The organism is Clostridia bacterium (assembly GCA_017410375.1).
Lineage (GTDB): Bacteria > Bacillota > Clostridia > RGIG6154 > RGIG6154 > RGIG6154.
This window is the reverse complement of sequence record JAFQQW010000053.1, coordinates 57,672-115,342: the sequence shown is the minus strand read 5'-3', so window position 1 is coordinate 115,342 and position 57,671 is coordinate 57,672. Positions and strand designations below refer to the sequence as shown.

Annotated in this window: 51 protein-coding genes (2 of these 51 cut by a window edge); 31 read left to right on the top strand and 20 right to left on the bottom strand. The window is 43.0% G+C overall.

Translation table 11 applies throughout. From position 1 onward, the window contains the following. A protein-coding gene (locus IJE10_08390; GenBank protein MBQ2968119.1) for a hypothetical protein crosses the window boundary here: on the top strand, positions 1-3,930 show its 3' portion. 1,317 nt of this gene lie to the left of the window's left edge; the window shows 3,930 of its 5,247 coding nt (coding positions 1,318-5,247); the start codon falls outside the window, past its left edge; it ends in the stop codon at positions 3,928-3,930. An 89-nt stretch (positions 3,931-4,019) separates the two neighbouring features. Here IJE10_08390 and IJE10_08385 read toward each other — a convergent pair whose 3' ends face one another. After that, entirely contained in the window at positions 4,020-4,802 is a 783-nt protein-coding gene (locus IJE10_08385; protein ID MBQ2968118.1) for a helix-turn-helix transcriptional regulator, read from the bottom strand. 138 nt (positions 4,803-4,940) lie between these two features. On the opposite strand from IJE10_08385, the gene IJE10_08380 reads away from it, so the two are divergent. From IJE10_08380 to IJE10_08350, 7 genes are read left to right on the top strand one after another with little or no spacing between them, the layout of a single operon-like run. After that, positions 4,941-5,474, top strand: a complete 534-nt coding sequence (locus IJE10_08380; protein ID MBQ2968117.1) for a hypothetical protein — start codon at positions 4,941-4,943, stop codon at positions 5,472-5,474. Positions 5,475-5,491: 17 nt separating this feature from the next. Next, positions 5,492-5,755 (top strand): type I 3-dehydroquinate dehydratase, encoded by a 264-nt coding sequence (locus tag IJE10_08375; GenBank protein ID MBQ2968116.1) that lies wholly within the window; start codon positions 5,492-5,494, stop codon positions 5,753-5,755. Between the two features lie 9 nt (positions 5,756-5,764). Beyond that, positions 5,765-6,769 carry a zinc-binding alcohol dehydrogenase gene (locus IJE10_08370; protein MBQ2968115.1) on the top strand — a complete coding sequence of 335 codons (1,005 nt, stop codon included), beginning with the start codon at positions 5,765-5,767 and terminating at the stop codon, positions 6,767-6,769. Beyond that, positions 6,769-7,758, top strand: a complete 990-nt coding sequence (locus IJE10_08365) for a Gfo/Idh/MocA family oxidoreductase (GenBank protein ID MBQ2968114.1) — start codon at positions 6,769-6,771, stop codon at positions 7,756-7,758. The genes IJE10_08370 and IJE10_08365 overlap by 1 nt, the downstream gene beginning before the upstream one ends. Position 7,759: 1 nt before the next feature. Further along, a complete protein-coding gene (locus IJE10_08360; protein ID MBQ2968113.1) occupies positions 7,760-8,827 on the top strand; it encodes an amidohydrolase family protein in 1,068 nt (355 codons plus the stop codon). An 18-nt stretch (positions 8,828-8,845) separates the two neighbouring features. After that, the gene (locus tag IJE10_08355; GenBank protein MBQ2968112.1) at positions 8,846-9,853 is read left to right on the top strand and encodes an NAD-dependent epimerase/dehydratase family protein; all 1,008 of its coding nucleotides are present in this window, start codon (positions 8,846-8,848) and stop codon (positions 9,851-9,853) included. Positions 9,854-9,866: 13 nt separating this feature from the next. After that, the gene (locus tag IJE10_08350) at positions 9,867-10,847 is read left to right on the top strand and encodes an NAD(P)H-quinone oxidoreductase (protein ID MBQ2968111.1); all 981 of its coding nucleotides are present in this window, start codon (positions 9,867-9,869) and stop codon (positions 10,845-10,847) included. A 43-nt stretch (positions 10,848-10,890) separates the two neighbouring features. On the opposite strand, the gene IJE10_08345 is transcribed toward IJE10_08350, so the two are convergent. From IJE10_08345 to IJE10_08330, 4 genes are read right to left on the bottom strand one after another with little or no spacing between them, the layout of a single operon-like run. Further along, the gene (locus IJE10_08345) at positions 10,891-12,327 is read right to left on the bottom strand and encodes a proline--tRNA ligase (GenBank protein MBQ2968110.1); all 1,437 of its coding nucleotides are present in this window, start codon (positions 12,325-12,327) and stop codon (positions 10,891-10,893) included. 4 nt (positions 12,328-12,331) lie between these two features. Then, the gene (locus IJE10_08340) at positions 12,332-12,808 is read right to left on the bottom strand and encodes a 2-C-methyl-D-erythritol 2,4-cyclodiphosphate synthase (protein MBQ2968109.1); all 477 of its coding nucleotides are present in this window, start codon (positions 12,806-12,808) and stop codon (positions 12,332-12,334) included. Further along, positions 12,801-13,547: a 2-C-methyl-D-erythritol 4-phosphate cytidylyltransferase gene (gene ispD / locus IJE10_08335; protein MBQ2968108.1), complete on the bottom strand. Its 747-nt coding sequence runs from the start codon at positions 13,545-13,547 to the stop codon at positions 12,801-12,803. Before ispD ends, IJE10_08340 begins: the two co-directional genes overlap by 8 nt. Positions 13,548-13,581: 34 nt before the next feature. Beyond that, complete coding sequence (locus tag IJE10_08330) at positions 13,582-14,061, bottom strand: CarD family transcriptional regulator (GenBank protein MBQ2968107.1); 480 nt, start codon at positions 14,059-14,061, stop codon at positions 13,582-13,584. Between the two features lie 175 nt (positions 14,062-14,236). Between IJE10_08330 and IJE10_08325 the strand changes: the two genes are divergently transcribed. Then, positions 14,237-14,608, top strand: a complete 372-nt coding sequence (locus IJE10_08325) for a hypothetical protein (GenBank protein MBQ2968106.1) — start codon at positions 14,237-14,239, stop codon at positions 14,606-14,608. Here IJE10_08325 and radA read toward each other — a convergent pair. From radA to IJE10_08305, 4 genes are all read right to left on the bottom strand, one after another. Then, positions 14,595-15,947: a DNA repair protein RadA gene (gene radA, locus IJE10_08320; protein ID MBQ2968105.1), complete on the bottom strand. Its 1,353-nt coding sequence runs from the start codon at positions 15,945-15,947 to the stop codon at positions 14,595-14,597. The genes IJE10_08325 and radA overlap by 14 nt on opposite strands. Before the next feature lie 101 nt (positions 15,948-16,048). Next, a complete protein-coding gene (locus IJE10_08315; protein MBQ2968104.1) occupies positions 16,049-17,014 on the bottom strand; it encodes a sugar phosphate isomerase/epimerase in 966 nt (321 codons plus the stop codon). A 68-nt stretch (positions 17,015-17,082) separates the two neighbouring features. Further along, positions 17,083-17,946, bottom strand: coding sequence for a DUF2156 domain-containing protein (locus tag IJE10_08310; GenBank protein MBQ2968103.1), 864 nt, complete (start codon positions 17,944-17,946; stop codon positions 17,083-17,085). Positions 17,947-17,960: 14 nt separating this feature from the next. Then, positions 17,961-19,133 carry an NAD-dependent malic enzyme gene (locus IJE10_08305; GenBank protein ID MBQ2968102.1) on the bottom strand — a complete coding sequence of 391 codons (1,173 nt, stop codon included), beginning with the start codon at positions 19,131-19,133 and terminating at the stop codon, positions 17,961-17,963. Between the two features lie 121 nt (positions 19,134-19,254). Between IJE10_08305 and IJE10_08300 the strand changes: the two genes are divergently transcribed. The 10 genes from IJE10_08300 (at position 19,255) to IJE10_08255 (ending at position 27,635) form a co-directional block, all read left to right on the top strand. Then, complete coding sequence (locus tag IJE10_08300; GenBank protein ID MBQ2968101.1) at positions 19,255-20,046, top strand: GNAT family N-acetyltransferase; 792 nt, start codon at positions 19,255-19,257, stop codon at positions 20,044-20,046. A 175-nt stretch (positions 20,047-20,221) separates the two neighbouring features. Next, positions 20,222-20,689, top strand: coding sequence for a ribosome maturation factor RimP (locus tag IJE10_08295; protein MBQ2968100.1), 468 nt, complete (start codon positions 20,222-20,224; stop codon positions 20,687-20,689). A gap of 20 nt (positions 20,690-20,709) precedes the next feature. Beyond that, on the top strand, positions 20,710-21,765 hold the full coding sequence (gene nusA, locus IJE10_08290) for a transcription termination/antitermination protein NusA (GenBank protein MBQ2968099.1): 1,056 nt from the start codon (positions 20,710-20,712) through the stop codon (positions 21,763-21,765). Between the two features lie 11 nt (positions 21,766-21,776). Next, the gene (locus IJE10_08285) at positions 21,777-22,049 is read left to right on the top strand and encodes a YlxR family protein (GenBank protein ID MBQ2968098.1); all 273 of its coding nucleotides are present in this window, start codon (positions 21,777-21,779) and stop codon (positions 22,047-22,049) included. Continuing rightward, positions 22,028-22,321 carry a ribosomal L7Ae/L30e/S12e/Gadd45 family protein gene (locus IJE10_08280; protein MBQ2968097.1) on the top strand — a complete coding sequence of 98 codons (294 nt, stop codon included), beginning with the start codon at positions 22,028-22,030 and terminating at the stop codon, positions 22,319-22,321. The genes IJE10_08285 and IJE10_08280 overlap by 22 nt, the downstream gene beginning before the upstream one ends. Further along, positions 22,322-24,679 (top strand): translation initiation factor IF-2, encoded by a 2,358-nt coding sequence (infB, locus tag IJE10_08275; protein MBQ2968096.1) that lies wholly within the window; start codon positions 22,322-22,324, stop codon positions 24,677-24,679. 12 nt (positions 24,680-24,691) lie between these two features. Beyond that, positions 24,692-25,060, top strand: coding sequence for a 30S ribosome-binding factor RbfA (gene rbfA / locus IJE10_08270; GenBank protein ID MBQ2968095.1), 369 nt, complete (start codon positions 24,692-24,694; stop codon positions 25,058-25,060). Continuing rightward, a complete protein-coding gene (locus tag IJE10_08265) occupies positions 25,044-26,000 on the top strand; it encodes a bifunctional oligoribonuclease/PAP phosphatase NrnA (GenBank protein ID MBQ2968094.1) in 957 nt (318 codons plus the stop codon). Before rbfA ends, IJE10_08265 begins: the two co-directional genes overlap by 17 nt. Beyond that, positions 25,997-26,734, top strand: a complete 738-nt coding sequence (truB, locus tag IJE10_08260; protein ID MBQ2968093.1) for a tRNA pseudouridine(55) synthase TruB — start codon at positions 25,997-25,999, stop codon at positions 26,732-26,734. The genes IJE10_08265 and truB overlap by 4 nt, the downstream gene beginning before the upstream one ends. Then, positions 26,709-27,635, top strand: a complete 927-nt coding sequence (locus IJE10_08255) for a bifunctional riboflavin kinase/FAD synthetase (protein MBQ2968092.1) — start codon at positions 26,709-26,711, stop codon at positions 27,633-27,635. The genes truB and IJE10_08255 overlap by 26 nt, the downstream gene beginning before the upstream one ends. Here the strand turns inward: IJE10_08255 and IJE10_08250 are convergent. Beyond that, positions 27,607-29,172, bottom strand: coding sequence for a DUF4080 domain-containing protein (locus IJE10_08250; protein ID MBQ2968091.1), 1,566 nt, complete (start codon positions 29,170-29,172; stop codon positions 27,607-27,609). The genes IJE10_08255 and IJE10_08250 overlap by 29 nt on opposite strands. A gap of 11 nt (positions 29,173-29,183) precedes the next feature. Beyond that, positions 29,184-29,870 (bottom strand): biotin--[acetyl-CoA-carboxylase] ligase, encoded by a 687-nt coding sequence (locus tag IJE10_08245; GenBank protein ID MBQ2968090.1) that lies wholly within the window; start codon positions 29,868-29,870, stop codon positions 29,184-29,186. 136 nt (positions 29,871-30,006) lie between these two features. Between IJE10_08245 and IJE10_08240 the strand changes: the two genes are divergently transcribed. Continuing rightward, entirely contained in the window at positions 30,007-31,506 is a 1,500-nt protein-coding gene (locus IJE10_08240) for an N-acetylmuramoyl-L-alanine amidase (protein ID MBQ2968089.1), read from the top strand. 30 nt (positions 31,507-31,536) lie between these two features. Here the strand turns inward: IJE10_08240 and IJE10_08235 are convergent, their stop codons facing one another. Further along, the gene (locus tag IJE10_08235) at positions 31,537-32,697 is read right to left on the bottom strand and encodes an amidohydrolase (protein MBQ2968088.1); all 1,161 of its coding nucleotides are present in this window, start codon (positions 32,695-32,697) and stop codon (positions 31,537-31,539) included. Between the two features lie 39 nt (positions 32,698-32,736). Further along, the gene (locus IJE10_08230) at positions 32,737-33,459 is read right to left on the bottom strand and encodes a DNA alkylation repair protein (protein ID MBQ2968087.1); all 723 of its coding nucleotides are present in this window, start codon (positions 33,457-33,459) and stop codon (positions 32,737-32,739) included. 51 nt (positions 33,460-33,510) lie between these two features. Here IJE10_08230 and IJE10_08225 point away from each other — a divergent pair, with 51 nt between their 5' ends. Continuing rightward, positions 33,511-33,825, top strand: a complete 315-nt coding sequence (locus IJE10_08225; GenBank protein MBQ2968086.1) for a GIY-YIG nuclease family protein — start codon at positions 33,511-33,513, stop codon at positions 33,823-33,825. Between the two features lie 61 nt (positions 33,826-33,886). Further along, complete coding sequence (locus tag IJE10_08220; protein MBQ2968085.1) at positions 33,887-35,077, top strand: dicarboxylate/amino acid:cation symporter; 1,191 nt, start codon at positions 33,887-33,889, stop codon at positions 35,075-35,077. Between the two features lie 31 nt (positions 35,078-35,108). On the opposite strand, the gene IJE10_08215 is transcribed toward IJE10_08220, so the two are convergent. Further along, positions 35,109-35,813, bottom strand: a complete 705-nt coding sequence (locus IJE10_08215) for a tRNA threonylcarbamoyladenosine dehydratase (GenBank protein ID MBQ2968084.1) — start codon at positions 35,811-35,813, stop codon at positions 35,109-35,111. Between the two features lie 128 nt (positions 35,814-35,941). Here IJE10_08215 and IJE10_08210 point away from each other — a divergent pair, with 128 nt between their 5' ends. After that, the gene (locus tag IJE10_08210; protein MBQ2968083.1) at positions 35,942-37,306 is read left to right on the top strand and encodes a citrate/2-methylcitrate synthase; all 1,365 of its coding nucleotides are present in this window, start codon (positions 35,942-35,944) and stop codon (positions 37,304-37,306) included. A gap of 171 nt (positions 37,307-37,477) precedes the next feature. Next, entirely contained in the window at positions 37,478-38,302 is an 825-nt protein-coding gene (locus tag IJE10_08205; protein MBQ2968082.1) for a hypothetical protein, read from the top strand. A gap of 40 nt (positions 38,303-38,342) precedes the next feature. Here IJE10_08205 and IJE10_08200 read toward each other — a convergent pair whose 3' ends face one another. Continuing rightward, positions 38,343-39,149, bottom strand: a complete 807-nt coding sequence (locus tag IJE10_08200) for an AraC family transcriptional regulator (GenBank protein MBQ2968081.1) — start codon at positions 39,147-39,149, stop codon at positions 38,343-38,345. Positions 39,150-39,291: 142 nt separating this feature from the next. Here IJE10_08200 and IJE10_08195 point away from each other — a divergent pair, with 142 nt between their 5' ends. Together IJE10_08195 and IJE10_08190 are read left to right on the top strand one after the other, a co-directional pair. After that, positions 39,292-41,589 carry a hypothetical protein gene (locus IJE10_08195; GenBank protein MBQ2968080.1) on the top strand — a complete coding sequence of 766 codons (2,298 nt, stop codon included), beginning with the start codon at positions 39,292-39,294 and terminating at the stop codon, positions 41,587-41,589. Positions 41,590-41,601: 12 nt separating this feature from the next. Next, on the top strand, positions 41,602-43,548 hold the full coding sequence (locus IJE10_08190) for a hypothetical protein (GenBank protein MBQ2968079.1): 1,947 nt from the start codon (positions 41,602-41,604) through the stop codon (positions 43,546-43,548). Positions 43,549-43,585: 37 nt separating this feature from the next. On the opposite strand, the gene IJE10_08185 is transcribed toward IJE10_08190, so the two are convergent. From IJE10_08185 to IJE10_08175, 3 genes are read right to left on the bottom strand one after another with little or no spacing between them, the layout of a single operon-like run. Next, positions 43,586-45,442 carry an extracellular solute-binding protein gene (locus IJE10_08185; GenBank protein MBQ2968078.1) on the bottom strand — a complete coding sequence of 619 codons (1,857 nt, stop codon included), beginning with the start codon at positions 45,440-45,442 and terminating at the stop codon, positions 43,586-43,588. Further along, complete coding sequence (locus IJE10_08180; GenBank protein MBQ2968077.1) at positions 45,439-46,272, bottom strand: ABC transporter permease; 834 nt, start codon at positions 46,270-46,272, stop codon at positions 45,439-45,441. Before IJE10_08180 ends, IJE10_08185 begins: the two co-directional genes overlap by 4 nt. 5 nt (positions 46,273-46,277) lie before the next feature. Then, positions 46,278-47,342, bottom strand: coding sequence for an ABC transporter ATP-binding protein (locus IJE10_08175; protein MBQ2968076.1), 1,065 nt, complete (start codon positions 47,340-47,342; stop codon positions 46,278-46,280). Positions 47,343-47,559: 217 nt separating this feature from the next. Between IJE10_08175 and IJE10_08170 the strand changes: the two genes are divergently transcribed. From IJE10_08170 to IJE10_08150, 5 genes are all read left to right on the top strand, one after another. Next, on the top strand, positions 47,560-49,194 hold the full coding sequence (locus IJE10_08170) for a SulP family inorganic anion transporter (protein MBQ2968075.1): 1,635 nt from the start codon (positions 47,560-47,562) through the stop codon (positions 49,192-49,194). Positions 49,195-49,284: 90 nt separating this feature from the next. After that, positions 49,285-51,258, top strand: coding sequence for a DNA topoisomerase (locus IJE10_08165; GenBank protein ID MBQ2968074.1), 1,974 nt, complete (start codon positions 49,285-49,287; stop codon positions 51,256-51,258). Between the two features lie 16 nt (positions 51,259-51,274). Continuing rightward, positions 51,275-53,449, top strand: coding sequence for a topoisomerase IV (locus IJE10_08160; GenBank protein MBQ2968073.1), 2,175 nt, complete (start codon positions 51,275-51,277; stop codon positions 53,447-53,449). Between the two features lie 10 nt (positions 53,450-53,459). Further along, entirely contained in the window at positions 53,460-54,062 is a 603-nt protein-coding gene (gene recR, locus IJE10_08155) for a recombination protein RecR (GenBank protein MBQ2968072.1), read from the top strand. 125 nt (positions 54,063-54,187) lie between these two features. Further along, positions 54,188-55,000: a hypothetical protein gene (locus tag IJE10_08150; GenBank protein ID MBQ2968071.1), complete on the top strand. Its 813-nt coding sequence runs from the start codon at positions 54,188-54,190 to the stop codon at positions 54,998-55,000. Between the two features lie 40 nt (positions 55,001-55,040). Here IJE10_08150 and IJE10_08145 read toward each other — a convergent pair whose 3' ends face one another. After that, positions 55,041-55,988, bottom strand: coding sequence for a hydroxyacid dehydrogenase (locus IJE10_08145; protein MBQ2968070.1), 948 nt, complete (start codon positions 55,986-55,988; stop codon positions 55,041-55,043). Positions 55,989-55,998: 10 nt separating this feature from the next. After that, positions 55,999-57,671, bottom strand: partial view of a DNA translocase FtsK 4TM domain-containing protein gene (locus IJE10_08140; GenBank protein MBQ2968069.1) — the 3' portion only. Its footprint extends 748 nt past the window's final position; 1,673 of the gene's 2,421 nt are visible here — the last part of the coding sequence; the start codon falls outside the window, past its right edge — the gene reads right to left on this strand; it ends in the stop codon at positions 55,999-56,001.

Sequence of the window (57,671 nt, the reverse complement as noted above, 5' to 3'; positions counted from 1 at the left end):
ACACAAACCGCAACCGGTAACCGTAACAGCCGTGTTGTATCGGTCAGCATTGGCAGTAATATCGCAAGAATCAACGGTGAGCAGGTGGAAATTGACCAGTCAGCCGTGCTTATCAACGACAGAACACTTGTTCCGCTCCGTTTTGTTTCGGAAGCATATGGTGCAACCGTAACCTGGGACGATGCGACCCAGACAGTTTCTATTGTAGCAGATTCTGTTCCGCAGGCAATTTTACTTTTACCGCAGAATTTCTCGGATTTGGGTACATGGGTGTACGAAGCAGATTACATTCGCGGCAACACATTGGGCGAATCCGCAGATGTAAGTACTTTGGATTTAAAACCTGCAACCGCATCCTTCAGTATCCCGAAAGACGGCACCTATAATGTATGGATTAATTCCAAAGACTATGCAACCAATCAGCCCGGTACCCGTTTCTTCCATGCGGAAGTGGATGGCGTGCGTTCGGATGTAAAATTCGGTGCCCATGGCAAAGAAGGTTTTTCCTGGCAAAAGGCAGGTACTTATGAATTTAAAGCGGGTGCACATAAAGTGTCCATGATTGACACCTCTGCATTCTATGCCCGTTGCGGTGGTGTGTTTATTACAGATGACCTGGATTATGTTCCCTCGGATGACAAGAATGAAATGTTAAAAGTCGCTTCCGGTTATGATCCCTTTGCGGAATTCTATCCCGAGAGTTATCCGTCCTGGGCAAAAGAAGCGGGCGAGGTTATAAAATCCGAATCCATTGAAAACGACAGCTACAAGCTTTCCTTTTATCAGGTAAACGGGCCGAAAGGCACCTTTGTGCAGGATGAAATTTACGCAAAGCACAATGGACAGTGGGTTAAAATCAAGGACAGAACAGAGGAAACGGGCTACATGCTTGTATCGGCTCATAAATCCTCTTATGCAGGTAACGATTTCGATTCCAATTTCAATTCACATCTTTTTACCCAGACCATCTTAAAAGACGGTCAGGAAATGGCGGTTAACTTAAACACGTTTTATAAAGCAGGTGTTTCAAGCTATCTGCTTGCTTCCGATTTCCAAAAAACAGAGGACGGCAAAATTGTATTAGCTTATGATAATCCGTATACAACGGCTACCACAACCTATGGGTTTGACGATTTTGTATCCTATCCCAAAGCAGAGCTTTCTGCTACCTTTAAGCAGGATGGTGCGTATTCTTTCCTGATTTATAGTGGCGATGGCGTAACCGAAGAGCAGTTTGATACGGTTACAGCACCCCTGATGTTTGTAAAACATGCTGTGCCTAAAAAGGATATTCTCTTTGCCGAAACCAACATGTTTACGCCTATGACGACCTTCCATTATACAGCTGACAATAATGTGAAAACACCGGGTAAAATGCTGACCTCCGGCTTTGTAATCGAGCCTGAAATGGTAGGACAGGATTTTGTGTATCCATCAACCTCTACCTATGGCATTACTTTCCGCACGGTAGATGAGTTGGTTCGTCCTCAGATTATGGCACCGCTTTTTGGAACAGAAGGTGCAAACCGCAAAGCAGGCGAGACTTATAGGTTCGCATATCGTCTGGTGAACGATTTCAATGACTGGGAAGAAACGTATATGCATATCGCAGAAGATATGTACAACTTCTCGGATTTGCGTACCAACTACTACACTTCGTTAAATGATGCACTTTATAACACAATCGACCTGCTTAAAGACGATTATTACGGTGGCTGGGATGCCAAGGGTATGGGCAATTACAATATGGAGCGCAAAAATCTTGTATCCGTTTCCAATCCCCAGGCATTTGGGCAGGTGTATCTCTGGACGGACGATGAAGAATTCTTGGAAACAAGACTTATTCCTGCTATTGCATTCAGTCTAACACGCGGAAGCTATCACATGACTGTGCAGGGCGAAGGCGATGCTATGTATAAATCCGGCACACTCGGTACAGTTAATGCAGGCTTTGGCGCAAACGTTTATGGCGGTCTGTATGAAATGAGCCAGGGCAGAATTCCGTACTTAATGCAGTATGCGTTAAACGAAAGCGCATCGGACGATTTGGACAGCAACATTGCTCGCTATAAATACAGTGAAAATGATGTGTATAAACAAGCGGTTATCAAACAGGCAGAAGCATATATTCTGGATAACCCCAACACGGGTGAAAAACGTGACAAGCATTTTGTGAATGTGTTTGTGTATGTGGATTATATCATTATGGTAGACACATTTTTAAATGCATACGAGTTTACAGGTGAGCAAAAATACCTTGACCATGCAAAGGAAGCTGCGTACTTACTTGCAACCGGCACATGGACTACCGGCTATCAGAATGATTATGCGACTGCTGAATATGAAATTGAATCCGAGAAAGCCTATGGCAGACCTCTTCCCGCTGACGGTGCTGGATTTTTCTGGCACGGCGACCACCAATGGCGTCCCGGCAATAAGTTAGGAGAATATACAAGCTCCCGTGAAATGGCAAAACCTGAATCTGAAACCGTTCCCGGGTGGCTTCCTGCAAGAGCAGGGTTTGGTACAGAGCATGCCCGTACCCCGGGTATGGGGAGTGTCATTACCATGAACAACTGGACGGGTGCGCTTTTAAGACTTGCGGAATATACCGGTGAAGATTATTTCAAAACGATGGCACACAACGCCATGATTGGCAGATTCGGTACGTATCCGGGTTACTATATCGACCGATATATCACACATCAGATGAAGCCGGAATACCCGTATGAGGGACCTGACTATACCTCTATTTACTGGCATCATATCCCGGTGTTCTTAGGCATGCTTCAGGACTATATTGTAAACTCTGCCTGGGAGCGTTCAAACGGTAAAATTGATTTTGAAAGCACTTTCCAGTCCGGATATGCGTATTTCAGCAACTATTGTTATGGTCACAAGCCCGGCAGGTTCTATGATGAAGACGGCTTCTATCTTTGGGTTGACCGCGGAATCATTGATACAAACGGCAATGTAAATCTTGACTACATCTGTGGCAGAAAAGACGGCAAGCTTGCCATCGCACTGATGAATGAAGCGCAGGAAAACTTAACCGAAACCGTTACCCTTGGTGAAAAAATTGAGGGTGGTGCAGGCTACAGCGGTAAAGCAACATTGTACGATGCTTCGGGCAACAAAACCGAAATTGATGTGGTAAACGGTGCGTTTACGGTTTCTGTTCCGGTGCGTAGCATTCAGACGGTTGTACTTGATATTCCGTCTGTAAAGAAACCTTCCTGGGCAACCGATTACACCTATTCCAACGCGCTTGGTGAAACCGTTTCCGAGCATGATAACGGCAAGGGATACATTCTGCAGTTTAATGACGATGCATACTATGCATATGTATATACTGATGAAAAAGCAGAAAATACAAAATCCGTTACCTTTGAATACACCGTAGACGGCAAAAAAGAAAATGTAGTTGTGGACAGATGGCCTTTTGAAACCATTATTAAGGTTGAAGATGTAACAAAGCCCATTTCTTATACCGTTACCGTAACAACGGCAGACGGTGAAGTTAAAAAAACAGGTGGCGGAACGCTTAAGACTTTAAAACAAACAGGCACGGCACCCGAAATTACTTTAACCAATATCAAACAGCCTTTAAAATTTGACCCCTTCGAAATGACATGTACCTATCAAGGATTAGGTGGCGGTTACTTCCGATTAATTATCTCGACTGACAAATTCCCCTTTGATGTGAAGGAAAGCATTTTGAAAGGTTTAACTGTAAAGGGTAAGCTTAAAGGCGTAAACGGAAATGCTGACATTCCCTTTGAATCTACGGTTGCCGGAAACGAAATGCGAGCAGACGGCAATATCACCTTGCTTGTGCTTCCGACAGAAAATGCACCACTAAAGGATTACGACAACGACAAAGCACAAACACATAAGTTTGAGCTGACATTGTATCCGGAAGAACAGTAATTAAGTCCGAACCACTTTAAATGCAGAAAATATAAAACTCCATAGCATAAAAAAAGAAACAACAACGCAAGCGTTGTTGTTTCTTTTTTTTATCGCACTTTGTGCATGTTTTTTTCGTATTTTAAAGGCGAAACGCCTACATGTTTTTTAAAAGCCCTTGAAAAATCATAAATGTTTAAATAACCCAATGCCTCAGCGATATTGGTTATACTGCCGTAATCGCTTCCAAGCATTTCTTTGGCTTTCTTTATCCGAAGCTTATGTACATATGTAATAGGAGATATGCCATAAACTTCAGTAAATAATTTTCTGAAGTATACGGTAGAAAGGCCGGTGAGGGAGGAAAGTTTGTCATTTGTAATGGGTAAATTATAGTTTTTAGCCATATAGTCCAGGGCAGGGGTCAGCTTATCCGCTTTTTTTGTGGGTAAGTATTTCCTTTGCAGAGCTTGTGTGAGTAAAAGGATAATAGAGTAGGTATCCCGGATGCTTTCTGCCTCAAACAAGGGCTTTTTTAAGGTTCTTTTGTATTCAAGCTCCTTAAATAGCTTTAGAATTTTGTCACTGTTTTGAACAGGGAAACAAAAAATAGTATCACACGTTGCTTCACTCTCGAACTCAATAACCGAAAAATGTCCCGAGCGTTTGCAGCTCCATTCATACGAACAACCTTTTGGCAGAATTATAAGATTATTTGCGTTTGATATATAAGTGCTGCCTCTTGATGTGTATACGGTTTCACCCTCATATTTTATAATGACCGCCCATTTCTCGCGGTTCACTCTTTTGGCTTTTCGATTTTCTTCGCTATAGAGTGTTGTAGTGGAGTATACCTTTTGGATGACCAAATTTGATAAAATATCTAATTGCAAATAATCACTTCCTTTAAGTTTAATTATATCTAAAAATTTAAATTTGTCAATAATAGAGTATCAAAAATGATAAAAACATCATATTTGATATTGTTTTCGGTTTTCTGTTTTGATAAAATGGCGGTAAGGAGGGATTTTATGAAAAAATTATCTGAAATCGCGGCACCTGCACTTGCAGGCGTTGTGCGTGAGAAAAGTGCAAAGGCAGCAATTGCTGAAATCAAAAACTGCTTGTTTGATGGTGCAGACATGGTGGACTTGCATCTGTCGTGCCTGGAAAATACAGACCTTGATACTTTAAAAGCGATTGTAAACGGTTCAAAGCTTCCGATTTTAGCTTTAAACTACAACAAAGGCTATAATTGGGAAGAATCGGGTTATTCGGAAGAAGAAAGAGAAGATTTATTTTTGCGTGCAGTGGATGCAGGTGTTGCAGGCATTGATATGCAAGGGTACACCTTTGATGCAAAATCCAAAACCGGATTTTATGGAGAAAATAAATATTCCTTTACAAAGGATAGTCCAAGAGAAGTGGTAACCGACGAAGCAATTATAGAAAAGCAATGCGAGTTGATTGAAAAGGTGCATCAAAAGGGCGCGGAAGTTCTTTTATCCTGTCATCCCTTTGTTCGTATGAATTGTGACCAGGTGGTAGATTTGGCGCTGTTTTAGAACAGCGAAAGCCGGATATCCTTAAGATAGTAACTCTTTCCGAATCGGAAGAAGACCTTTGGGAATGCGTAAAAACGATGACGGTGCTTAAAAAAGAAGTCAAAACACCTATAAGCTATCATGTGTGCGGTAAAACGGGTGTTTTGTCCAGAATCTTGAATCCCATTTTGGGTGGACAGATTGCTTTTTGTGTTGACCGCTATTCGGAGAGCAGTACCATGGAGCAACTCGATTTAAAGACTGCCAAGACGATTATAGATAACATGAAAAAATTTATGTGAGGGATTTTTATGCAAAACAAACAGATTTTATTTACAGATGTGCATAAGGCCGAATTTTTACAGACCGACCTTAAGGACACATTAGACCCAAAAGATGTGTTGGTTCGTATGGAATACACTGTAGTCAGTGGCGGTACAGAACGGGCAAATATTTTAGCAATGCCAAATACCGGCGCAGGATTTCCGAAAAGCCTTGGATATTGTGGAGTCGGCTATGTAGAGGCAATCGGAGAAGATGTAAAGTCTGTCGCCGTAGGCGACAGAGTACTGGTATACCATGGTAATCACGGGAAATACAATATCCGTCCCGAGGCAGACATTACAAAAGTCGAGGATGATTCTGTTTCCTCTTTAGAGGCGGCTTTTGTCATTATTGCATCCATGGGGCTTGGCGGTGTGCGTAAGCTTGAAATGGAAATCGGTGAGTCGGCAATGGTCATGGGACTTGGGTTGCTTGGCATTTTTGCCACGCAGTTTTTAAGGATTTCGGGTGTAAATCCTTTGATTGTAGCGGATTTAAATCCTGCACGTCGGGATCTTGCCTTAAAGCTTGATGCTGACTATGCTTTAGATCCTTCGGATGAAAGCTTTGTGCAAAAGGTAAAAGAACTGACCAAAGGCAAGGGTATAAACGGTTGTGTAGAGGTTACGGGTGTTTCCAAAGCGATGCATCAGGCATTAGAATGCGCATCCTGGATGGGCAGAATTTCACTTTTGGGATGTACCAGAGTTTCGGATAACGATGTGGATTACTATCAGCAGGTGCATCGCCCGGGTGTAAAGCTTATCGGTGCACACAATTTTGTGCGTCCGAAGGTTGAATCCTATCCGCACCATTGGACGCATCAGGATGATTGTAAAGCAATTTTAGACTTAATTTCCGCAAAACGGATTCAGGTTGAGCCGATTATCTCCAGAGTTGTACACCCCAAAAATGCTCCCGAGATTTTCAACGAGCTTTGTGATAATCCGGAATTTCCTTTAGGTACGGTGTTTGATTGGAGAGATGTGTAATGCAGAAAATCAAAATCGGTCAGATTGGTATCGGGCATAACCACGGGGAAGGTAAAATGCTTGCGGTGCGTAAATTCCCTGAGCTGTTTGAAGTGGTTGGATATGCGGAGGAAAACGAAGAATGGATTGAAAAACGCGGAAATCTTGATTGCTATAAGGACTTGCCACGTCTTTCGGTGGACGAGCTAATTAAAAAGTGTGGTGCGATTTTGGTGGAGTGTGACGTGTGGAATTTAACCAAGGTTGCACAAAAATGCGTGAATGCAGGCAAGCATGTGCATATTGACAAGCCTGCAAGCGGTACACTTGCTGAATTCGAAAATCTTTTAAATGCAGCGAAAGACAAAAAACTTACGGTGCAGATGGGATATATGTATCGCTATAATTTCGCAGTACAGAAGCTGATGCAAATGATAAAAAACGGAGATTTAGGCGAAATTTATCAGATTGATGCGGAAATGAGTACCTACCATTCCAAAGCATACAGAGAGTGGCTTCAACAGTTTAAGGGCGGGTCTATGTATATTTTCGGGTCGCACCTGATTGATTTGGTGGTCAGCATTTTAGGCGAGCCGGAAAAGGTGTACCCTTTTATCAAGCAAACAGGATTTGAAGATGTGCATACAGATGACAATTGCTTTGCGGTTTTAGAATACGAAAAGGCAATTGCAAGAATTACCAATCTTTCGGTGGAAGTAAATGGTTGGGGGATGCGTCGTTTTGCGGTTATGGGAAGTAAGGGAACAGTTGAAATCAAACCGATTGAACTTGATGTAAAAATGACAAAATCCACAACGGATATTGCGCAAAACGCCTACAGAAATATGCAGGAAACAGTGAATGTGCAGGATGTGCCGACCCTTTCGAGATATGACGAAATGATGAAAGATTTTTACCTGTCGGTAATGGGTGAAAAAGAAAATCCGTATTCGTATGCGCATGAATTTGTAGTACAGAAAACACTTTTAAGAGTGGTAGGTGAACGTTGATATGACTGAAATTTTAATAAAAAACGGAAAGGTTTGGGATGGCAAACACTTTTGGTTTGCGGATGTTTTAACTAAGAATGGCAAGGTGAATCGAATTGCAGAATCCATAGACGAAAAAGCTGAATTTATGTATGATGCAAGGGGAAAAATCGTCTCTGCCGGGCTTGTGGATGCACATGTGCACATGCGTGGAATTTCCTGTGATAAGTTTGGTGTACATCCGGAGCTTAGCACAATTCCTTTTGGTGTAACTGCGGCGGCAGATGCAGGTGGCGGAAAAGGGGATAAGGAAATGCTTGAATCCTTTTTGTTGAAAAATACTGTCTTTGTCGGTGTCAGCTTTCGGGAAAATAAAGCGTGTTTTGACCATACGGAGCAATTACTCGAAAAGTATGGCGACAAGGCGATAGGTGTTAAGGTGTATTTCGACACACTAATTTCTGATATAAAAGATATAAAACCTTTGTGTGAGGCGGTAGAGTATGCACAAAGCAAGAAGCTTAAGGTTATGGTTCATTCATCAAATTCTCCCGTTCCCATGTCAGATCTTTTAGAATGCTTAAGAAAAGGGGATATCCTGACCCACTCGTATCATGGCGGCAAAAACAATGTCCTTGAAGACGGTTTTTTGTGCATTGAAAATGCTAAAAAAAGAGGCGTTTTCATTGACGCCGGTTTGGCAGGACATGTACATACTGATTTTAAAATCTTTAAAGAAGCCATTTCAAACGGTGCGTTGCCTGATATCATCAGTACCGATATTACAAGACTCAGCGCCTACGTAAGAGGCGGCAGATACGGCATGACTTTATGTATGAGTATTGCAAAGCATCTTGGAATGTGTGAAGAAGACATATTGCGTGCGGTTACTTCCACGCCTGCAAAAGCGCTGGGTAAAGAACAGGAATGGGGTTATTTAGAGGTCGGAAGAAACGCAGATATTGTCGTTCTTGACCATACAAACGACGGTTTTGATCTGACGGATAAAGCGGGTTGCCGTATTACATGTGATAAAGGATACAGTTGTGTTCTGACAATTGTTAACGGAGAAGTGGTATATAAGCGGTAAGAAAAAGGAGAGGTTTTTGTGAAAAGAAAAGTATTGGTTTTAGGATCTACGGGTGCGATGGGACAGTATATCGTGCCGTATTTGGCAGACATGGGGTATCAGGTAACAGCTGTGTCACTGGACGATGAAGTACCTTATAACGAGCAGGTGACCTGCATTAAAGGCAACGCCAAGGATATGGAATTTTTGAAGGGTTTACTCTCTCAGAATTTTGACGGTGTTGTTGACTTTATGATTTATCACAAGCGGGATTTCATTCACTACTACAAGCTGTTTTTGGAAAATACAAAGCACTATATTTTCTTGTCTTCCTGCCGTGTATATGCAAACGAAGAAATTCCCGTAAAAGAAACATCTCCAAGACTTTTGGATGTTTCAACCGACGAAAAGCTTCTGGCATCTAATGATTATTGCATACACAAAGCCAAAGCAGAAAATCTCTTGTTTTTATCCGGCTATGATAACTGGACAATTGTTCGCCCTGCCACAACCTTTTCAAAAATGCGGTATCAGCTGGTAACATTAGAGGCACATGACACGGTCGGCCGTGCGGTAAAGGGTAAAAAAGTGGTTTTGCCTTTGCAGGCAAAGGACAAACCTGCAACACTGTGTTGGGCAGGAGATGTGTCCATGATGATTGCAAAGCTTTTGTTTAATGAAAAGGCAAAAAAAGAAGTGTATAATGTATGTTCGTCCGAACACAGAACCTGGGAGGAGATTGCCGGCTATTATAAAGAAATTGCAGGCCTTGAAGCGGTTTGGGTGGATAAAGAAGATTATTTGAAAATTTTAAATCCCGATATGGGATTAAATACCCGCTGGCAGTTGGAATACGCAAGAATGTTTGACAGAATCACCGATAATTCCAAGGTTTTAGAGGTAACAGGCATGAAGCAGGAGGAATTGACACCTCTTTATGATGCACTTAAAATGATGATTGAAGCAGTGCCTGAGGGCTACGAATTTCCCGATACCGATTTGAGTAAGCGCATGGACGAATATATAAAAGATAATAATCTGAACTGAGTGAGGTGGTTTTATGAAAGCAATGCTTGTGGATGAAAATAAAAATCTTGTTTGGAGTGAGGTGAAAAAGCCTGTTATTAAAGCAGACGAGGTGTTGGTTAAAATCTGCGCGGCAGCACTAAACCGTGCCGATCTTCTGCAGCGGCAGGGAAAATATCCGTCACCTCCGGGATGTCCTGAGTGGATGGGTCTGGAAATTGCAGGCGTTATTGCGGAAAAGGGCAGCTCTGTGGAAAAATGGGAAGTTGGCGATAAGGTTTGCGCCCTTTTGGGCGGTGGCGGATATGCAGAATATGTGGCTGTTAAATACGATATGCTGATGCCTGTCCCACAAGGTCTTACGTTAGAAGAAGCCTCCGCACTTCCCGAAGCATATGCCACATCCTACCTGAATTTGTTTTTGGAAGGACATTTAGAAAAAGGGCAGACTGCATTTATCCCTGCAGGTGCATCCGGATTGGCATCGGTGGCAATTCCCATGGCAAAAGCCTTTGGTGCAAGAGTCATTACATCGGTTTTGTCGGATGAAATTGCGGTCAAAATCAAAGACTTGGGTGCAGATGTTATTATCAATTCCACTACGCAAAGGGTGGAAGATGTTCTGAAAGCTGAAGAAGAAAACGGAACAGCAGTAAATGTTTCCATGGACTGCTTAAGCGGTGAAACGTTAGGAAAAAGCCTGCCCTTTATGGCAAGAGGCGGTTACTGGGTTGTGATTTCAACGCTTGCAGGGGTTGAAACAACCGTTCAGCTTCGTCCGCTCCTTACAAAGGGGTTGCACCTGGTAGGCAGTATGCTTCGGAACAGAACGCCCGAATTCAAGGCATTCATTTTATCCGAACTGGTGGAAAATGTGTGGCCGAAAATTGAAAGCGGTGAAATAACACCTTCCATCTACAAAATTTTGCCTATAGAGCAGGCAGAAGAGGCACACGCGATATTAGAGAGAAACGAAAACATCGGCAAGGTTGTTTTAAAAGTATGTGAAAATTAAAAAAATCCCGTCTCTGTTTAAGAGACGGGATTGTCTTTTGGGATTAATAAGCTTTGCCCCAGTAAACCGTTTTGCTGGCTTTCTTGCCACAGCAAACGCAAACATCCGAAAGTTTTTCCTGTTCGAAGGGGATACAACGGGAGGTTGCACCGGTTTTTTCTTTAATTTCCAGTTCGCAGGCTTCGTCACCGCACCACATTGCTTTGATAAAGCCGGGTACAGCTTCTAACTGGCTTGCGAAGGTTTCCATATCTGTTGCATTGAAGGTACGCGCATCTCTGTGTGCCTTTGCCTTTTCAAACATGTTTTTCTGGATTTCATCCAACAGTGCAGGCACAACTGTTTCCAGTTCATCTAAGGAAACGGTCATCTTTTCACCGTTGTCACGACGCGCTAAGATACACTGGTTGTTTTCGATGTCCTTGGGACCGATTTCAATTCTGAGCGGAATACCACGCATTTCCTGTTCGGAGAATTTGAATCCGGGACTCTTGTCGCTGTCATCCATTTTCACGCGTACAGAGCCTTTTAGACGCTCTAAAAGCTCGCCTGCTTTTTCTAATACGCCTTCCTTGTGCTGTGCAATCGGAATAATCATCAGCTGTGTAGGTGCGATTTTAGGCGGCAGGCAAAGACCGCTGTCGTCACCGTGTACCATAATGATGGCGCCAATCAGTCGGGTGGTCATACCCCAGGAGGTCTGGTGTACGTTCTTTAACTGGTTGTCTTTATCGGTATACTGAATGCCAAATGCTTTCGCAAAGCCGTCACCGAAGTTATGAGAAGTACCTGACTGCAGAGCATAACCGCTGTGCATCAAAGCTTCGATGGTGTAGGTTGCTTTTGCACCGGCAAATTTTTCTTTATCGGTTTTCTGACCCTTTACAACCGGGATTGCAAGGTATTCTTCCAGGAAAGAAGCGTAGATGTTTAACATTCTGATGGTTTCTTCCTGTGCTTCCTCAGCAGTCGCATGGGCTGTATGACCTTCCTGCCACAAGAATTCGCAGGAACGCAAGAACGGGCGGGTGGTTTTTTCCCAACGAACTACAGAACACCACTGATTGTACAGCTTGGGCAGATCTCTGTAGGAGTGAATGATATCTTTATAATGGTCGCAGAACAAGGTTTCGGATGTAGGACGAACACAAAGACGTTCGGTAAGCTTCTCCGAGCCGCCATGGGTTACCCAGGCAACCTCGGGTGCAAAGCCTTCAACATGATCCTTTTCCTTTTGCAATAAGCTTTCAGGGATGAACATAGGCATGTAAACATTTTCGTGTCCGGTTTCCTTAAACATTCTGTCTAAGTTCGCCTGGATATTTTCCCAGATTGCATAACCGTAGGGACGGATAACCATGCATCCGCGTACCTGCGCATAGTCTACCAGATCCGCTTTTTTAACGATATCGGTATACCATTTCGCGAAATCCACATCCATAGATGTGATTTCTTCTACAAACTTTTTCTGTTGAGCCATAATCTTAATCCTCCAATTTTGTAAGTATGCAAACGGCCTGGGCTTCTATGCCTTCTTTACGGCCGCAAAAACCTAAGTTTTCGGTGGTAGTTGCTTTCACGCTGATTGCAGAAAGTTCTACCTCCAGTGCATCTGCGATGTTTTGACGCATCTGCTCTATATGGGGCGCAAGCTTTGGTGCCTGAGCAACAATGGTTGCGTCCACATTTGAAACCTTATAAGGTTTTATGATTCTGTTCACTTCTTTTAAAAGCATTAAACTGTCCGCACCCTTGTATTTCGGGTCGGTATCCGGAAAATGCTTTCCGATATCGCCCAAAGCACATGCACCGAGCAGCGCATCAGAGATGGCATGCAGTAGAACGTCTGCATCCGAATGACCTAAAAGTCCTTTTTCATACGGGATTTTTACACCGCCTAAAATCAAATCGCGGTTTTCTGCAAATGCATGTACGTCATAGCCGGTTCCGATTCTAATCATCTTCATCCTCTTTTCTGTAGCAGGTAAGATATGCAGAAATCATGGCATAATCCTCCGGCGTAGTGAGTTTTATATTGAATTTGGCACCGGGCACGACGGTAACCGTATGTCCCATAAGTTCAAGTAATGCACAGTCATCTGTTACCAGCTGATGATTTTGGTGTGCGGTTTCGTGTGCCTGAACCAGTAAATCCTTGCGAAAGGTCTGGGGTGTCTGAATCAGCACAAGGCTGTTTCGGTCAATGGTTTCAAAAACAGTTGTGCCCTGAACACGTTTTACGGTATCAACAGGCAGGATGCCCACCGCTGCAGCACCGTTTTTGCTTGCAGCATCAATAGAAGCTTTCAGCATTTCTTTTGTAACTAAAGGACGTGCCGCATCATGTACCAGAACAATGTCGGTTGTGTCGGGAACAGCGGCAAGACCGTTGCGGACACTTTCCTGACGGGTTTCTCCGCCTTTTACGATTCGGGTTACTTTTGTATAGCCGAACTCGCTTACAATTTCTTCACAAAGCGGTTTATCATTATCACTACACACCAAAATGACGTTGTCGATGCAATCAGCAAATTCGAAAACGTCTAGTGTGTAGGCTAAAATCGGTTTTTCGTCCACATCCAGAAAAATTTTGTTAAAGTCAAGTCCCATCCGACTGCCTTTGCCGCCTGCGGCAATAATAGCAGTGGTCTTGTTTCCGGGTGCAGTACGGTTAAAATTGCCTTGAATTATTTTCCCCATTTTGCCTCCACGATTATTAAGTGTAACCGACAAATTAAAGCGCAATTAAAGCATCGACTTCTTTTTCAACCTTGTCGATTTCGTCATTGGTCGCCATGACAAGCTCGCTGACTAAAATATGTCGCGCATTAGTCAGCAATTTCTTCTCACAGGTAGAAAGCGGTTTTTCCAGCTCTCTGTGTGTAAGGCTTTTTACAACTTTTGCAACCTCTACAATATCACCTGTTTTGATTTTGGAAAGATTTTCCCGATAGCGTTTGTTCCAGTTCGGGCAAGGCTCCTCAATTTCGCCCTTGACAGCATCAAAAATGCCGGGCAAATCAGCAGGAGAGATAACCGGTCTGACACCAATACTTTCGGCAGTATTGACGGGAACCATCAGTTTGATTTCGGTGGACGGAACTTTCAGTACATAGTATTTCTGCTTTTCACCTAAGATTTCCTTTTCTTCAATTGCCTGAACAACGCCTGCACCATGCATCGGGTAAACAATTTTTTCGCCTATTTGGTACATTTACAAAAGCCTCCTTGATATTCTAAATGTTTAATTCAAACACATGAATACCTAAAATATATTATAACACTAATTTTTGAAAAAGTCAAAGGCTTATTTGAAAATTTGACAAAATTTTCTAAAGAAATATGGTATGCTGAATTTGTGTACAAAACATTAAGTCGGAGGGAATTGTATGGGACAGAATTTAGAGCACTTACAAAGGTCAATTCAGAAATATTACCGTAGAAATAAAGGGATACTGGATACAATGAGTAAATTACAGATTTCGGTTGCCAAAACAGAGCGGAACATAATACGGGCAGCAACCCAGTGTGGATGTGTTGAAATCTTTACAAAAAAACAGTCTCCCGACTTTAACGGGGAGGCTGAGAGTATGCTAAAAGGAAGTCTTTGTGCCGATTGCCGGGAAAAGACAGAACAAAATATGGGAGATGCACTTTTTTATCTGGTTTGTCTGGCGGTGCTTACGGGAACAAGCATGGAAAATTTATTGGAAAATCAGATTCGTCAGCTTGACTGGCTTGGTAAATTTAATTTGAAATAGTCTTTACCGCTTCAAAAATGCTTTTGACGCCGATTACGCCTTCGGTGTCGGAGCATTTTTTTAAGTTTGCGGCAGGAATAACAATTTTCTTCATTCCAAGCTTTTTCGCTTCCTTGATGCGTGTGTCAATCAAAGAAACGGGTCGGATTTCACCCGAAAGACCAATCTCACCTAAAAACGCACAGTCGGGAGGCAAGACAATATCTTTGTGGTTGGAATAAATTGCCATAGCAATGCCTAAATCTGCCGCGGGCTCGGTAATACGCATGCCACCGGCAATATTTACATATGCATCATAATTAGAAAGGTTTAACTTCAGACGTTTTTCAAGTACTGCCATCAAAAGGATCATGCGGTTATAGTCTACACCCGAAGCGGTTCTTCGGGGAACAGGGAAGAAGGTAGGGGTAACCAATGCCTGGATTTCAGTTAAAAAAGGTCTGGAGCCTTCAATGGTACAGGTGATGCAGTTGCCTGAGGCTAATGTGTCTTTGTGTTCAAAAAGTGCCATAGACGGATTTGTAACCTCTTCCAGTCCGTGCTCTTCCATTTGGAATACACCCACTTCATTGGTGGAGCCGAAGCGGTTTTTCACGGCACGAAGCAGTCGGAAAATGTGGTTGTTGTCGCCTTCGAAATATAAAACACAGTCCACCATATGCTCTAAAACTCTCGGACCTGCAATTGCACCTTCTTTGGTAACATGGCCGACAATGAAAACGGTGATGCCTGAGTTTTTTGCAAGACGCATCAGCACGGAAGAAACTTCTTTTATCTGGCTGACTGTTCCGGGGGCGGAATTCATCTGCGGATTGGCAATGGTTTGTACCGAGTCGATAATAGCAACCTTTGGACTTGTCTTTTCAATTTCTGCAACAATTTCGCTTAAATTGGTGTTGCACAAAAGAAGAAGCTCATCTTTGTCCACACCCAGACGTTTTGCGCGCATTTTAATCTGTGCGGCGGATTCTTCACCCGAAACATACAAAACTTCGCCCGGGAGATAGTTGCAGATTTGAAGTAACAGTGTGGATTTGCCAATACCCGGCTCACCGCCGACAAGCACAAGGCTACCCTCAACGATACCTCCACCCAAAACCCTGTCTAATTCCTGCATTCCGCTGGTAAAGCGGATTTCGTTTTCGGTTTTCACATCGTTTAAGGCAACCGGTTTGATGCCGGAAGCGGGTACGGCTTGCTTAGCAGTTGCTTTTTCAATGGGGTTTTCGTCTATTTCTTCGTAGAAAGAGTCCCATTCACCGCAGTCAGGACATTTTCCCATCCAGCGTGGACTTTGACAGCCACAGCATTTGCATGTATATATGATTTTTGCTTTCATCCAAAATTCGCCTCACTTTTTCTACTTACCATTTTACACGAAAAAATATAATTTGTAAAGAAAAAGATGCGGTGTTGACCGCATCTTTTAAGATTTTTAGATTATGCCCACCACATTTCGCCTGCTTCTTCAAAGATTAAAACATCTTTTAAGAAAGCAATAGCTTTTTCAAGACCTTCGGTGGGAGACATCAGAGCATCCTCGTGCTCAATGCTGATTGCACCGTCATAGCCACAAACCTTAAGGGTAGAAATCATATCCTTCCAGTATTTGTAATCGTGACCGTAGCCGATGGTACGGAATACCCAGCTTCTGTCTAAGATTTCACCGTAATGTCTGGTATCCAGAACACCGTTTTTGTCGGTGTTTGCATCGTCGATACGGGTATCTTTTGCGTGGAAGTGGTAGATAGCACCCTTTAATTCTTTAATGGCTTCTACCGGATTCATGCCCTGCCATACCAGGTGGCTGGGGTCAAAGTTTGCACCGATGGTTTCGCCAACCGCTGCACGAAGCTTGAGCAGGGTGTAGGGGTTGTATACGCAAAAGCCCGGATGCATTTCAAATGCAATTTTCTTTACGCCGTGTGCGTTTGCAAATGCAGCAGCATCTTTCCAGTAAGGGATAAGTACTTCGTTCCACTGATAATCCAGAACGCTTAAGAAATCGTCCGGCCAGGGGCAGGTAACCCAGTTGGGCGTTTTGTCTTCTTTCAAACCGCCGGGGCAGCCGGAGAAGGTTACGATGGTGTCAATGTCCATCTTTTCTGCCAGGAGAACGGTCTTTTCAAAAGCTTCATGGAAACCTTTTGCAATTTCCTTATCGGGATGCACGGCATTGCCGTGGCAGGAGAGTGCGCAAATGGTCATGTTATGTGCTTTGAGCAAATCCTTTACTTCCTGCAGTTTCTTGTCGTCGTTTAAGTATACGTCGGGATCTAAGTGGCACTTGTTGGTGTAACCGCCTGTGCCGATTTCTAATGTCTGTACGCCTTGTGCAGAAAGATATTTTACCGCTTCTTCCAAGGACATATTCTGTACTGCAACTGTTAATACACCTAATTTCATGTTTTTTCAACCTCCATTTTTTTGTTGATTTCATTGTACCATAATTTGGAATGAGAATCAACCCTTTTTTAGAATTTCACCGTAAATTTCGGTTCGAGCATATAAGGCTTGAATGAGCGCTTGAACTGTCTCAAGCCCGGGAGTCCCAAATCCGGACCGAAATTAAAATAGGTATAATCCGAAAATACCTCGGAAAGCGTAGTAAGGTATACCGCGTAGCCTAATCCTTTTTCTGCCGAACAGGTTTTCTGGTGGTATCCGAATACCGTATCGCCAACCACCTCGCAAATTAAAAACGCTACCGGCTCATCATCGGTATAAAGAATGCCTCCCTTGCAGGGGTATTTGTCCCAGTTGTCCAGCAAATCAAAAATGATTTTTTGCTCACAGGTGTATTTGCAATCCAGACAGTCTTTTCGTGAGCACCAGTTTAAGGTCACGATTTTGCAATCCTTAAGATTTTCTTGGGTGATTGGCTCAAAATGCACTGTATTACCATTCATAAACTGATTGTACTGGGAGCGTTTTTTCTGATTGTCCTTGCCCTCAAGCCGTAAAAAGTCATCGATACGGTACACGTAATCATACAAATCTGTTTCATCTACAACTGTTACACTTGGATACAGTTCGGCTAAAATTTTCGCCTTCTCTTCGGAAAAATAATGAAACTGAATGTGCGGATAGGTTTTGAGCAATTCGTCTGTGATTTGTTTATAAGTTTGTTTTTCCGGTTTGCCTAACAGGTTGCAATGGGTTTCGCCCTCTTCGGTGTATAAAAATACGCATATGTTATTGAAAATTGCAAATCTGCCCTCGGAATAGGGACCATAGAGCGGTGCGGTGGAAAATCCGCATTCATTTTGTTTTTCCTGCTGTATAAGTGGTAAAACCGGCTGAAAGTTGTCTGCTGAAATAGGTGTGAATTCTAACAAAGTAAAACCTCTTTTCAAATTCTTGCGACACCGCTTTTTTTTGCGGCATCTGCAACCGCCTTGGCAACGGTTTGTCCAACGCGTTCGTCAAAAGCTTTCGGGATAATATAGTCTTCGGAGAGTTCTTCATCCGAAACGAGGGATGCAATGGCATAAGAAGTTGCCATTTTCATTTCGTCATTGATGTCGGATGCGCGAACATCCAAAGCACCGCGGAAAATACCGGGAAATGCCAGAACGTTATTAATCTGATTCGGGTAATCCGAGCGTCCTGTTCCTACCACGCGCGCGCCTGCAGAAAGGGCATCATCTCTGGTGATTTCCGGATTTGGGTTTGCCATAGGAAATACAACAGCATCTTTTGCCATAGAAGAAACCATTTCTTTGGATACCACATTGGGTGCGGATACACCGATAAATACGTCAGCATCTTTCATGGCATCTGCTAAAGTGCCACGGATTTTTTCAGGATTTGTGCATTTGCTTATTTCGGTATGCACGGCGTTTAAACCTTCCTGCCCTTCATAAATAATGCCGAAACGGTCGCAAAGAATCAGTTTTTTTACACCGAGCTTCATCAAATGCTTGGCAATGGCGATACCTGCCGAGCCTGCGCCGTTGATCACACATTTAATACTTGTTATGTCTTTTTTAACGAGTTTTAATGTGTTCAAAAGTGCAGCACCGACCACGATAGCAGTACCGTGTTGGTCATCATGGAAAACGGGAATATCACAGATTTCTTTTAATCTGCGTTCGATTTCAAAGCAACGGGGAGCGGCAATATCTTCTAAATTGATACCGCCAAAGCTTCCGGAAAGCAGATAAATGGTACGGACCAGCTCGTCCACGTCCTGGGTACGGATACAAAGGGGAAACGCATCCACATCTGCAAATTCCTTAAACAGTACACATTTTCCTTCCATAACCGGCATGCCTGCCTCGGGTCCAATGTCACCCAAGCCAAGAACAGCAGAGCCGTCGGTGATGACTGCAACCATATTCCAACGGCGTGTCAGTTCAAAAGATTTATTATAATCTTTCTGTATTTCAAGACAAGGCTCTGCAACACCGGGAGTGTACGCCAGCGAAAGAGCTTCTTTGTCTTGTACTTTTGCCCGGGCACAAACCTCAATTTTGCCCTTCCATTCGTAATGCTTTTTTAAAGATTCTTCGCGTATGTTCATTTTGTCACCTGCTTAAATAATTTATTCTTTCTGATTATTATATAACTTTTTTTAAAATTCGTCAACCGCTACACTTGCTTTTTTTGGAAAAAAGAGGTATACTTTTAATGGAGGTGTGTCTATGATTTTATCCACTGCAAAAAAAACAGATATCCCTGAGCTTAAGGCTATGTGGCAAGAAATTTTTAAGGATACCGATGCATATCTGGACTTGTTTTTCGGTAGCAAAATGGAGCCGGAGCTTACTTTGATTGTAAGAGCGGAAAATGAAATTGCGGCTATGTTATATATGGTAGACGCACCGCTTGTAACAGGAGAGGGAGAACAAATTCCGGCGTTTTATCTGTGTGGTATCGCAACCCGGCCTGCATACCGGGGACAGGGGCTTGCCGGAAAACTGATAGAATCGGCATTTGCACTTGCAAAGGAAAAGGATGCAAAGGTTTGTTATCTGATTCCTGCAAATTTACCGCTTTTTGATTTTTACAAACGGTTTGGTATGGAGTGTAGAGCTTATATGAAAAAAGGGGAGTTTTATGGCGAAGAAGGTGTGATTCCGCCTTTTAAAACCGAGAAAGACATCACTGCTCTGCGACAATTTTATGATGAAATGCAGTTGCCCTTTAAGCCTCTGCGCACCGAAAAGGACTGGGAATACATCTATGCCTGCTATGAATCTGTGTTGCTCTTTGAAAATGGCTATATGGTGCTTCCCGAAGATGAAGAAGCGGTGTATCTTTCAGAGCAGTCCTTTGACGGATTTGCCGTTGCAAAAGCCATTGCACATCAAAAAGGTAAAAAACTGATATACACACTGCCCGGCACAAAAAACGATACACCTTTTGCGGTGGTAAAATACCTTTGCGAGGGAATCACTTTGCCGGACGGATACATCAATCTGATGCTGAACTGACGGTTAAAAATGGTGAAATTTCGAAAAAGTTCATTAAAATACAGAAAAACACTTGATTTTTTTGAAAATGTGTGGTAAAATAAGCTATCGTTATAAGGAGAGGCTAAAGAGTGGGTTCAAAAACCCGCTCTTTTGATTTTGTTTAACGAGTTTTAAGACAAAGAAAGGCGGCGGTATTTTGGCAAGCAAGGTTGAAGAAATTGTTTGGAAAATCGCAGAACCGATTGCGCAGGCGGCAGGTGTTTTTGTGTATGATGTGGAATTCAAAAAAGAAGGTCCCGATTACTATCTGCGTGTGTACATTGACCGTTTGGAAGATGGTATCTACATCGACGACTGCGAAGCGGTTTCCAGGGCATTGAGTGATGCTTTGGATGAAGCGGACCCTATTTCGGAGGGCTACTATTTAGAGGTTTCCTCTCCGGGTGTGGAGCGACAACTGAAAAGACAAGAGGATTTCGACCGTTTCCGGGGCGAAAAAATCTCGGTAAAGCTTTTTAAAGCGGTGGAAGGTACCAAACAGCTTATCGGTTTGCTTAAAAATCGCGATGCTGAAAAACTGGTTCTCGAAACCGAGGACGGTAAAGAAATTGAAATTGAAAACAAGAATATAACAACCGTCAGACTTTCGGTTGATTTCTAAAAAGGAGGATATTAAGAAAAATGGATCAATTAGAACTTATGGGTGCTCTGGCACAGTTGGAAAAGGAAAAGGGTATTGAAAAAGAATACATGATTCAGGCAATCGAAGGTGCGCTTGCAATCGCGTATAAGAAAAACTTAGCTCTGCACGGTGCAGATATCCGTGTAGACATGGACAGAAATGACGGCAGTATCAAAGTTTTCAAGCTTTCTGCAGTTGTGGACAACGGTTTTGGTCAGGAAGGGGAATATGATTTAGACGAAGCAAAGGAAATCAATCCCGAATACGAAATCGGTGACGTGGTTATGGAACCGATTGACCCCAAACCCTTCAGCCGTATTGCGGCACAGACTGCAAAGCAGGTTGTTCTGCAGAAAATCCGTGAAGCGGAAAGCGGAAAAATGTTTAACGAGTACAGAAAAAAGGAAAACTCTGTTGTAACCGGTACTGTTATTCAGATTGATCAGGGTGAACGCAAGAACATTATTTTAGATATTGGTACATCCAAAGCAATTCTGCCCGCAAACGAACAGATTGAAGGCGAAGAATTAAAGGTTGGCGACAAGGTTAAACTGTATGTTGCAAAGGTTAATAAAACCAATTACGGAGCAGATATTGTTCTTTCCAGAACCAATTCAGGTATTGTAGGTAAGCTTTTTGAAAACGAAGTGCCTGAAATTGCAGACGGTACGGTGGAAATCAAATCCATTTCCCGTGAACCCGGTTCCAGAACCAAAATTGCAGTATATGCTGAAAATCCCAATGTGGATCCGGTAGGTGCATGTGTTGGTCAGAAGGGTGCGCGTGTTCAGGTGGTTGTAGACGCCTTGGGCGGTGAAAAAATCGATATCGTTCGCTGGAGCGAAGATCCGAAAGAATTTATTGCAGCGGCTTTAAGCCCTGCACAGGTGCTTTCCATTGATGAAGTGGAAGAAAATGCATATCGGGTAATGGTTCCGTCTTTCCAGCTGTCTTTGGCGATTGGTAAGCAGGGACAGAATGCAAGACTTGCAGCAAAGCTTACAGGCTTTAAAATTGACATTAAACCCGAAGAAAACATCAGCCTTGAATTTTAAGGAAGGTATATATGAACGACAAAGTCCATTTCAGAATGTGCACAGGCTGCCGCAGTATGTTGCATAAATCCGCTCTTTTACGCATTTGTTTAAAAGAAGATGTAATACAGACGGATTTTACGGGGAAAGCAGGTGGCAGAGGCGCTTATGTATGTAGCGAAGAATGTTTGCGAAAAAGCGTAAAGGGAAAGGCTTTAAACAAAGCATTTCGCCGTGCACTTTCGGAAGATGAATTCAATAAGCTTTATGAGGAGCTTGCGCTATGGAGCAAAACAAAAAATTAAGAATGCTTGGGCTTGCCGCACGTGCAGGAAAAGTGATTACCGGTCTTGACTTGTGCGAAAAAGCCATCCGCCGGAATAAAGCAAAGCTGATTATCCTGGCAGAGGATGCGGCGGACAGCACAAAAAAGCAGTTTTGTGCCTATAATCTGCCGGTGCTCTACGTTCAGGATAAAGAAACGTTAGGAAAGTTTACCGGCAAAGAATATCGGAGCGTTTGCGTTGTTTGTGATGCAGGCCTTGCAAAGGCTATACAGGAAAGTGAGGAAGTATAAATGCTCGAAAAAATCAAAGTAAATGAACTTGCAAAAAATTTAGACATCAGCAGTAAAAATATTATTGAAGCACTGGCAAAATTTGATATCCAGATTAAGAGTCATGCAACCGTACTGGAGGAAAGACAGTTGGATATGATTTTTGAAGTGCTGACCCAGGCAAAGGATACCGGTGATGCATTCAGCATCCCTGAAAAACCGGTAACCGAAAAGCCGGCAGAACCCAAAAAAGAAGAACCTGCTCCGGAGGTTAAGGCAGAGCCGGCAAAGCAGCCGGAAGCAAAGGCGGAAGAAAAGCCTGCAGAAAAGAAGGAAAAGAAGCCTTCCAATCCGCAGCCTTTCCAGAAAAGAGAAAAACAGCCGAAGCAGAAATCCGATAAGCCGAAGCAGGAACGTGTTGCAGTTGTGGTAAACACCCGTTCCGAAGCGGTTGACGTGAATCGTATCGAAAAACGCGACAGAATTGAAGAAGAAATGGTTGCAGGTCGCTTTAAGGATAATATGCAGAATAAGCAGAAAATCAAAAAAGGCAACAGTAACAAATTCCAGGGCAAAAAAGATAAATTCAATAAGATGCAGCAGCATGTGAAGAAAGAAATGCCCCAGGTTAAACTGGAAATCGAGGTTCCGGACGAAATTTCTGTAGGCGAGTTGGCTTCCCGCATGAAGAAAACCGCTGTAGATGTAATCAAAAAGCTGATGAGCCTTGGAATGATGGCAGCAGTCAGCGACATGATTGATTTCGATACCGCTTGTATCGTTGCGGAAGAATTTGACGTTACCGTTAAGAAGGAAGTTATTATTACCGCAGAAGAATCCATCATGATGGACTTAGAGGACAGAGAAGAGGATCTCTTGCCCCGTTCTCCCGTTGTTGTGGTTATGGGTCACGTTGACCACGGTAAAACCAGTCTTTTGGACTATATCCGTCATGCAAACGTAACTGCAGGGGAAGCCGGTGGTATTACCCAGCATATCGGTGCGTACAGAGTACATTTAAAAGGCAGAGATATTACTTTCCTGGATACTCCCGGTCATGAAGCGTTTACTGCAATGCGTGCCCGTGGTGCACAGGTAACCGATATTGCCATCTTGGTTGTTGCCGCAGACGATGGTATTATGCCCCAGACTATTGAAGCAATCAACCATGCAAAAGCGGCGAATATCAGTGTGATTGTAGCAATTAATAAGATTGATAAAGAAGGAGCAAATCCCGAGCGCGTACGTCAGGAATTGACCGAACACGGCATTATCCCTGAAGAATGGGGTGGTGACACCATCTGCGTAAATGTATCTGCAAAGCACGGTACCAATGTAGATGAGTTGTTAGAAACGGTTCTGCTGGTGGCAGATATGGGCGAGCTTAAAGCAAACCCGAACCGTCAGGCTCGCGGTACGGTTATCGAATCCAAGCTGGATAAAGGCCGTGGTGCAGTTGCAACCGTTTTGGTACAGAACGGTACACTTCGCGTGGGCGACGTTTTGGTTGCCGGCACAAGCGTTGGTCGCGTTCGTGCCATGATTGATGATAAGGGCAAGCGTGTAGATGAAGCAGGTCCTTCTGTTCCGGTTGAAATTTTGGGTATGTCCTCCGTTCCGGATGGCGGTGACCCGTTCTATGTAGTGGAAGACGAAAAGAAAGCACGTGAAGTTGCAGAAGAACGTGTGAACAAAGCAAAGGCAGAAGCTTTGGCTTCCGCACAGAAGGCTTCTCTTGATTCCTTGTTCAGCCAGATTGAAGAAGGTAAGATGAAGGAACTTAACATCATTGTTAAGGCAGACGTTCAGGGCTCTGTGGAAGCGGTAAAACAGTCGCTGGAAAAAATCTCCAACGAAGAAGTACGCGTTCGCGTTATTCATGGTGGTGTAGGCGGCGTAAACGAATCGGATATTATGCTGGCTTCTGCATCCAACGCAATTATTGTAGGCTTTAACGTTCGCCCCGATGCCAATGCAATAGCATCCGCAGAACGTGCAGAAGTAGAAATCAGACTGTACCGCATTATTTATGATGCGATTGAAGAAATTGAAGCGGCTATGAAGGGTATGCTTGATCCTAAGTTCAAGGAAGTTGTACTCGGTCATGCAGAAATTCGTCAGACCTTTAAGGTTTCGGGTGTTGGTACCATCGGTGGTTCTTATGTAACCGACGGTAAAATTTCCAGAAACTCGCAGGTTCGTATTGTTCGCGACAGTATTGTTATTCATGAAGGCGTTCTGAATTCCTTAAAGCGCTTCAAAGATGACGTGAAAGAGGTTATGAGCGGTTACGAATGCGGTTTAGGTATCGAAAACTATAACGATATCAAGGAAGGCGACGTAATTGAAAGCTTTATTATGGAAGAAGTTAAACAATAAGGAGAAATAAAATTGGCTAAATTCAGACAGCAAAAAATTGATGAAGAAATGAAGCGGGAGCTTTCTGCGATTATTTCTGCTTTGAAAGACCCAAGACTGGATGGTTTAATGTTATCTGTGGTTATGGTAGAGGTAACCCGTGACCTGCGTTTTGCAAAAGCACATATCTCTATTTTAGGGGACGAAAGCAAGGCAACTGATGCTATGAAGGCTTTAAACGGTGCGGCATCCTTTGTGCGCCGTGAAGTTGGTGCGCGATTGAATTTGCGCTACACACCGCAATTTACCTTTGTGCATGACAGTTCTATTGCTTATGGTGCACACATCAATAAAGTGCTTGAAAATTTGAATACGGGGGCAAAGGATGAACAAGATGATTGATGCCTTAAAGGCACAGCAAAACATTGCTCTATTTGCACATATTGTACCGGACGGAGATGCTTTAGGCTCTCTGTTCGGTTTTGCCCATATTTTGAAGAAAATGGGAAAAAGTGTTACTGTTTATGTGGCAGGGAATGTTCCGAAACGTCTGCAGTTTATGGCGGACCTTTATGGGGATGTCTTTTATACAGATGTGCCGGCTGAGGATACAACGCATGCGGTGTGTCTGTCTTTAGATTGCGCAGAGCTGCATCGTCTGGGCAGATATCAGGCGCTTTATGAAAAGGCTGACACTACATTTAACATTGACCACCATGTGAGTAATCCTGCTTTTGCAACTTATAATTTGATTCTGCCTAAAGCTTCTTCAACAGGCGAGATTCTTTATTTGCTCTGTGAGGAGATGGGCTTTGAATGGGATAAGATTTCGGCTTCTCTGATTTATGGCTCTATTGCCTCGGATACAGGCTGTTTTTGTCATACCAATACGTCGCCCGATACCCATCGGTATGCGGCACGCCTTATGGAATACGGTGCAGATTACGGCTTTTTCAACCGCAAATTGTTTCAAACCGAAAGCAAATCTGCTTTAAAGGCACGCGCATATATTATTGACGTTATGCAACAGGCATTTGACGGGAAAGTGACCTATGCGTTAATTGACGATGCGGCACTTTCTGAAATTGGTGCAACCAAAGAGGATACAGAAGGATTAATTGATGTGTTGCGCTCGGTAGACGGTACAGAGGTGGCGTTTTTGCTGAAAACCTATGAGGATAGTGTCAAGGTTAGCATGCGCACATGTTCTTATGTGGATGCGGCAAAGCTTTTGGGCGCATTTGGCGGTGGCGGTCACACAAGAGCTGCCGGCTGTACCTTCCATACGTCTATGGAGGATACAAAAAACACCGTGCTGAAAGCATTGGAGGAATGGATTTGACAGGAATTGTAAACATAAATAAACCGCAGGGCAGAAGCTCACACTTTGCCGTTGCGGTGATTCGCAGAATTACAGGCATTAAAAAAGTAGGGCATACAGGGACTTTGGATCCGCTTGCTACGGGTGTTTTGCCCATTTGTATCGGCAGAGAGGCAACAAAGCTTTCCCAGATGATTATGGATGGTAACAAGGGGTATAGAGCAACGGTTCAGTTGGGTGCGGAAACCAACACCCAGGACAGCGAGGGCGAAGTTTTGGAACAAAAGCCCTTTGACCATGTGACCAAAGAGGCGGTTCTTACGGTCTTAAAATCTTTTTTGGGAGAGCAGGAGCAGATTCCGCCCATGTATTCTGCCATAAAAATTAATGGACAGAAGCTTTATAATCTTGCCCGAAAAGGGATTGAAGTAGAGCGCAAACCGCGTAAAATCTGCATATTCAACATTGAACTTTTACACATGGATTTGGAAAAAGGTCAGCTGGAATTACAGGTGGACTGTTCCAAAGGCACATATATCAGAACCCTTTGTTCGGATATCGGAAAAGCTTTGGGAACCTTTGCGCATATGACTGCTTTAGAGCGTAATAAATGCGGTCGGTTCACCCTGGACAGCGCGGTAACTTTAGAAAAATTTGAAGAGCTTTATAAACAGAATGCATTAGAGGGTGTATTGATTGCACCCGAAACCGTTTTAGAGGAGATACAACATGAAAACAATACGGTTGCCGAGTGAATCGGTACCTTTTGAAAACGGTTGCATTGCACTGGGTAATTTTGACGGCATACATAAAGGCCATCAGAAGGTCATTGCAACCTGTATAGAACAGGCCCAAGAAAGAGGGGTAAAAAGTGCTGTATATACCTTTGCTAAGCATCACAAAACGGTGTTTGGTGATTTAAGTAAAGTTATTACCCATACCGAAGCCAAAAAGGCAGTGCTTTTGGAAAAATTAAAGCCGGATTATCTGCTTTTGCAGGATGCGGACGAAGCTTTCTTAGCAAAAGCACCCGAAGTGTTTGTTAAACAAATTTTAAAGGAGATGTTAAAAGCAAGCTTAGTGGTGGTTGGCTCGCATTACTCTTTTGGTGTTAAAGGCGTAGGGAATACCGACCTTTTAAAAGCGCTTTGTGCCAAAGAGGGCATCGAAGTTATGGTTTTACCGCTTATGTACGAAGATGGCGTTTTGCTGTCCAGCACGCAGATTCGGGAATATATTTCTGCAGGAAACATGGAGCAGGCAAACCGTATGCTGGGCTACGACTTTTTTGTAATGGGTGAGGTGGTGCACGGCAATCATATTGGTGACACCATCGGATTTCCCACCATCAATATTGCGGTAAACGCGGAACAGATTCTGCCGGTTTACGGTGTATATGCATCGGTTACCGAAATTGACGGTGTTTTGTATCATGGTGTTTCCAATGTTGGGTTAAAACCGACAGTTGGTGCAGACAGACCGCTTATTGAAACGCATCTGTTTGGTGTGTGCAAGAATTTTTACGGCATGCAGGCAAAAGTTTCGTTAAAAAAACAACTGAGAACCGAAAAACGGTTCTCAGGCTTAGATGAACTGAAAGCGCAGATTGCTCTTGACTGCGCGCAGGCTAAAGCGTACTTAAATCAATCTCTGTAACGCAGTTTTCAGAAATTGCAAACACACTGTCTGCGGCAAACACCAGTCGGAATTTTATGTCCTTGAAGGTGTCTGACTTAGAGAGTTTTTTGTGCAACTGCTTTGCATCAGGATATTCGTCTGTAAATATTTCAGGCAATTTAGCTTTGTAATTGTTTTTCAAAAAATCAATTACAAGGCTTTTTTTATGCTCCGGAAAATGCTTGTACATAAAAACATATAAATCGTTTCGGGACATGGGTGCTTCAAATTCTTCCCGATACAAATCTTCGCCAAGCTGTTTGTAAAACACAAAAGGATTTTCGGGATTTAACAGCGCAATTGTTTCAGAGAATGCACCCGAGTTGTAAATCCGGTCGACCGCATTTTCTACCTTTTTTAGTAAAATGATATCTGAAGCAGACATGCTGTCGGTAGAAAGCACCTCAAAGGGCGGAAATGTAGTGGTACGGATATTGTAATCCTTTGCCATGTCATACATTTTTGTGTGTTTTAAAAGTTTTAAAAAGCCAAGCTGAAGCATGTGGGGTTTTAGAGCATACACAAAATTAAAGCCGTCTGCAATGCTTTCTAAGGTCTCGAGGGGCAATCCTGCAATTAAATCCAGATGCTGATGAATAGAAGCAGGGATTTTTTTAATTTTTTCTGCTGTCTTTTCAGGTTCGTACGGGCGGTGAATTGCAAGCATGGTTTCTTTGTTTGTGGTCTGGATGCCCATTTCGAACTGAAAGGTCTCGGGTGACCTTGCACAAAGACGGATAAAATCATCGGTTAAAAGCTGTGGTGCAACCTCAAAATGAAAGCGGGTGCATTGATTGTGCTCTAAAATAAATTGGATGATTTCCAAAGCACGTTCATTATTCTCGTTAAAGGTCCGGTCCACAAACTTAACAAGCGGTGCCTTGTTTTCCATAAAAAACATAAGTCCCTGCTTTACATATTCCATGGGGAAAAACCTTGTTTTCCCTTCGGCGGAGGACAAACAGTAGGCACAACGGAACAGACAACCGCGTGCCGTTTCAAAGTACAGGATTTTGTTCTTTAAGGTTGTGGAAAGTTCTTCCTTTGTATAAGGGAACACAAGCTTGCTTAAATCACATTTTTCCAAAGCATTTTCTTCAATGCCGTTCTCTTTACGATAGGAAAGGTTCGGAATCAAAGAAAAAGGCTTGCCGTCTGCTAATGCTTTTATGGCTTCCTCACCTTCACCTGTGATGATGCCGAACAGCCAAGGACAGCTTTGAAACAGATGCGTCTTGTCGTAGCCGGCTTCCGGACCGCCGAATATAATTTTAATTTCCGGCCTGGCGGTAAAAAGCATTTCACAAAGCCGTTTTACAAAATCAACATTCCAGATATACACCGAAAAGCAAAAGAATTCTGTGTCAAATTCCAGCATTTTTCTGTATACTGTAAATATATCGTCGTTTATTGTGTATTCGACGATAGGCACATTGGCAAAGGCGCGCATGTAGCGGATTGCCAGATTGGAATGGGTATATTTTGAATTAATTCCGATTAACAGTAAATTTCTCATGATTTTCTCCGTTATGACAGTTTAATGCTGATTTCTCCCGAGGTAAGGGTTTGAAGTCCATCTTCTGTCTCTACAAGCAGGTTTCCGTTTTCGTTGATGTCAACGGCAGTGCCCGAAAACAAAAATGCATCGTTTTGATAGGCGTTGACTTTAAGATTTAGTAACAATCCCTCTTTGTAAAGGGGCATAACCGGGTAGTCCGACCGATAAAATGTAAGAATTTTTTCTGCAATTTTTTCTGCAAGACCTTCTTTGGGAACGGGCAGGGTGGTCGCGATTTCTTTTAAAGGATCGGGGAGTACGGTATTTTGGGTGTTTAAACCGATACCGCAAACAAAACCTTTGAGAATGCTGTTTTCGTCCGTAACCGCTTCGGTTAAGATGCCGCAGACTTTTTTATGGTTATAGAACAAATCGTTGACCCATTTTATGGAAAGGTCTATGCCATAAACTTCAAAAATGCATTGTTTTACAGCAACGGCAGCGGCACAGGTGATTGGAAATGTCGGGTTGTGGCTGTCTAACAGCAAGGACATATAAAGTCCCCCTTCTGAGAAAAAGCTACGATTATTTCTGCCACGACCACCGGTCTGCCTGGTCGCCGTAATCAGAGTGGGGCATTGAAAATTGCCACTTCGCAGTATGCTTTTGCCATAAGTATTGGTCGAATCTATGATTTCAAAGTGAATCTTTTGCATAAGACACTCCTTTCATTAATGACATCTTAACATAGTTTTAATAATTTTGCAATGTTATTTTTACAATACGTGTTGAAATTTCTCGAAAAATCTGTTATACTATATGTATAAACCCAAATAAAAGGAGGCGATTCCAATGAGACGGTATATCGCGACAATTCTCGCGATTGTAATGCTTTTTTCATGCTTTTGTGGTGTAACAGCATCAGCCAAAAGCGTTATTTTACGATTGGATTTTGAGTCGGTGCCCACCGATGTGGAACCGCGTATTATAAATGACCGTACAATGATTCCTGTCCGCGCACTGTTTGAGGATTTAGGAGCAAACGTGTCCTGGTCCGATGCAGAACGGCAGGTTACCATTGATTATGCCGGTCATGTAATTGTATTACAGATTGATAATAACGTTGCAAAAATAGACGGCGTGCAAAAAACATTGGATGCGCCTGCAACCATCGTAGAGGACAGAACATTTATTCCGGTGCGCTTTGTGGCGGAAAACTTAGGCTTTACGGTTAAATGGGATGCTGTGAATTATATTGTAGATTTGCTTTCTCCTGCAACGACACCCGACCCTTTACCGACGCCGGTTCCTACACCGGAGCCTGAGCCTGCACCGGAGCCGACACCCACACCTGAACCTGAACCGACACCGGAGCCTGAAACGCCTTCATACGAATACAGCCATTATCTGACCGCAGTTCAGTCGGAGGACAGCGCAGAAAAGTCGGTTATTACTTTAAAAGGGGTGGGAAAAGCAAAGGCTTCAACCATGACACTTTCCAACCCGACAAGACTGGTTTTTGATTTTGATGAAACACGCATATCTGCGACCTCAAGCACAGTAACGCTCGGGAAAGGGCTGCTCAAAACGGTACGCCTCGGACAGTTTGATCCCACAACTGCACGTGCGGTTTTAGATCTTTCGTCCGCAACCGGTTACACGGTTTCCAAAAGTACGAACGGCGATGATTATGTTATCACGTTGACTTATTCTGCATCAGACAACCCTTCGCAGGGAGATGTGATTGGAGATGTGGATCCCGGTACCTTTGCGGTGTATTTGGATCCCGGTCACGGTGGCAGCGATGTTGGTGCTGTTGGGGAATATATCTCTCCCGATGACGGCGAAAAAATAACCATCTATGAAAAAACAACCAATCTTAAAATTGCGCTCAAGGCAAAGGAGTATTTGGAAGCGAACGGCGTGAAAACCTATATTTCCCGTTCTACAGACGCACATGTCGGTTTGTATGACCGCCCGCGTGAAGCAAACGGACTTGGAGCCGATTTGTTCTTAAGTGTGCATAACAATGCATCAAGCAATCCGTCTGTCAGCGGAACACAGGTTTATTTTTCGGACTCGACCCCGAAGTATTCCAATATTACAAATAAAGAGGTTGCGAACATTTTCTACGATGAAATTACCGAGGAGACGGGACTCCGCCGTGCAGGTGTGATTGATAACAATCGCTACGTTGTAATCAACCAGGCAGAGATGCCGTCATTAATCTTAGAAATATCCTTTATGTCCTGCCAGGAGGATCTTTCGCGACAGCTTGATGATAATTTTATCAATTCTGCCGCTAAAGGTATTTGTGATGCCGTGTTGAAGGTAATTCAAAAAGTTCAATAAAAAAATCTGCTTGAATTTCAAGCAGATTTTTTATTCTCTTAAATAACTTTCGGCAAATTTTGCATACACAAAGCTCCCGACAGGCAAAGCGGATTCGTCAAATGTAGTTTTTGCGTTGTGCAGGGGATGGGAAAAACCGTTTCTGCTATCCCCGGCGGCAATGTTGATTAAAAGTGACGGTGTTTGATGGCTGATATATGCAAAATCCTCTGACCCGCTGGCTTTTTTCGGAAAACTGCCGGCATTTATACTGTTTGGAAATATTTTAAGACCAAGTGTTGCGAGTTTTTCATCGCAAATCAGCGATGGACAGCCTGCAAAGAAATTTACGGATGCGGTTGTACCAAAGCTTTTGGCTAAGTCCTGTACCATAGTTGTAAGTCTTGCTTTGAATTGCACTCTTTCCGGTTCATCAAACATGCGCAGTGTTCCGCTTAAGGTTGCGGTTTCGGGAATTGCATTTGCGCAGTTGCCTGCGCGAAAGCTTCCAAAGGTCAGGGTAATGGGTGTACCTGAAAATTCGCGGGTTTGCAATGCGCTGACCGCCGACAAAATATGTGCGCCTGCCAAAATGGGGTCGGTTCCGTTTTGAGGTGTTGACCCGTGGCATCCCTTTCCGGTTACGGTGATTTCAAAATGATCGGCAGAAGGGGCGACAGTTCCCGGTGCAGAAATAATAATTGTACCTGCTTTTTGGGGCAAACCTGTGCTTACATGAATCATAAGTGCACAATCTGGCTTTGGATTTTCCAGCACGCCGTTTTTGATCATGTCCTTTGCACCGCTCAGTATTTCTTCAGCAGGTTGAAACATCAGCTTGACCGTGCCTTTAAGCACATCTTCATTTGCTTTTAACAACTTTGCGGCGCCTAAAAGCATGGCGGTGTGCATATCGTGCCCGCAGGCGTGCATTTGGTTTTCTTTTTTGGATTTATATGGTAGATTTGTCTGCTCCGATATAGGCAGAGCGTCCATATCCGCACGCAGTAAAATGCATTTTTCTCCTTTTCCGACGGTGGCGGTTATACCGCATTTTCCGCAAGGCGTTGGCGCATAGCCATATTCTTTCAATACGTTTAAAACGTATGCTTTTGTTTCGTCTAACGAAAAGCCGATTTCGGGATTTTCGTGCAAATGACGGCGGTGCTTGGTTAATTCTGCTTTTAGTGTAAGTGCTTCTTTAAATTCCATATGACCACTCCTTTTACAGAGTAGTCTGCTCAAAAACACTTATTTTATTTTTAATGTTCTTAAGTAGTCCTTTGTTTCTTTTGAAAGGCGGTAGCTTTCGATGGCTTTCTGAATGGTTTTGTTGTGCACAAACAAAGGAAGCTTTTTCTCCGCAAGATAGGGAATTGTATGTTCATACTGCAAGGCGAGTGCTGTTGCGAAATACCAGGCAATCATCATGTTTATATAATACTCGTCCGATTGTATTTTGCTTACTTCTTTCAGGAAAGACGGGTCAAAATCTTCGGACAGATAAAAGCTTAAAAGCATACCAATGCCGAAGCGTACCGTATAGGTTTTATTGCTTTTTAACCAGCGCAGGACATAAGGCAAAAGTTCCTTTTTGTGTTTTTTGAAAACCTTAGGTCTTAACATGTCACAGGTTGCCCAGTTGTCAATAAACGGTAAAAAAGCCTCTGTTTTTTGAATGCACAAATTGAAATCTTTGATTTGTTCAATTAAGAATGCATGCACGTTATCTTCTTCAAAGTAGGTGTGGGGCAGGGTGTCTAAAAAGGACGTTGCACGTTCTGTTTTGAAAAATTCTTTTGAAAATTTCCGGAGCACGGGTACACGGATGCCAATGACACGGTCCTTTGAAACGGTCGGCATCAGCTTTGCGTGAAAATCCCGGTATTTTATATCCTGCATTGCAAAAAGTTGCGTTTTCAGCATAATATTCACCTCGGAAAAAGTATACCACACAATTCTTGTCTTGTCCATTGCAATTTGGTTTTAGTTATGCTATACTGTATTAAAAGGTGGGTTCGGCATATGTATTTTATTTATATATTGCGTTGCGCTGATGGGTCTTTGTATACGGGAATTACCACGGATGTTGAACGCAGACTGCGCGAGCATATTTCAAAAAACGGAAAAGGTGCAAAATATACCCGAGGGAAAACTGCACTTGGGATGGAGTGTATTTTTAAAACTGAGGACAGACAGTCTGCTTCCAAGCTTGAATATTGGACCAAAAAGCTTACTAAAGCACAAAAGGAAAAACTGATTTCAGATTCGGATTTGTCTGTGTTACAGGGAAAAATTGAATTGGAAAAGTATGTGTATTACGGGAAAAAGATGTCTTGATGGGCATCTTTTTCAGTTTTAAAAGTAAAAAAATTCACAAAATGAGTATCGGGTGATTTACATGAAATTAAAGTTTTCTTTTCCGATAAAAATTTTGTTCAGCATGCTTTTAGGGGTTCTGGCAGGTGCCTATCTTACCAACTACCCAAATTTTGCAAACCTTTATGTAAAACCGTTAGGAACAGTGTTTTTGAATCTCATTCGGTTTATTGCAACACCTTTGGTGTTTCTGACAATCATTTCGGGCATCACATCCATGAAGGACGTGCGCGAGGTAAAGCTTTTGGGTGGAAGAACGGTGGTTTTTTATCTGCTTACTACAGCGGTTGCGGTGATAATCGGCTTGATTCTTGCGCAGCTTTTTAACCCTTTGTTCGGCAGACTTCAAACGGAAAATATATCCTGGAACGGGAATGTTTCTATGGATATTTCGGATACCTTTATAAACGCATTTCCGTCAAATTTAGTATCTGCCTTTGCAGCAGGAGATATGTTACAGGTGATTGTGGCAGCTGTTTTTTTCGGTGTCGCCATGTTAACGGTTCCGAGTCATCCGGGGCTATCGGGCGTGCAGAAATTAGAAACATTATCTGTACGCGTTATGGAAATGATTATTTCCCTTTCGCCAATCGGCGTGTTTTCGCTGGTGGCACTTATGGTGGTGCAGACCGGAATACAGATACTCGGCAACCTCTTGATGCTGATTGCATGTGTGTATCTGTCTTTTCTCTTACATGTATTGCTGGTGTATATTCCTATTGTATTCAGCAAACAAAAAATTTCACCCTTACGCTTTCTGAAAGGAATGTTACCGGCAACAATGCTTGCGTTTTCGTCCGCCTCTTCGGTCAGTGCAATCTCTCAGAATTTAAAGTGCACAGAAAAGCTCGGTGCCAAGCAAAGTGTCCGCGACTTTGTGATTCCCTTGGGTGCGACTTTAAATATGGACGGCACGGGTATTTATCAAGGGGTATGTGTCAGCTTTATTGCCGCCTGCTACGGATTGGAACTGACGGTTGCCCAATGTGTGATTGTAACGGTAAGTGCTACCGTTATGTCTATCGGGACTGCAGGTGTACCCGGTGCAGGGATGATTATGCTTGCGGCGGCATTGGAAAGTGTCGGACTTCCGATAGAGGGTGTGGCGTTGGTTGCGGGCATTGACAGGGTGCTGGATATGGGAAGAACGGCAGTGAATGTGTTGGGAGACGGTGCTTGTGCACTTTTTCTGTCTCCCCGAAACAAAACATAAAAGTAACCGCACCGATTCGGTGCGGTTACTTTTATGTTTTATGAATGATATCTTTTATGACTTCAGCGGCTATGATTAAGCCTGCAGTTGCAGGAACGGGCATAAAGCTTCCGGGCGTATGTCTTTCCTGACGCTCACCTTCAACCGTTTTAGAGATGGGCTCTTCTGTGGAGTAGACTACCTTGACGTTTTTAATGCTCCGCTTTTTTAGCTCATGGCGCATCACTCTTGCAAGGGGACAGAAAGAGGTTTTTTGAATATCTGTGACCTGCAATTTAGTGGGGTCTGTTTTGTTGCCGGTACCCATAGAGGAAATAACAGGAATATTTAAAGCTTTACATTTTTGGATGATGTCAATTTTTGCAGTTACCGTATCAATGGCGTCTACAACGTAATCATAATTTTCAAAGGGGATGTTCTTACAATCCGGCATATAGAATACATTGTATTTGTGCACATTGCACCTAGGATTGATTTTTTTAATACGTTCTTCTGCCACATCGGTTTTATACATGTCGATTGTAGTTTCGTCTGCAATAATCTGGCGGTTTAAATTACTTTTTGCAACTCTGTCGTTGTCCACAATGCCAATCGTGCCGATACCGCTTCTTACAAGTGCTTCTACAGCGTAACCGCCCACACCGCCTATGCCGAATACTAAAACATGGGCGTTTTGCAATTTATCCATATTTTCTTTTCCGAAAATTGCTTCGGTTCGCATAAAACGTTCTGCCAAAATTATAACCCCCTTTGTAGAACTGCAATTATTATAACATATTCTGCGAAAAAATTCAACTTGATTTATTCGTAGAAATCGAGTATAATAAAAATGAGAAAAATTTATGGAAAAGGAGAGAAAAACAATTGTCTGCACAGAGCTACTCAGCAATCACACCGGAAATTTATGCACTTGCGGATAAGTGTATAGCAAATGGAGCAATCGACCCGGCACTTTACGCAACACATCAGGTGAAACGAGGACTTCGTGATTTAGATGGCAAAGGTGTCGTAACAGGACTTACCGAAATATCGACCGTGAATGCATTTAAAACTGTTGACGGAAAACAGGTGCCGATAGAAGGCGAGCTTTTTTATCGTGGCATCAACATCAATGATATTATAAACGGCTTTGAGCAGGATGACCGTTTCGGTTTTGAAGAAACCGTATATCTTTTGCTGTTTGGCGCGTTGCCGAATAAAAAGCAACTGGAAGATTTTGATAAGCTTTTGGTGCATTACAGAAAATTGCCCACGAATTTCGTGCGGGATGTTATTATGAAGGCAACCAGCGCGGATGTGATGAATTCCATGGCAAGAAGTGTATTGACCCTTTACGGATATGACAAAAATGCAAACGATACCAGTCTGCCGAATGTTTTGCGTCAATGTATTCAGCTGATTTCAAACTTTCCGATTCTTTCGGTTTATGCGTATCAGGCATATAATCATTACACAAGGCATAAAAGTCTTGTAATCCGGCATCCGGACCCTAAGCTTTCCACGGCTGAAAACGTTTTGCGTCTTTTAAGACATGACGGAAAATACACGCCTTTAGAAGCAAAGCTTTTAGACTTAGCACTGGTGCTTCATGCCGAGCATGGCGGTGGTAACAACTCGACCTTTACAACGCATGTGGTGACATCTTCGGGGACAGATACCTATTCTTCTATGGCGGCATCTCTTTGTTCTTTGAAAGGACCTAAGCATGGCGGCGCAAACATTAAGGTAACAGAAATGTTTGCAGATATGAAAAAGCACGTTAAAGACTGGGCGGATGAAGAGGAAATCCGAAGCTACTTAGACGCGCTGTTAAATAAAGAAGCTTTTGATAAGAGCGGTTTGATTTATGGAATGGGACATGCGGTGTATTCGCTGTCGGATCCCCGTGCAAACGCTTTGAAAAAATATGTAGGCGTTCTTTCCAAAGAAAAAGGGAAGGAAGAAGAATGCGCGCTGTATATGCGTGTGGAACGGCTTGCCAAAGAAGCCATCTGTGCCAAACGCAAGATTTACAAGGGCGTAAGCCCCAACATTGATTTTTACAGCGGTTTTGTGTATTCCATGTTGGATTTACCGCCCGAGCTTTATACGCCGATATTTGCCGTGGCGCGAATTGCGGGGTGGAGTGCGCATCGTATAGAGGAACTGGTCAACGGCAACAAAATTATCCGTCCTGCATATAAATCTGTTGTGGAACCGCGTGTTTATGTGCCACTATCCGAAAGATAACGATCGAAAATGAAAAATATGTAAAATATATGTGTAAAAATGTAGATAAAAGTATTGACTTTTTTTTCTAAATGGTCTATAATATAGAAAAAAGTGTTATGCTATAAGTCTGCCCAAATTTCCGCGACGGAATCAGGCAACACGCAGCATGAATCAAAAAGGAGAATAAATATGGCAAAGAGTAGCGAAACAAAAAAAACACAAATTAAAGCGCCCAAAACAGTAAAAGGTGCATCTAAAGTTCGGATTACACTGATTGTTATTGCGGCAATTTTGGCAGTAGTATGTTTTGTTGCAGCAATTAAAGCAGGAATTACAATTGATAATGTTACAGAATTCTATACACAGAAAATTGCAGAAAGCAATGCTTCCAGCAGTGCACAAATTCAGGAACTGACCAAGCAGTTCAACGCTGACAGACAGGCATGGATTGAAAAAAATATGCCTGAAGTACCTGAAGAATATCTGCCTATGATTGAACAGGCTGAAAAAGAAAAAGCAGCAGCACTGAAAGGTGTCACCAGCGAAAAGGAAAAGGCTGATATTTCTAAGCGTTATGATTCTAAAATTTCAACTATTCAGAAAACAATGGATGGCAAGATTGATCCTGTTTTCAACAGCGAATCTAATATTTCAGCAAAATTTAAGGAAGATGAAGCTGCTATCCGTAGTGCAAACAGCCAGAATGTAAAACAGCTGAATATTGAAGAAGACCAGGCGTTGCTTTATCCGACCCATGTATCTGACGTATTCACTATTCTGACCTTGATTGCATTAGGTATTGTTTTGTGGCTCCTTTCCGGTATGCTTTCCAACATCGGTTTCCTTAAAGGCAGTGCAAAGCTTCTGGAAATTGTTCCGTTCCTCGTTCTCTTTATTGAGGTTTGTGTTGTGCTTATGGCAATTACCGGTCTTTCGTTTGGTGACCACATGCCTGCTGAATTCTCTAAAGATTTCGGTAAGTACTGTGAACAGTTTAAAGCAGTTCTTTTCTAAAAAAGTGTACATAAAAACGCGGATTTTTATCCGCGTTTTTTTATTCTTTATAATATTTTGAAAATTCTGACGGGGAAATGCCTGCATGCGTTTTAAATGTTTTTGTAAAATAGCTAGGAGACTCAAAGCAACAAAGGGACGCAATCTCGCTGATTTTTTTATTCGAAGTCATCAGCATTTCCTGCGCGCGCTGAACGCGGATTTTATTTAAATATTCAAATGGACGCATATCAAAATGTTTTTTAAACAACCGACATAAATATTGGGGAGAAACATGTGAAAAATCTGCAATTTCGTTTAATGTTATAATTTTGTTATAGTTCCATGCCATATAATCGGTAGCGCGTTGGACAGCATCACATAAAACGACTTCCTTTTCTTTTGCATGCCATTTGGAAATTTCACAAAGCAACGAATACAGCAGATGAGAAACAGTAATGGCATCATAGCTGTTCTTACAGATGCTGAATATACTGTGAAAGCTTTTGCTTAACAGCCCCTCATCTTCAACGGTAATGGCTGTGGTTTCGGTTATGCCGAGTGCCGACATGAGATTGTCAATATTGTTTCCGGAAAACAGTATCCACCGGGTTTCCCATTTTTGGGAAAGAGGCATATATTTGTGTGCTTCACCGGGCTTGATAAGCATAAGCGTTTTTGTAGAAAGCTTATGTTTGCTGTTTGCGGTAAAAAATGATCCTTCACCGCTTGCAGTAAAGAAAATGTGCCATTGGCATGCGCCGGCAGGTCGGTTACAAAGCTTTTGATTGTCTGTACCGCCTATGATGAATAAATGGACAGGCAATTCATTTATATTGGTCATAAGCGGAGGTTTTACTTGTTTCATTTACTGTTCCTTTCTGTGAAAATCCTTTTATTATAAAGTTTTTTCGGTTTCATATTATTCTATATTTAGAATATCGTATGATTGACAAAAAGTCAATAAAAAATTATAATTAAAGCAGAATTAAAGTTGTGGAGGGGAAAATATGAAAAAAATAATAGGCATAGTTGCTGTATTATGTATACTTTTAAGTATGATGCCGGTTGTACATGCGACAGATTCTGTGCAGTATATCAAAGCATCAGATTTTGAAAAAAATCTCGGAAGCTGGACCTTGACGGACGGCGAAAAGGATACATCGGGTGGCGGATTTCTTCCTTTTTTGAAATCGCCTAAACCTGCAGTAGCGGAGTCAGCTAAAGTTTCGTTTGAACTGCCGTCTGCCGGCACATATTATCTTTTTGCGTACACCCGCGACTACGAAAAATCTGCAGGCTCCAGAAAGTTTTCGCTTTGCGTAAACGGCGTTACATCCAAACACACGTTCGGAACACACCATGTTGACGGATGGGCATGGGAAGCAGGGGGCAGCTTTGAACTTAAAAAAGGTCCCTGCACGGTGGAAATTGTTGACAGCTCCAGAAATTACGGGCGTGTGATGGCGGTTGTGCTTACAACAAACGAAAAATTCAGCGGACCTGAAACCAAAGAGGCAATGGAATCTGCATTTAAAATAAATGGTATTCAGCCTTTAGCGGAGATTGTTTCGTTTGACCAACCGACGGCAGATGAGCCGGAACCTGAAAAAGAGAAGGTGTATACATATATTCCTGCAAATATTCCCGTTCAGAGCGACAGACCTTCTGATACGATTGCCATTCAGTTGAATCAGAAATATCTGATTTTTCAGGATGATTCCAAACCCTTTGTGGAAAACGGCAGAACGCTTGTGCCTTTCAGAGCATTGTTTGAAGCATTAGGGTGCGAAGTGCAATGGAACGACCCGATGCAGACGGCTACCGGTACAAGAGGAAGCATCAACATTTCACTTCTGGTAGGTAATCAGCTTGCAAATGTTTCAGGAAACAGCGTTTATTTGGATCAACCTGCAGTGTTGCGAAACGACCGTGTCATGGTACCGATTCGTTTTGTGGCAGAGGCATTGGGGGCAACGGTTGGCTGGGATGATGCAACCCAAACGGTTATCATCTCTGCGGATATTCCTGAAATTACCAAAACAGACGGCTATTTGTTCCTGCCCTCAAGCTTTTCGAATTTAGGGTCGTGGACAGTTGGCAGTGCAAGCGGCGGTAGCCTTGAAACAGGTATTCTGACAGGCGGTACAAACGGGGCGCCCGGAAGTGCGACCCCTGCCAAAGCATATTTCAATGTGTCTGAGGCAGGCGAATATAAGGTGTGGGTTCGCTCCAGAGACCTTCCGAACAATCAGCCCGGAACGAGATTTTTTAATGTAGCTGTTAATCAAGAACAACTTGCGCCCACCTTCGGTACGCATGGTAAAGATGGGTATGCCTGGGCAGACGGCGGTGTTGTATCTTTAAAAATAGGGTCTAATTTACTGGAACTTTTAGATACCTCCGATTTCTTTGCCAGATGCGATGGTGTGCTTATAACTAAAAATTTAAGCGCAGAGCCTGCATCTAATATTGGAGTTCTGACAAAAAATGCGGTTGTTGTGGAAAAACAACTTGCGGAAAGCTCTGTAGATTTCCCCGAATATGCGAAAGAGAACGGTGAAATTGTTTCACAAACCTCGATTGGAAATGAAAATATCCGTATGGAATTCTTTGTGGTAAATACCTCCGGCGGACCGATTGTACAAAACCGCATTTTAAATCAAAAAGACGGTGCATGGATTGTAACCAAAGAGCAAAGTGAAGATTTCGGATTTTTGCTTCTTTCGGCGGAACGTGCAAGCTTAGAAAAACCGCTTTTAAATCAGCAGATTTTCAATACTGCATTTGCAGATGACAGCGGAGATGCAAAGCAATACTACGGTGCCAATATTTATAATGCGGCAAAAATGCAGTATTTAATTCCGCAATCGGTATCAGTCAGCGAAAACACGGCAACCCTTTACTGCTCCGATGCAAAGGCAGATGTAACAGTAGTGCTCCGTCCGGTGGGAAGTCAGATTGAAGCAGAAATTCAGGCAATCTTTAAACAGAATGGGTATTACTCTGTCGGTGTGTTTTCCGGAAATCCGTTGCCTGCAACCAATGTTTTGCATGCAAGTACAGAGGTTCCGAATGACCCCGGTGTTATAGCGTTGGGGAATTATGGCGCATACAGCGCAAAAAACGCATCCTGGAGCGTTCTTAAGGGTGTTCGCGCAAAAGAACAGGCAGGGATTTGTATGCGTTGCCCTGCAGGCAATTTCAGAGCAACTGCCTTTTATCCGCTTTTAGGTACAGCGCAATCTTATATGGACGCAAACTCCAAGATACAATTTGAGTGCACAATTTTGTCAGAACTGGAATAGGAGGGAAACAAAATGAAGAAAACAGTTTTGTTACTATTGGGTTTGGTGCTGTTACTCAGCTTGTTTTGCCTTTCGGTAAATGCGCAGACAAGCTATGTGCAGGCAACTGTTTCATATTATGACAATGCAACCGAAATTCCTACGCAAATCTATACGTTAAAAGAAGGCTCTATAAAGATACATGCTGACGTAAAAGTACTGCAACCTCAGAATGGAGATATAAAGCTTATTACCAAAGCGGTGTTAAACGGTCAGACTGTAAAAACAGCTGAAAGCGCATGGCTCCCAACCGGGCAGACGGGCGTGTTCTATCTTGCAACGGATATTGCTGTGGAGAACAAGCAATGTGTTTTGGAAACAACAATCGTGGACCGTGCAGGTACTGTTGTTTTCCAAGCACCGGTATTCCAATACGAAGAAAATGTGGTTGTGCCCGATCCGGGTAAAATCATAGAACCGCTTTCCAAAACGGTGACACTTACGGTAAACGGTAAAAATGTGCCCGTGCGGCGGGAAGAAATGCAAGGCATGCATGAGGGCGGTTCGCGCGATAAAGATTCGTTCTATTTCAATGTAGCGAAGGTCAGCATGGATTTAAACAGCGAGATTATACTTGAGTTAAAGGGAATTAACGGTACGGTTATCAGCGACAAATGGATGGTTTCACCGCAACAGAAGAAAATTCCGCGTATTGTATCTAAAGGTGTCGGATATATATATTTAAACACGCCTCAAACCTTATTCGTAAGAGACTGGGCAACAAAGGACGGGACGGGGTATGAAGATTTAATTCTTTTAATCACTCCCCTTGAAACAGATGTGCCGTATAAATACGCACCATCCGTTACATATTACGCCGATGGCGTTTTAAATTGTCCTGTGAATCCTTCGTTTTCAGATAATCAGATTGTATACTTTGAAGAAGGCTTTCATAAAAATGTAGGGGCACTTCAGTTCAAGCCCGGTATGCGCGTGTATCTGGCACCGGGGGCTGTTCTGGATGCAAAAATCGAAACGTATGATGTAAGCGAAAATCCAAATGGCATCAAGGTGTATGGCAGAGGTGTTTTAGAGTCCAGAAACGCAACCAATTCAGGATTTAAGAAAGGCATTTATTTCGAAAATTGCAATAATGTTGTGATTGATGGCATCGGTTGCCGTAATGCAAGAGAGTGGCAAACCTTGTATTTAAATTGCTCGGATTTTGAAATTCGCAATATGAATATCATGGCGATTCTTTTAAATAATGACGGTATTGATTTAGACGGAGTGAACGGCTTTAAGATTACCGATAACTTCATCATGGCGGCAGATGATTGTTTTGGCTGGCATGGTGTAGATTATGAAAAAATTGCAACCAAAGAGCATCCTTTTGGCAGACCGACCTTTGATGTGTACGCGGAGAACAACATGATGTATAACTTAGAAGGCAATGCTGTGCGTTTCGGGTCGTCCTCGGAGCAGGAAAGTATGTATGATATTACCATCAAGGATACTTATGTTGTAACAAAGACCGGGTATGCGGTTGCAATCACCATGCATGACTGGGCTAAGGTTTCGGATGTGCTGATCGAAAACTTCTATGTGGAAGAAAGCATAGGAACCTTTAATGGTGTTATTTTAGCGGAAAGTGTGCAGGACAGTACCAGCCGTTTAAATGAGGGGAGAGGTTTGCCGAATGGCTTACCAAGTCCGTACGGGTCTGTTGAGAATGTAACAATTAAAAATCTTTATTCACCCTGGAACGGAAACAAACCACCCATTACGGTAGGCGGTTGCGACGCAGAACATGCGGTACGGAATCTTACACTTGAAAATGTAATTGTGCAAAACGGAAGCACCATTTATACAGGTGGTTCAGGAGCAGAGAAAATCACAATGCAGGATATAAAATTCAACCCGTCAACCGTTCATAAGGATAAAACCTTTGTTTCTGAAGCAGACATTATTATTAAATAAAAAAAAGAACTGCAAGCTATGCGCTTGCAGTTCTTTTTTATTCAGACAGAACCTCTGTCCAGATTTGTGAGTAAGCCTGAATGACATGGCTCTTTTTGGCAAGGTTTGTATATACCTCACACTTGGATAAAATTTCTTCATCCGGGTAGCATGCCTTGTCGTTCTTAAGACTTTCAGGAAGCTTTTTGTATGCTTCTGTATTAGGGGTAGAGTAGCAGATGTATTCCACATTTTTAAGAGCAATATCGGGTCTGCACATAAAATTGATAAACTGTTCGGCAGCTTCTTTGTTTTCTGCATCCTTTAAAATAACCATGGAATCAATCCAGAAATTTGTACCTTCTTCAGGAATGATGTATTTGAATTTGGGATTCTCCTGCGTCAGCGCAATACCGTCACCGGAGTATAAAACCGCAATGGATGCCGCTTCGTTAATCATTTTTTCTTTTACCTGATCACCGATGTATGCCTGTACATTGCTTTTTTGTTTAAGCAAAGCTTCTTTTGCCTCTTCAAGCTCTTTCGGATCTTCGCTGTTTAAGGAATAACCAAGGGCTTTAAGGGTTAAGCTTACGCCGTCGCGTTCACTGTCTAAGGCAAGAATCTGACCTTTATATTTGGAATTCCACAAAACATCCCAGCTGGTGATGTCTTCTTTAATCAGGTTGGTGTTTACCGCAAGACCTACGGTACCCCACATATAAGGAACAGAATACTTGTCCTCGGGGTCAAAGGGCTGACCCGTGTACTTTTCGCTGATGTATTTGTAGTTGGGAATGTTGTCGAAGTTGATTTCGGCAAGCATGTCCTCATCAATCATACGTGCGGTCATGTAATCCGAGGGGAAACAAATGTCATAGCTGTTTAAGCCGGACGCCTTAACCTTGTTGTACATATTTTCGTTGGTGTCATAGGTTTCATAGATGACGCGTATGCCGGTTTCTTCTTCAAAAATATCCAAAACCTCTTCGTCAATGTAGTCGCCGCAGTTAAATACTTTTAAGGTGGTGCCGGTATGGTCTTCGATATAGTCGATAGCAAAAATACCTGCGAAAATGCCGATAATCAAGGTTACGGCAACAGCTGTTTTCCATTTTTCCCGGTGTGGCTTTGTCTCTTTTACAATCTTATCCTCTTTTTTGCCGCCGTAGTTTACTAAAAGCAGCAGAATCATAACCACCACAAACATTAAAGCCGAAAGTGCAGTCAGCTCGGGTGTTACGCCACGCCTTGTCATGGAGTAGATTGTGATGGACAAGGTAGATACACCGTTTCCGGTGGTGAAAAAGCTGATGATAAAGTCATCAATGGAAAGGGTTAATGCGAACAAAAAACCGCTTACAATACCCGGTTGAATTTCGGGCAGAATGACTTTTTTGAATGCATACCAGGGCGTGGAGCCCAAATCCAGTGCCGCTTCATTTAAATGCGGATTCATCTGTCGCAGCTTTGGCAGTACATTCATAATCACATACGGAATGTTAAAGGTGATATGTGCCAGAAGCAGGGAAGTGAATCCCAGCGGAATGCTTAAGAATGTAAACAAAAGCATTAGCGAAATACCGGTTACAATATCCGGATTTAAAATCGGCAGATAGTTTACATTCATAGCAATTGCCTTCGGAACCGGCTTCATTCTGTGAATACCGATTGCCGCAAAAGTACCGATTACGGTTGCAATAGCGGCAGAAAGAAGCGCAATAATCAGTGTGTTTTGTAAAGACGGCAGAATTGCCCGGTCCTGAAACATTTCCACATACCATTTAAATGAAAATCCGCCCCATTCGGTCCGATATTTCGAACCGTTAAAGGATTGGACAATCAAAACCAGGATGGGGGCATACAAAAAGAAGTATACGAGAAAAGTATAAAGCCTTTTTGAAAATTTCTTCAAATTATGCCACCTCCAATGCCGTCATCATCCTTTGTGTTCATAAATCGCATGGATAAAAGCACAATGATGATTAAAATCAGAGACAGAGCAGAACCGAAGTTCCAGTCATTGGATTTGCTGAATTGCTGTTCAATGACGTTGCCGATTACGTTGATTTTACCACCGCCTAAAAGGGAAGAGATGATAAAGGTAGTAACCGATGGCATAAAGGTCATGGTGATGCCGGAGGCAACACCGGGCAGACTTAAAGGAAAAACAATTTTCCGAAAAACTCTGCCTTTGCTTGCACCTAAATCGGATGCCGCTTCTATCAGGCGGTGATCCATTTTTTCCAAAACGTTATAAATCGGAATAATCATAAAGGGCAGGTAGTTGTAAACCATACCTAAGATCACCGCGGCAGGGGTATATAGAATGTTCTGCTCGGGCAGGTGGAAAAAATGGAGTATCTGGTTTAAAATACCGTTCTTTTCTAAAATGGTCAGCCATGCATAGGTTCTGAGCAGAAAGCTCATCCACATAGGAAGCATAATCAGCATCAGTAAAATACTTTTGTACTGCACATTCGGACCAGATAAGATATATGCCAGCGGATACCCGATTAAAAGGCATATCACGGTACTGATCAGTGCAAGTAAAATGGAACGCAGGAAAACCTGCCAGTACACAGGCGTTGTGAAAAAACGCTGTATGTACTCAAGAGTAAAACGGATTTTTCCGTCTTCTGTGTCAAACAAGCCGTACCATGCAACCAAAAGCAACGGCACGATGATAAACACAATCATCCAGAAAATATAAGGGTATGCATAAGCAGAGGCGTGACGTTTCATTTTAATCATGCCTCCTTTTCCGGTGCATCACTCTTTTTCATAATATGGATGGCATCCGGCTCTAACGAAATGCCGACTGTAGAACCCTTTTCTACAAGGTCTGTAGAATGAACTGTCCAAGTAAGGGTGGGGGTTTCTACCATCATTTCATAGTGAACGCCCTTAAAGATAACCGAAGAAACGGTACCGGTAAGCTGTCCCTTGTCGGGGCTTACCAGATCCACGTCCTCGGGACGGATAACTACTTCAATGGGTTCGTTTTGCTCAAACCCTTTGTCTACACAGACAAAATCTCTTCCGCAAAAATGAACCAGCTCGTCTTTAAGCATAATACCGTCCACAATAATGCTTTCGCCGATAAAATCAGCTACGAAAGCATTTTTGGGCTCATTGTATATGTCAACGGGTGTGCCGATTTGCTGAATCAGACCGCCGTTCATAACCACAACCGTATCCGACATGGTCAGTGCTTCTTCCTGGTCATGGGTAACATATACAAAGGTAATGCCTAAATCTCTTTGTATATTTTTAAGCTCAATCTGCATGTCCTTGCGAAGCTTTAAGTCCAGTGCGCCCAAAGGCTCGTCCAGAAGCAAAACCTCCGGCTTGTTTACAATGGCGCGGGCAATGGCGATTCGCTGCTGCTGACCGCCGCTAAGAGCGGAAACCGCACGTTTTTCGTATCCGGAGAGGTTAACCATCTCCAAAACCTCAGCAACAGACTTTTTAATCACAGATTCCTCCGTTTTCTTAACCCGAAGACCAAACGCAATGTTTTCGTACACATTCATGTGGGGAAACAGTGCGTATTTCTGGAAAACGGTGTTCAGTCTGCGCTTATAAGGCGGGAGATCGGTGATATCTGCACCTTCAAAAAAGACTTTACCGCTGTCCGGTGTTTCAAAACCGCCGATAATTCGCAGAGTGGTGGTTTTACCGCAACCGGAGGGACCAAGCAGAGTTAAAAACTCATTTTTTCTGATTGTTAAATTCAGTTCGTCTAGAACTTTCGTATCGGTGTCAAACGCCTTTGTAATGTTCTCGAGGCGTATGATTTCCTGCTTGTTCATTTATCAATCCCCTTTCAAATAAAGTATCTGCTAATATCTAACTATAATCTTTTTAAACGGAAATGTCAAGAGAATTTGCGAAAAATGTCATATATTTTATTTAAATTAATATAAAAAGTATTACTCTTGACAAATTTTTCAAATTTTGTTAAACTTATAAAGTTGTCCGATGGATTTTATCGTACAAAATTTTGAAACAAATGTGAGGTTTTTTTACATGATTCGATCGTATTTTCAGATGCTTCGAAATGAATTTTCGGGCTACAATGCACAGAAGCTGGGCAAGGATGTGATGGCAGGTCTGACCGTAACAGCGGTTGCGCTTCCTTTGGCACTGGCGTTTGGTGTGTCCTGTGGCGCATCTGCTGCAGCAGGCTTAGTAACCGCAATCATCGGTGGATTGATTATCGGTATACTTTCGGGCGCATCCTTCCAGATCAGCGGTCCGACCGGTGCAATGTCTGCAATTTTAGTAGGTATTTTGGGAAGCTTTGGACTAAACGGTGTGTTTGTCGTTTGCTTCCTGGCAGGTATTTTGCTGGTTTTGTGTGCAATATTTAAAATCGGCAAGCTTGTTGAAATGATTCCGCGTCCCGTAATCACAGGCTTTACATCGGGTATTGCTATTATTATTGCTTTGGGACAGATTGACAATTTCTTCGGTACAACCTCCGTAGGCGAGAGTGCTATTGAAAAGCTTTTATCCTATGGGAAGCTTGGTTTTACACCTGATATCGAAACAACACTTCTTGGTCTTTTGGTTGTAGTGCTTATGATTATCTGGCCGAAAAAATGGAACGCGAAAATTCCGGGATCTTTGGTTGGCATTATTGTGGCAACTATCGTCAGCATTTTGTTTGGTATGGATGTTGCAACCGTAGGGGAAATTCCCAAAACGTTGTTTTTGAGTGAACGTTTAAGCTTTGCGAATATCGAGTGGGCAAAATTTGCAGAATATATATCACCTGCAATCAGTATCGCGGCGCTTGGTATGATTGAAAGCTTACTTTGCGGTGCATCTGCTTCCCGTATGAAAAACGAAAAATTCTTTGCAGACCAGGAGCTGTTGGCACAGGGCGTGGGAAACATGCTCATTCCGTTCTTCGGTGGTGTGCCTGCAACCGCGGCAATTGCCAGAACCAGTGTTGCTATTAAATCCGGCTGCCAGACCAGACTTTGCGGGGTATTCTCTGCAGTAGGTTTATTGCTTTCTATGTTTCTTTTGGGACCTGTTATGGCAAAACTGCCTCTTTCTGCACTGGCAGGCGTGCTGATGGTAACTGCATGGCGTATGAACGAATGGGAAAGCATCCGTTATTTCTTCGGGAAAGGCTTTAAGCGGGCAATTTCCAAATTCTTAATTACCATGCTTGCAACCGTCGTGTTTGATCTGACTATTGCAATTTTAATCGGTATCGCTTATTCGGCAATTTTGTTTATTTTCAATGCCGCAGGTCTGAAGGTAGACTTTTCTAAAGTTGAAAACAAGAAGTTCAAGGGCGACGAAAATGTAGAAAAAGCCCATAAGAATACCATGGTTATGTACATCACAGGCCCGATTTTCTTTGCGAATGTAACTAAGCTTTCCGAGGCGGTACAATCTTTAGACGACTCGTGCGACGAACTGATTTGTTCTATGCGAGGCGTACCTGCCATTGATATTACCGGTACGGAATATATCATGGAGCTTTGCGAAGCCTGCCTGGAACAAAACCGCAAAATTGTGTTCTGTGGGATGAATGAAGGGGTAAAATCTATGCTGATTCGCGCAGGGGTTACCGAAAAATTGGGTGAAGATGTGTTCCAGTGGAGTGTGGATAAAGTGCTGTCCGCATCGGTTCAAAACGCATAAATTGTGCTTTTGAAGAAAAATATTTGACAAAATCCACAATATTTAGTATAATATAGATGTATATTTTGAAATTTGAAAGGATTGAAGAAGATGGCGAAAAAGCCGGAATACGGTAATGAAAGTATAACCTCCTTAAAGGGTGCGGACAGAGTCAGAAAAAGACCTGCCGTTATCTTTGGTTCGGACGGGTTGGAAGGTTGTCAGCATTCTATGTTTGAAATTCTTGCCAACTCTATTGACGAAGCCAGAGAAGGTTACGGCAAACTCATTACGGTTGAGCGCTTTCCGGACCATTCTATCCGCGTTGCGGATCAGGGGCGCGGTGTGCCTGTGGATTTTAACGAAAAAGAAGGCAGATACAACTGGGAACTGGTATACTGTGAAATGTATGCCGGTGGTAAGTATGATAATATCGAAGGCGGTAACTATGAGTTTTCGCTGGGCTTAAACGGTCTTGGTGCCTGCGCTACCCAGTATTCTTCCGAGTTTATGGACGTAACGGTTCGCCGTGACGGCTTTGAGTATTCCCTGCACTTTGAAAAGGGTGAAAACATCGGAGGTTTGAAAAAGGTAGAATCCGATTACAAGCATACCGGAACCGAAATCACCTGGAAGCCCGATTTAGAGGTGTTTACCGATATTCAGATTCCCTCCGAACATTTTCAGGAGGTTATTAAAAAGCAGGCTGCGGTAAACAAAGGTCTTAAATTCAAATTCCATGACCATTTAACCAACCAGAATTTTGAATATTGCTATCCGAACGGTATTGTAGATTATGCAAAAGAACTTTCGGGCGAAAGCGGATTTACCGATATCCATTATGCGGAAGCAAAGCGCAAGGGGAGAGACCGTGCGGACAAGCCCGAGTACGAAGTAAAACTTTCGGTGGCATTTTGCTTTAATAACATGGTCAACGCCATTGAATATTACCACAATTCAAGCTTTTTGGAATACGGCGGTGCGCCCGATAAAGCGGTGCGCTCTGCGTTTGTCGCTGAGATTGACCGCTATATAAAGCAGTCGAGCAAATATAAGGGGAACGAAGCGAAAATCACGTTTCAGGATATTGAGGACAGCCTTGTGCTGGTCTCCAACTCCCTTTCTCAGGTGACCAGTTACGAAAACCAGACCAAAAAGGCAATCAACAATAAATTTATCCAGGAAGCAATGACGGAATTTTTGCGTTCTGAGCTTCAGGTTTATTTTATTGAAAATAAGGTGGAGGCGGACAAAATTGCCGACCAGATTCTTGTAAATAAACGTTCCCGTGAGAATGCGGAAAAAACAAGAGTCAACATGAAAAAGAAACTTACCGGCAACAGCGGTGTAACCGACCGTGTACAAAAATTTATTGATTGCAGAACAAAGGATGTTTCACGTCGTGAAGTGTACATTGTGGAAGGTGACTCTGCGATGGGTTCCTGTAAGCAGGGCAGAGACGCAGAATTTCAGGCAATCATTCCGGTGCGCGGTAAGATTTTAAACTGTTTAAAAGCTGATTACAATAAGGTTTTTGCAAGTGAAATCATTACAGACCTTTTGAAAGTCTTAGGCTGTGGTGTAGAGATTAAATCCAAGCATACCAAGGATATGAATCTGTTTGATTTAAATAACCTGCGTTGGAATAAAGTTATAATCTGTACCGATGCCGACGTGGACGGCTTCCAGATTCGAACACTGATTCTGACCATGCTCTATACCTTAGTACCTACACTTATCCGTGAAGGTAAGATTTTTATTGCGGAATCTCCACTGTTTGAAATTACACATAAGGATGAAACCTATTTTGCTTACGATGAAAGTGAAAAGCAGGAAATCTTAGCAAAATTAGAAGGTAAAAACTACACCATTCAGCGTTCAAAAGGTCTTGGTGAAAACCAACCCGAGATGATGTGGCAAACCACCATGAACCCCGAAACCAGACGTTTGATTAAAGTTATGCCCGAGGATGAACAGAGAACCAGAGAAATGTTTGATTTGTTACTGGGTGACAATCTGCAGGGCAGAAAAGACCATATTGCATTGCATGGCGTAGAATATCTGGAAATGGCAGACATTTCGTAAAGGAGGCAGAAGGGAAATGAATTTTACTGAACAAAAAATCGGCGATGTGCTTGAACAGAATTACATGCCCTATGCCATGAGCGTTATTGTGTCCCGTGCCATTCCCGAAATTGACGGATTTAAACCGTCGCACAGAAAGCTTCTGTATACCATGCACAAAATGAACCTTTTAACGGGTAACCGTTCTAAGTCTACCAATGTTGTGGGACGTACCATGCAGTTGAATCCGCACGGCGATGCGGCAATTTATGAAACCATGGTCAGACTTACAGTCGGTAACGGTGCGCTTTTGCACCCATTCGTGGATTCAAAGGGTAACTTCGGTAAGCAATATTCCAGAGATATGGCATATGCTGCAGCCCGTTATACAGAAGTAAAGCTTGACAGCATTTGCAAAGAAGTTTTTGGCGACATTGATAAGGATGCAGTTGATTTTGTAGATAACTTTGATGCCACATTAAAAGAACCGGTGCTTATTCCTGTTAAGTTTCCGAATATCCTTGTAAATCCCAATGAGGGTATTGCGGTTGGTATGGCTAGTAAAATCTGCAGCTTTAACCTGCGTGAGATTTGCGAAGCAACTATTGCTCTGATGCGGGACGAAAAGGCGGACCTGCTTCCGATTATTCAAGGACCGGATTTTCCGGGTGGCGGTGAAATTCTTTATAATCAAGAAGCTATGCGTGAAATCTACGAAACAGGCAGAGGCTCTTTCAAAATCCGCGGCACATATAATTATGATAAGAAAAACAACGTTATTGAAATTACCGAAATTCCATACACGACCAACCTGGAAGTGATTATTGAAAAGGTCGTTGAAGGTATTAAAGCAGGCAAATACAGAGAAATTACCGATATCCGTGACGAAACCGACTTAAAAGGCTTGAAGATTGCAATTGATGTAAAAAAGAGTGCGGATGTGGAAAAGTTGATGGCACAGATTTACAAAAACACCACGCTTTTGGATACATTCAGCTGTAACTTTAATGTGCTGATTGACGGTATGCCCAAAGTGCTTGGCGTGCGCGGCCTTTTACTGGAATGGATTCGCTTCCGTGTGGGCTGTGTAAAGCGTATTTTAGCTTTCGATTTAAAGAAAAAAGAAGACCGTCTGCATCTTTTGCGCGGTTTGGAAAAAATCTTATTGGATATTGATAAAGCCATTCGTATCATTCGTGAAACCGAAAAGGCGGACATGGTTGTGCCCGGCTTGATGAAAGGCTTTAACATCGATGAGATTCAGGCTGAATTCGTGGCTGAAATCAAGTTGAGAAACCTCAATAAAGAATACATTTTAAAGAGTATTGCAGCGGTTGCGGATTTAGAGCGCGAGATTGAGGATTTGAAAACAACTCTTTCCAGCGAACGCAGAATCAAAAAGCTCATTTCGAAAGAGTTGGAGGACATTGCCAAAAAGTACGGCAAAGGCCGTATTTCTCGCGTTATTCCGGAAGAAGAGGGGATTGTTAATGTCCAGACCGAGGTTTATGTGGAAGATTATGCATTAAAGCTGTTCCTGACAGAGGAAGGGTATCTGAAAAAGGTATCTTTGGTATCGCTTCGTTCTAGCGGTGAGCATAAGTTGAAAGAAAATGATCGCATTGTGCAGGTGGAGGAAACCTCCAATAAAAACGAAGTATTATTGTTCAGCGACCAGTGCAATGTTTACAAAATGAGAATCAATGATATTCCGGACTGCAAGGTAAGCTCTATGGGTGAATACACACCCAACCTGTTGGCTATGCAACCCAACGAAAAAATCATCTCTATTGTACCCACATCCGATTACAGCGGTTTCATGTTCTTTGGATATGCGGACGGCAGAACCTGCAAGGTTCCGGTTAAAGCTTATGTAACCAAGAACAACCGTAAGATGCTGGCAAATGCATATTCTGACCATGCACCGCTTGTAAAAGCCATCTTTATCCCTGAGGATACCGATATGGTTGCATATGGTTCAAATGAAAAAGCAATGGTATTTAATACCGCACAGGTGCCCGAAAAGGCAACCCGCTCTGCGCAGGGCGTAAAAACCTTTAATCCCGGCAAGCGCGGTACAATGATTAATTTAAGAAAGTTATCGGAAGCGGGTCTTGCGGATACAAAGGGATACCGCGCAAGAAATTTACCGGCAGCGGGCAACAAGCTCAGTGCAGAGGATAAATCCGGTGAACAGCTTACACTCTTTTAGGAGGCAATAAATGGCGTATTATGCAGCAACAGTTGCAAAACTGATAGAAGAATTTCAAAAGATGCCCGGCATCGGTCATAAATCGGCACAAAGGCTTGCGTTTTATGTGCTGGGGCTTTCCAAAGAAAAGGCAAGCAGTCTTGTTTCTGCCATTCAGGATGCCAAGGATAAAGTAGGGTATTGCAGCATTTGCTGTAATCTGACCGACAAAGACCCCTGTGAAATCTGTAATGATTCTTTCAGAGATAAGTCTGTGATTTGTGTCTGTGAATCGCCGGCAGATGTGGTGGCTTTTGAGAAAACAAAAGAGTATAAAGGGTTATACCATGTTTTGCATGGCGCAATCTCTCCCATGGACGGCATAAAGCCCGAGGACATTCGCATCAAGGAATTGGTTGCGCGTGTTGCACAAGGCGGTGTGGAAGAAGTGATTCTTGCCACTGATACCGATGTGGAAGGGGAGGCAACCGGTATGTATATCGGACGTTTGCTTTCTCCCTTTGGCATAAAGGTGACCCGTATTGCAAAAGGAATTCCTATCGGCGGCGATATCGAATACGCTGACGAAATTACCCTTTCCAAAGCACTTGAAAACAGAGTAAATCTGTTCTAAATAAAAAAGGCAACCTGCGTTGCCTTTTTTGTGTAAAAATTTCCTGTTTTATAAAACGGTTGACAAATTCTAAGCCAATATGGTATACTAAATAAGTACTTTAGATAAGGAGGATTATCTGCACGATGAAAAAGTTAATGGCGATTTTGCTCGCATTTTCTATATTTTCTGCTATACCGGTTGTGGCGGTTGGTGCTGCAGCATCGGTAGTTTCGACAGAAACAACAAAAATTACAGTAGATGCACCTAAAATCAATATGGTTGAGGATGTAGGCGACTTGCAGGACGGTCGTTCGGTGGTTGTGAACATGTCCTCTTCAAACGAATTAACCGGTGGTGATGAAAAAGAAGGACAGGCTCCGGTTTGTGCGGCATATGTTTGCTGGTACACGGCACAAGGCAGATTTGTAGGTTGTACTGTTATTAATGATGTGTATTGGAGTTATAAAGTAGCAAAAAAATTATATACAGGCTCTAACAGTCCTGCTGTTAACATCTGGCCGACTGAATATCCTTTAAAGGCAAAGGTGTTTGTCTGGACAGCTGAGGGTAGTGTGGTGCCGATCTCGGATGTGTACGAATTTGACCTGTTGAGTGCGCAGGGTATTATTGAAAGAGATTTACCCGGTTTTTATGACGCGTTTTATTGGGCAAAGTTTGATACCGCAAATGGTGAGGCGATTAAGGAACTGGTTTTAGATGTTTGCGAAGATTTGCAGGCGCGTATTGACCAGGGCGTTCAGCTGGACATGAATGAAATGAAAACGATTACGTACAAATCGCAGATAGATTCTGCCAAGTCCATTTATAAAAGCATGGGAGACAGCGAAAAAAGTGCGTTCACAGCTACTTTTACCGACTATGCAAATTTGTATCCTGACTTAAAAATACTGCTTTTGAACATGTTTGATATTTCTTCAAGTGATCTTGCAGGATGATAGAAATTCCCCCGAAACAAGATGTTTCGGGGGAGTTTTTTTATATGTCTACACGATTTCTGATTCCCTTTTGCTGATAGGACAATATGTTGTCGCGGATTTCTTCCATGCAGAGATTTCTGGCTTCCAGTGCCGCCCATGCCATGTGCGGCGTAAGGCATACGTTTGGTAAATTTAAAAGTCTGTGCATGGGATGATTTTTAGAAAACGGTTCTTCGGAATACACATCTGTGCCAAAGCCTGCGATTTTGCCGCTTAAAATTGCATCCGCAACCGCTTGCTCATCGCAAACAAGTCCGCGCGCTACATTGATCAGTACACAGCTTGGCTTCATTATGGAAAGCATTTTTTCGTCAATTAAATGCTTGGTTTGCTCGGTAAGCGGTGTGTGCAGAGAAATAACATCTGAATTCCGGCATAATTGTTCTAAAGAAACACAATGAAAATCCGGGTCAGGAGTATTCTTGTTTGCAAGAATTTTGCACCCGAAAGCTTTCGCGATTTCTGCTACTTTTCTGCCGATGTTTCCCAAGCCCACAACACCCCAGGTTTTTCCGTTTAAAGTGTGAAAGGTAGGAGAAACGCGGTTTGCGGTGGTACCTGCCGAATAGACACCGCTGTTTACAAAAGCTGTGTATTCAGGCATATGCATCAGCAGATAAAGGGCTTGTGTTACAGTCAGCTGTGCCACAGAATCGGTGGAGTATCCGACCACATTGCAAACGCCGATTCCTTCTTTGCGACAAAAAGATAAGTTCACATTATCGTAGCCGGTTGCCGCAAGACAAATAAGCTTTGGACGGGATTGTCCTAAAGTTAAAGCATTCATTTTGATTTTGTTAATCACAACCGCATCCGCATCCTTGGTACGCAGTTCCACTTCGTCGGGTGCGGTGCTTTTGTATACCGTTGTGTCAAAATTGTCATGCAGAGGGGAAAGGTCGATGTCATCGCCCAGTGTTCCTGCATCTAAAACAACTACTTTCATAAAGACTCCTTTAGTCGGCATCGTATTTCATAGGCTCAGAGAAAATGCCTGTTGCCTTAAGCTCCATGTATTGTTCTTTTGTAATCAGAATTTCACGGGGCTTGCTACCCTGAGAGGGACCCACAATACCGCGCTGTTCCATCTGGTCCATGATGCGTCCCGCTCTTGCAAAGCCGACGCTCATTTTGCGCTGTAACATAGAAGTGGAAGCTTGTCCGATTTCCATGACAATATCAATCGCCTTTGGAAGCAAATCGTCACATTCGCCGCCACCGCTTTCAGCTTTTTCCTTATCCGATACACTTTCTTTTTCAATGTGTTCTAAAATATTGGGGTTATAGCTTGCGGTGCAGGTGGATTTTACAAACTCGATAATCGCATCTCTTTCTTCATCAGAGAGAAATGCACCCTGTACACGGATAGGTTTGGATGCACCTGTGGGGTGATATAGCATATCACCGCGACCTAAAAGCTTTTCAGCACCCGAAGAATCTAAAATGGTACGGGAGTCAATAGCGTTTGAGGTTGCAAATGCAATTCGGGAGGGGATGTTGGCTTTAATTGTACCGGTAATGACATTAACCGACGGACGCTGTGTTGCGATAACTAAGTGCATGCCGGCAGCACGGGCAAGCTGTGCCAGACGGCAAATGGAGTCTTCCACTTCGCCGGGAGCTGCCATCATCAGGTCGGCAAGCTCGTCGATGATAATAACAACCTGTGGCATGGATGCTAAATTGTGCGATTTTGCATAGTTGTTATAGCCTTTGATATCGCGAACCTTTGCTTCTGCAAACATATCGTAGCGGAGCATCATTTCGTTTACTGCCCAGCTTAATGCACCTGCAGCCTTTTTCGGCTTGGTCACGACGGGAGTATCCAAGTGCGGAATGCCGTTATATACACTTAGTTCAACCACCTTCGGGTCAACCATTAAGAGCTTAACCTCATTCGGAGATGCTTTGTACATAATACTTGCGATAATAGAGTTTACACAAACAGATTTACCCGACCCGGTCTGACCTGCAATCAGCAGATGAGGCATTTTGGCAAGGTCTAAAATGATGGGTGTGCCGCTAATGTCTTTACCTAAAGCAACTGCAAGCTTAGAAGGGTGATTCTTAAAGGCATCGCTTTCTAAAACTTCACGCATGCTGACCATATCAATCTCGCGGTTTGCCACTTCAATACCGATAGCTGCTTTGCCCGGAATAGGTGCTTCAATACGGACACCCTGCGCGGCAAGGTTAAGAGCAATATCGTCTGCTAAGTTTACAATTTTACTTACCTTTACACCTGCCATGGGCTGTAATTCGTAGCGGGTGATAGCAGGTCCTTTTGTAACCTGTAAAATCTTCGCTTGCACGCCAAAGCTTGCTAAGGTGGATACCAGCTTTTTCGCATTGGCGTTAATTTCGCTTTCAGTCATGCCTTTTTTGGACTTTTTGTACTGTGTCAGAAGGTCAACGGTAGGGAATTGATAGTTGATAAACAAATCACCGTTGTTTTCGAGCGTGAATGGTTCTTCCTCTTCTTCGGTATCTTCCTCGCTTTCCATGTTCATGGCAACCTGATTATTTTCGTCCACAATGCTGTCAGTAAAGGTTTTGTCGTTTTCGGGCGGAACGGGAGAGTCGGGGCCGATAATGATATCTTCCTCGGGCGGAACATAAATTTCATCGT

Bases quoted from the DNA above. Each gene is read 5' to 3' on its own strand.
- IJE10_08380 (MBQ2968117.1), top strand. From the start codon at position 4,941: ATGAAAAAATTATCTGAAATCGCGGCACCTGCACTTGCAGGCGTTGTG.
- IJE10_08370 (MBQ2968115.1), top strand. From the start codon at position 5,765: ATGCAAAACAAACAGATTTTATTTACAGATGTGCATAAGGCCGAATTT.
- IJE10_08365 (MBQ2968114.1), top strand. From the start codon at position 6,769: ATGCAGAAAATCAAAATCGGTCAGATTGGTATCGGGCATAACCACGGG.
- IJE10_08360 (MBQ2968113.1), top strand. From the start codon at position 7,760: ATGACTGAAATTTTAATAAAAAACGGAAAGGTTTGGGATGGCAAACAC.
- IJE10_08350 (MBQ2968111.1), top strand. From the start codon at position 9,867: ATGAAAGCAATGCTTGTGGATGAAAATAAAAATCTTGTTTGGAGTGAG.
- IJE10_08345 (MBQ2968110.1), bottom strand. From the start codon at position 12,327: ATGGCTCAACAGAAAAAGTTTGTAGAAGAAATCACATCTATGGATGTG.
- IJE10_08340 (MBQ2968109.1), bottom strand. From the start codon at position 12,808: ATGATTAGAATCGGAACCGGCTATGACGTACATGCATTTGCAGAAAAC.
- ispD (MBQ2968108.1), bottom strand. From the start codon at position 13,547: ATGGGGAAAATAATTCAAGGCAATTTTAACCGTACTGCACCCGGAAAC.
- IJE10_08330 (MBQ2968107.1), bottom strand. From the start codon at position 14,061: ATGTACCAAATAGGCGAAAAAATTGTTTACCCGATGCATGGTGCAGGC.
- IJE10_08325 (MBQ2968106.1), top strand. From the start codon at position 14,237: ATGGGACAGAATTTAGAGCACTTACAAAGGTCAATTCAGAAATATTAC.
- radA (MBQ2968105.1), bottom strand. From the start codon at position 15,947: ATGAAAGCAAAAATCATATATACATGCAAATGCTGTGGCTGTCAAAGT.
- IJE10_08315 (MBQ2968104.1), bottom strand. From the start codon at position 17,014: ATGAAATTAGGTGTATTAACAGTTGCAGTACAGAATATGTCCTTGGAA.
- IJE10_08305 (MBQ2968102.1), bottom strand. From the start codon at position 19,133: ATGAACATACGCGAAGAATCTTTAAAAAAGCATTACGAATGGAAGGGC.
- IJE10_08300 (MBQ2968101.1), top strand. From the start codon at position 19,255: ATGATTTTATCCACTGCAAAAAAAACAGATATCCCTGAGCTTAAGGCT.
- nusA (MBQ2968099.1), top strand. From the start codon at position 20,710: ATGGATCAATTAGAACTTATGGGTGCTCTGGCACAGTTGGAAAAGGAA.
- IJE10_08285 (MBQ2968098.1), top strand. From the start codon at position 21,777: ATGAACGACAAAGTCCATTTCAGAATGTGCACAGGCTGCCGCAGTATG.
- IJE10_08280 (MBQ2968097.1), top strand. From the start codon at position 22,028: ATGGAGCAAAACAAAAAATTAAGAATGCTTGGGCTTGCCGCACGTGCA.
- infB (MBQ2968096.1), top strand. From the start codon at position 22,322: ATGCTCGAAAAAATCAAAGTAAATGAACTTGCAAAAAATTTAGACATC.
- IJE10_08265 (MBQ2968094.1), top strand. From the start codon at position 25,044: ATGAACAAGATGATTGATGCCTTAAAGGCACAGCAAAACATTGCTCTA.
- IJE10_08255 (MBQ2968092.1), top strand. From the start codon at position 26,709: ATGAAAACAATACGGTTGCCGAGTGAATCGGTACCTTTTGAAAACGGT.
- IJE10_08250 (MBQ2968091.1), bottom strand. From the start codon at position 29,172: ATGAGAAATTTACTGTTAATCGGAATTAATTCAAAATATACCCATTCC.
- IJE10_08245 (MBQ2968090.1), bottom strand. From the start codon at position 29,870: ATGCAAAAGATTCACTTTGAAATCATAGATTCGACCAATACTTATGGC.
- IJE10_08240 (MBQ2968089.1), top strand. From the start codon at position 30,007: ATGAGACGGTATATCGCGACAATTCTCGCGATTGTAATGCTTTTTTCA.
- IJE10_08235 (MBQ2968088.1), bottom strand. From the start codon at position 32,697: ATGGAATTTAAAGAAGCACTTACACTAAAAGCAGAATTAACCAAGCAC.
- IJE10_08230 (MBQ2968087.1), bottom strand. From the start codon at position 33,459: ATGGACAAGACAAGAATTGTGTGGTATACTTTTTCCGAGGTGAATATT.
- IJE10_08225 (MBQ2968086.1), top strand. From the start codon at position 33,511: ATGTATTTTATTTATATATTGCGTTGCGCTGATGGGTCTTTGTATACG.
- IJE10_08220 (MBQ2968085.1), top strand. From the start codon at position 33,887: ATGAAATTAAAGTTTTCTTTTCCGATAAAAATTTTGTTCAGCATGCTT.
- IJE10_08205 (MBQ2968082.1), top strand. From the start codon at position 37,478: ATGGCAAAGAGTAGCGAAACAAAAAAAACACAAATTAAAGCGCCCAAA.
- IJE10_08200 (MBQ2968081.1), bottom strand. From the start codon at position 39,149: ATGAAACAAGTAAAACCTCCGCTTATGACCAATATAAATGAATTGCCT.
- IJE10_08195 (MBQ2968080.1), top strand. From the start codon at position 39,292: ATGAAAAAAATAATAGGCATAGTTGCTGTATTATGTATACTTTTAAGT.
- IJE10_08190 (MBQ2968079.1), top strand. From the start codon at position 41,602: ATGAAGAAAACAGTTTTGTTACTATTGGGTTTGGTGCTGTTACTCAGC.
- IJE10_08180 (MBQ2968077.1), bottom strand. From the start codon at position 46,272: ATGAAACGTCACGCCTCTGCTTATGCATACCCTTATATTTTCTGGATG.
- IJE10_08175 (MBQ2968076.1), bottom strand. From the start codon at position 47,342: ATGAACAAGCAGGAAATCATACGCCTCGAGAACATTACAAAGGCGTTT.
- IJE10_08170 (MBQ2968075.1), top strand. From the start codon at position 47,560: ATGATTCGATCGTATTTTCAGATGCTTCGAAATGAATTTTCGGGCTAC.
- IJE10_08165 (MBQ2968074.1), top strand. From the start codon at position 49,285: ATGGCGAAAAAGCCGGAATACGGTAATGAAAGTATAACCTCCTTAAAG.
- IJE10_08160 (MBQ2968073.1), top strand. From the start codon at position 51,275: ATGAATTTTACTGAACAAAAAATCGGCGATGTGCTTGAACAGAATTAC.
- recR (MBQ2968072.1), top strand. From the start codon at position 53,460: ATGGCGTATTATGCAGCAACAGTTGCAAAACTGATAGAAGAATTTCAA.
- IJE10_08150 (MBQ2968071.1), top strand. From the start codon at position 54,188: ATGAAAAAGTTAATGGCGATTTTGCTCGCATTTTCTATATTTTCTGCT.
- IJE10_08145 (MBQ2968070.1), bottom strand. From the start codon at position 55,988: ATGAAAGTAGTTGTTTTAGATGCAGGAACACTGGGCGATGACATCGAC.